Raw genomic sequence first — 54,677 nt, 5'->3', positions numbered from 1 at the left:
GGCCGCGAGCTCGGTCAGGCAGGTGACGTCGGCGAAGTCGTGGATCTCCGCCACGACCCCGATTTCCGCCAGCACCTTGAGGTTGTCGGCCGCGTCGCCGGTGTCGGCGAGCAGGGACGCCGCCGGGAAGCCGGGCCGCAGGCGGTCCGGCGCCAGGCCGGTGGCCTCCAGCACACCGCGGATCTCGCCGACCAGCTCGGGATCCGAGGCCTGGTGCGGGGTCAGCTCGACGGTCAGCGGCAGGCCGACGTCCGCGGCCGCGAGGTGCTCGGCCGCCGTGCGCAGCAGCCACGCGCCCAGCGGCAGCGCCAGCCCGGTCTCCGCCGCGAGCCGCACGCACGTCTCGTGCGGCAGCACGCCTTCGGCCGGGTGGTTCCAGCGCATCCGCGCCTCGACGCCGTGGACCGAGCCGTCCGCCGCGGAGGTCAGCGGGCGGAAGCCGACCTCGATCTCGCCGGTCTCCCACGCGCCCGCCATCGCCGCGGCGAGGCCGAAGTCGTGCCGGTCGCGGCGGTCCAGCTCGCGGTCGAACAGGCCCCACTGGTTCCCGGCCCGCTGGACGCGCCGCAGCGTCAGGTCCGACGCGCGCAGCAGCTCGTCCGGCGCGACGTCGCGCGGCGGGCGGTGCACGACGCCGATGCTGGCCGAGACGGCGACGCCGCGCTGCCCGTCGACGTACTCCGGTTCCGCGAGCTCGTGGGTGATCCGGCGGACGAGCGTCACCACGTCCGGCGTGTTTTCCGCGTTCTGCACCAGCACGCCGAATTCGTCGCCGCCGAGGCGGGCGACGAGCGCCTTCTCGCCGTCGAAGACCGTCTTCAGCTTCGCCGCGACCCCGCGCAGCACCCGGTCGCCGAGCTCCTGGCCGAGCCCGCCGGTGATCTGCGAGAAGCCGTCCAGGTCCAGGTGGAACAGCGTCACGCCGCGAGACGCGTCCGCGTCGCGAAGGAGGTTTTCCAGGCGGGTGCCGAAGAACTGCCGGTTCGGCAGCCCCGTGAGCACGTCGTGCAGCGCCTGGTGGGACAGCCGCCGCTGCAGCAGCGAGACCTCGGTGTCGTCGTCGACGATCGTGATCAGCTGCCGGGGCGTGCCGACCGCGTCGCGGATCACGGACGCGGCGAACGTGGCCCACATCGGCTCGCCGTCGCTGCCGACCAGGCGGCGGCCGACGCGCAGCCGGTGCAGCCGGCCGGCGACCAGCTCCCGGTAGGCCTCGCGCAGCTGCTCGACCTCGTCCGGGTGCACCAGGTCGAACAGGGTCAGCGCGGCGATCTCGGCCGGCGTGCGGTTGAGCGTCTTGGCGAGTGCCGCGTTGGCCCGCAGCACCCGGCCGTCCAGCTCGGTGAGCGCGACACCGCTGGCCGAACCGGCGAAGACCTCCTCGAACTGCGCGCGCGTGATGACCTGCTTCGCCCGCGTCTCCTGCTCGACCTTCAGCAACGCGCGGCTCAGGCCCTCTTGGCGTTTCTGGATGTCCTCGCGCAGCATCTCGCCGTAGCCGGAGCTGAGCGCGCCGAGCACCAGCACCACCCGCTCGGCCAGGTCGTCGACCCGGCGCAGCTCCGGCTCGCGCAGCAGCGCCTTCCCGAGCACCTCCAGGCTGCGACGCAGGCTGTCGGCGCCGACGCAGCGCAGCTCGACCAGCCGCCCGCCCGCGGCGGCCGCGTCCTCGAGGCGCGGCGGGTCGCTCGCGACGGCCTCGAACAGCCGGCCCACCAGGACCGACAGCTCACGCTCGATTTCTTCGGGCGTGTGCGGCAGGTACGCGGTGGTGCTGATCAGGTAGCCCCACTTGCGCGCGAGGGTGCCGAGCCGTCGCGCCGCTCGTTCGGCGGACGGCTTCTTCCGCGGGACCTCACCACGGGGATGGGGAGCAGTCACGTCAGCCTGTCCTGGGTTCTACGCAGACACTCCGGTTCGGGTAGCCGATATATCTTGGCGCGAATTCGTGTCCGGCGCACGAAACAGCATTCATCCAATCGAGTGATAACCCTGCGGAGCGATCTCGAGCTGATCCCGCAGCCACGACCGGGTGGCGTCACGGTATTCGCCGGCGTTCTCGTGCAACGCAACGGAATGACCCGCACCCGGAAGGACGTACATCGACAGTTTCGACGGATCGGCGTAATACGGCGCTTCCTGCGCGCGAAGGACGTTCGGGTCCGCGCAGTCACGCAGGGCGAGCAAACCGCAGAAAAGGACGTCCTTTTCCCCCACCACCTGGAAAACCGGTACGGTAATCCCCTTCGTCGCCGGCAAGACGATCCCGAACAGGGCCACCGTGCCCATACCGGGCACGGAGACCTGGTCCTTGGTGGCTTCGTCGGCGGCGATCACGCCCGGGTCGGCGTCCCCGGCCGCGTAGAACAGCCCGGCCCGCGCGCCCGGCCGCGTCGTGAAGTACAGCGGGTCGCTGCCGACCTGGCCGAGCTGGCCGTCGAGGAACGCGGGCTGCAGGCCCAAAGCCGCGCCGAGGGCCAGCACCGGCAGCGCGGGCAGGTGCGTGATGCCGGTCAGGACCACGCCGTCGACGTCGTGGTAGGTCGACGCCTCCACCGCGACGACCCCGGACCCGACCGAGTGCCCCACGATGACGACCTTCGCGAACGGCACCCCGCCGACGTGCCCGGCACGCAGGTGGCCGACGACCTCGTGCATCGACTCGGCCGCCGCCCAGACCGACAGCGGCAGGCTCAGCGGGTGGCTGCTCTGCCCGGCGCCCAGCTGGTCCGCGGCGAAGGTCGCGTAGCCGTGCGCGGCCATGTCGCGCTGGTAGGAGTAGCGCTCCGGCTCGTACGGCAGGTCCCAGTACGCGCTGTTGTACGTCCCGCCGTGCACGAGGAGCTGGACCGTGTCCGGGGCGTCGCCGCCGGGCAGGCACAGCCGGCCGTGGATCGTCGCGGGCGCGCCCGGCACCAGCGGAGGCAGGCCCGGGCCGCTGACCGGCAGATCCGTGTCGCTGCAGGAGATCGCGGCAGCCTCCGCGGGCATCGCGGCCGTCAGCGAAGCGAGCAGAACACCGCAGGCGAAAAGGGCCGACGTCACCTTTACGGGCAGCTTCACGCCGCACTCCCTCTGAACTCGGACAGGTGAAGGAACTCCGGAACACTACACCCGGTAGCCGAACGGGTACCGTCAGGTCCGGGGCACCACGGTCATCGGCAGCCGGTTCGGCTGCATCGTCGCCTTAAGCTGGGCCCGGACCTTCTTGCCCGGCACGGGAACCAGCCGCCAGCGCGCCCCGATCGTGGCGGCGACGATGCCGATCTCCGTCGGCGCGAACACGTGCCCCGGGCACAGCCGGGCGCCCGCACCGAACGGGATGTACGCGCCCTTCGGCAACTCGGCCGTGTGCCCGGGCGTCCAGCGGTCCGGGTCGAACCGCTCGGGATCGGGGAACCAGCGCGGATCCCGGTGCAGCGTGTGCTGGCTGACCGCGACCTCGCTCCCCGCGGCGATCCTCACGCCGCCGAGTTCGACGTCTTCGCGGGCGCGGCGCATGAGGATCAGCGGCGGCGTGCGGCGGACGATCTCGTTGACGATCTGGTGCGTGTACACCAGGTCCGGCAGGTCCTCGAAGCGCGCGGGCCGGCCGCCGAGGACGTCGTCGACCTCCGCGTGGAACCGCCGTTCGACGTCCGGGTGCTGTCCGAGCTCGTGGAAGAACCAGGCCAGCGCGACGGCGGTGGTCTCGGCGCCGGTGGTGAGGATCGTGATGACCTCGTCGTGCACCTGCCGGTCGGACATGCCTTCGCCGGTGTCCTCGTCGCGGGCCAGCAGCAGCATCGACAGCAGGTCGCCGTGGTCGGCGCCCTGTTCCCGCGCGGTGACGACGGTTTCGCCGATGACGTCGCGCAACCGCGCGGCGGCCGCGTCGAACTTCCGGTTCGGCGGGATCGGCAGCTTCTCGACGAACTTCGGCGAGAACGCCCGGACCAGCACGTACTTCAGCATGATCGGGATCGAGCGCTGGATTTCGGCGAGCGCGTCTTCGCCCAGCGCGGTGGAGAAGAGCGTCTGGCCGGCGATGGTCAGCACGAGGTCCTGCATCCGCCGGTCGACCTGGACGACCTCGCCGGGCCGCCACGAGCTCGCCAGCCCGTCCGCCAGCTTCGTCATGGTGTGCTCGGCGTAGCCCGCGATCCGCGTGCGGCCGAAGGCGGGCATCACCAGCCGGCGCTGACGGCGGTTGAGCTCGCCGTTCGAGGTCGCGAGCCCGTCGCCGAACAGCGGGCGCATCTTGTCGAAGACCAGCCCCTTGTCGAACTTGTCGGCGTCGGTGGCCAGCACCTGCCACGCGAGCTCGGGCGTGGTGACCACGTGCACCGGCAGCGGCCCGAGCCGGAGTTCGACGACATCTCCGTGCGCCGGAAGGGAAGTGAAGAGCTTCAGCGGGTCGCGCAGGAGCGCCACCGAATGCCCGAGCACGGGCCGGCGGCCGGGCACGGGACGCGCGTCGGTCATGTCGCGTCACCCTAACGGGGCGGCCGGGCCGCCGAGCGCGAGTCCACACGAACGGAGGAGGGCGCTACACTCCGACACCTCGAATCGAGGGTGGGAGGTCCCGTGACCGGGGAGCTGAGCTGGGTACCGCCGGAGATCGACACCGCGGTGCCGAACCCGGCGCGGGTGTACGACTTCTGGCTCGACGGCGACCACAACTTCGCCGCCGACCGGGCCCTCGGGGAGCAGATCCTCAAGATCATGCCGGGTGTGCGCGACGCGGCCCGCCTCAACCGCGCGTTCCTGCGCCGCGCGGCGAAGTTCATGGTGGACTCCGGCGTCCGCCAGTTCCTCGACGTCGGCTCCGGCATCCCGACCGTGGGGAACCTGCACGAGATCGTCCAGCAGGCCGACCCGTCGTGCCGCGTGGTCTACGTCGACCGCGAACCGGTGGCCGTGGCGCACAGCGAACTGCTGTTGCAGGACAACGCCGGCTGCGCGGTGCTGCAGGCTGATCTACGCGACGTGAACGACATCTTCGACGGCGCGGGCAAGCTGCTGGACCTCGACGAGCCGGTCGGCGTGTTCATGTTGCTGCTGCTGCACTTCGTGCCGGACTCGTGGGACCCGGTGGGCATCCTGGCCCGCTACCGCGACCGCCTGGCCCCGGGCAGCTTCCTGGCGGTCTCGCACGTCGCGGCCGACTCCGAGTCGGAGCGGCTCGACGAGGCGGTCGAGGTGTACAAGAGCAACCAGGACCAGCAGAACCAGCCGGTCCCCCGCACGCACGACGAGGTCCTCGCCTTCTTCGACGGCTTCGAGATGGTCGAGCCGGGTGTGGTCGGCTGCGCGATGTGGAAGCCCGAAGGCGTCGGCGACATGTCCGAGGACCCGGCGATCAACACGCTGCCCTATGCCGGGGTCGGCCGGAAACCCTAGTCACCGCACCAAGTTCACCGGCCCGTCGAACGCGAGGCAGACGTCGTGGCGGCCGGTCACGGTGGTCAGGCCGGCTGTCACCGACGTGGAGGCGTAGTGGTCCCCGGTGGACGGTACCGCGGCCGCGCCCAGGACCCGGCCGGTCGGCGAGTCCAGCCGGACGGTGACGTGCGCGGACTCCATTGTGGACACCGAGGCCGTGAACCGTGACGGTCCGGCCAAGGCGACATCGCGGTAGACGAGCCAGCTGCCGGAGGCGGCCGCCACCGACGTGCCCGCCGTCTTCGCCGTGTCCGTCAGCGTCGTCCCGGAGTAGGCTGAGGTCGCGCGGCGCCGGCCGCTCGCCCGGCACGGAAACCCGCTGCGCCGCGGAGAGGTCGGTGGCGTTGCGGCCCACCGCGAAGTCGTAGTCACCGGCCATCACCGCGGATCGGCCCAGCGAAGCGTTCCAGGCGGCCAGGTCGGCCACGGGCACCGAGAACCGCACGGTGCGCGTATCGCGCGGCGCCAGTGTCACGCGCGAGAAGTCCCGCAGCCGCTGCACGCCGGACGCCTTCGAGTACAGCTGGACGACGTCGGTGCCGGAACGGGCGCCGCTGTTCGTCACGTCGACACTGACCTGGACCGCCGGACCGGCGAGCGAAGCACGGATCGCGCCGTAGTGGAAGCTCGTGTAGCCGAGCCCGAAGGGGTACAACGGCTTCCCGCGGTAGTACTCATACGTCATACCGGTCTTCGCGATGTCGTAGTCAAGGGTGCTCGGCAACCCGGCGTCGGCGGCGTACCAGGTCTGGGTCAGCCGCCCGCTCGGGCCGTGGTCGCCGAAGAGCACGTCCGCCAGCGCGTGCCCGGTTTCCTGCCCCGCGTGGCTCGTCCAGTGATGAACGGCATGCTGCCGACCACGACCGCCGCCGTGTCGGCACCCCGTGCCGCGGCGACCGCGTCGGAGACGCCGCCGCGCCGCACGACGCGGCCGAACTTCGTCGCGTGGGCCGCGTCGGGCGCGGAGATCGTGAGGATCCCGTCGGCGCCGACGACGGCGTAGCGGTCCGGGCCGAACCACGGTTCGGTCACCTCGTTGCCCGCGTACTCGAGCACGGAGCTGCCGTCGGGCTGCGGGTCGAGCTTGAGCTGCTGCTGCACGAACCAGCCGATGGGCTGGTCGGCGTCGTTCACCAGGGCCCCGCCCGAATAGCTCGGGTACTTGCCGTTCGCCGCCGCGCGCAGGGTGTTCTTGCCCGCGCCCCAGTCGAAGGACTCCGCCGGGCCCGCCGTGGTTCCGCCCGCGGTCACCTTGCCCGGCGCCGCGGGCGCGGTCAGGTACCGGCCGGTCGCGAGGTCGTTCAGCGCGATCCGGTCGACGCCTTCGGAGGACGTCACCGGGGCGCCGAGCCGCGCCGAGATGCCCTGCTTCGGCGTCACGCGGTAAGTCATCGCGCCGCTGTACCAGTCTTCGTACAGGGTGTCCGACAGCGGGCCGACGACGGCGACCTTCTTCTACGCGGTCGCGAGCCGCCCGGTGAGGTACGGGTCCTCCGAGTAGCCCTCTTCGTTGCGGCCCCAGCGCGGGTCGCGCAGCAGGTTCACCACCGGCGCCCAGAGGTTGAGGCCCCACAGCGCCGGGTTGCGCGCGCTGAACCCGCGCGCCTCCTCCCCGACGGCCGTGCCGACCCGCTTCACCAGCGCGAGTCCCAGGTCGTGGCCAGGCCGACGGCCTGCGGAACACCGTGCCGTCGGCCTTCACGACCGCGCCGTTGTCGTCGTGGTCGGTCGACCACGCGACGCCGTGCAGCGCTTCCGTCCCGGTTTTGAACACGCCGACGCCCAGCCGCGGGATGGCGGGCTCGGACTGGTGCAGCAGCGAGATCTTCTCGTCCGCCGTGAGCCGGGACAGCAGGTCGTCGATCCGCGTCGCGAGCGGCAGGGCCGGGTCGCGGAACGGCATCGGCGGTGCCGCCGGCGCGGGCACCAGCAGGGTCGCGGTCAGCACGGGCACGAGGGCGCGGCGGAGCGGGAACTGGCGCACGGACGGCCTCCCGAATTCGTCGAATCGTTTCGACAGCACGGCGCGGATAAAGACGCCGGAGGTGAGGATGGTGACGACCATTACAGCCGCCCGAGTACCCGGTCAAGCCCGCGCTGGGAGCGCACCCAGCAACTCCGGGTCGTCCGGAAATTCGGCCGTTGAGCTGCAGGAAGTCGCGCCATCAGGGACGTTCGAAAGTTTCGACGGAGGTGGTGCTCGTCGAAGGGGAATCGAATATTCGCGGACGGTAAATCACGCTTGTGTTCCGGCCGTCCGTCACTTACCTTCGTGCCACCGTCGATGCGCTTCGACAACCTCTGCTCGCCCCGTCCCCAGGAGGCCGCCCGTGGTCACGATCAACGACGTCGCCACGGCGGCGGGCGTGGCACCGAGCACGGTGTCCTACGTGATCAGTGGCAAGCGCTCGATCTCGCCGAAGACCCGCCGGCTGGTCGAGGAGAGTATCCGCAAGCTCGGGTACCACCCGCACGCCGGGGCCCGGGCGCTCGCCAGCAGCAAGACGAACGTGCTGGCCCTCGTCGTGCCGCTGCGCACGGACCTCAACGTCGCCGTCGTGATGGAGTTCGTCGCCTCGGCGGTCACCGCGGCCCGCGCGCACGACCACGACCTGCTCCTGCTCACGAAGGACGAAGGACCCGCGGCGCTGCAGCGGGTGGCGTCGTCGGCGATCGCCGACGCGCTGATGGTGATGGACGTCGAAGCCGCCGACCCGCGGGTGCCGATGCTCATCGCGCTCGACCGGCCGGTGGTGCTCATCGGCGTGCCCGACCACCCGGCCGGGCTGAGCTGCGTGGACCTGGACTTCACCGCCGCCGGTTCGGCGTGCGTCGCGCACCTGGCCGAGCTCGGCCACCGCTCGATCGCGCTGATCGGCCCCTCCCCCGCCGTCTACCGGCGCGGCACGAGCTACGCGACCCGGTTCCTGCGCGGGTTCGACGATGCCGCGAAGAGCCACGACGTCCGCGCGACCAACCGGCCGTGCGCCCACTCCTACGAAGCGGTGAGCGCCTGCCTCGACGAGCTGCTCGCCGCCGACCCGGATCTGACGGGCCTGGTCGTGCACAACGAAGCCGTCCTGCCCGGGCTGCTCTCCGACCTGCGCCACCGCGGCCTGCGGGTGCCCGAGGACATCTCCGTCGTCGCGGTCTGCCCGGACACCATGGCCGAGCAGCACCCGGTCGCGCTGACCACCGTCGCGATCCCGGCCGAGGAGGTCGGGGCCCAGGCCGTCGAGATGACCGTGCGCCGGCTCGCCGGCCACACCACCCCGGAGGTCCGGCTGCTCGGGCCCCGCCTCACCCGGCGCGCCAGCACCGCCGCGCCGCGCGCCTGACCGGTTCTGCTCCAGCGCCGAAGGAGGATCACCATGTCCCTACCCCGTCGCGCCCTCGTCCTGGCCGCGAGCGCCGCGCTCGCCGCCGCCTGCAGCCCCAGCCCCGCCACCCCGCCGGCCGGCTCGGGTGCCGCGTCCGCGTCGTCCATCACCGAGCTCGACTACTACGCCGACGAGCAGGGCTCCGCGGCGTGGCAGAAGATCCTCGACGCCTGCGCGTCGCAGACCGGCATCAAGGTCGAGCGCCAGACCGTGCCGACCGCGCAGATGCTGCCGAAGGTGCTGCAGGGCGCGAGCTCGAAGACGCTGCCGGACCTGCTCTTCACCGACAACCCGACGCTGCAGCAGGTCGCCGCCACCGGCGCGCTGACTCCCCTCGACGGCTACGGCATCACCACCGAGGGGTACTACGACAGCATCGTGAAGGCCGGGACCTACCAGGGCAAGGTGTACGGCGTCGCCCCCGGCGTCAACGGCCTCGCGCTGATCTACAACAAGGACCTCCTGGCCGCGGCCGGGGTCCAGCCACCCCGGACGTGGGACGAGCTGAAGGCCGCCGCGGCGAAGCTCACCAAGGACGGCAAGTACGGCCTCGCGTTCTCGGCGATCCCGTCCGAAGAGGGCACCTGGCAGTTCCTCCCGTTCTTCTGGAGCACCGGCGCCGAACTGTCGCAAGTGGACTCCGCGCAGGCCGTGAAAGCGCTTCGATTCGTCACGGACCTCGTGAACTCCGGCTCGGCGTCCAAGTCCGTGGTGACCTGGAACCAGAACGACGTCGCGGACCAGTTCGTCGCGGGCAACGCGGCGATGATGGTCAACGGGTCGTGGAACCTGGCCCGGCTCGACGAGCAGAAGTCGCTGCACTACGGCGTCGTGCCGATCCCGGTGCCGCAGGCGGGCGCGAAGCCGGTGGTCGCGCTCGGCGGCGAGGTCGGGACCGTGCCCGTCACCAGCGGGCCGGCGCAGCAGGCCGCCGGGAAGGTGCTCTCCTGCATCCTGTCCGAGCCGACGATGCTGCAGTGGAGCAAGGCGCACGCCTACGTCCCGTCGAAGACGGCCGCGGCCACGAAGTTCGGCGCCGAGCAGCCGGCGATGCAGGCGTTCGTCGACGAGGTCGGCTCGGCCCGCTCCCGCACCGCCGAACTCGGCGAGAAGTACCCGAAGGTCTCGCAGGCGCTGGCCGACGCGATCCAGGAGGCGCTGACCGGGAAGCAGCCGGCCGACCAGGCCCTGAAGGCGGCCCAGCAAGCGAGCGGGTCGTGACGCTGGCCGCCCCGGCCGTCGCGGCCCCGCCCCGCGCCGGCCGGAAGCCCCGGCGGGACAACCGGTTCGCCGCCTGGCTGTTCCTGCTGCCCGCGCTGGCCTACCTCGCGGTCTTCTTCGGCTATCCCCTGGCCGCGAACGTCGTGATGAGCACCCAGAACTACACGGTCAAGTCGTTCTACACCGGCGAAGCGCCCTTCGTCGGCTTCGCCAACTACTCGGCCGTCTTCGACAACCCCCTGTTCTCGACGGCCGCGCTCACCACCGTCCTGTTCACCGCCGGGTCGCTCGTCTTCCAGTTCGGCCTCGGCTTGGCGCTCGCGGTGTTCTTCAGCGGCCGGTTCCCCGGCAGCTCCCTGCTGCGCTCGCTGCTCCTGCTGCCGTGGCTGCTGCCGCTGGTGGTGAGCGGCGCGGTCTGGCGGTGGATGTTCGACCAGGACCACGGCGTGCTGAACGCGGCCCTGCGCCTGTTGGGCCTCGACGCGGTGCCGTGGCTGAGCAGCACCGGCTGGGCGCTGCCCGCGGTGATCCTCACCAACGTCTGGATCGGCATCCCGTTCAACCTCGTCATCGTGCACGGCGGGCTGCGCGCGATCCCGGCGTCGCTCTACGAAGCCGCGTCGCTGGACGGCGCGGGCGCGTGGCAGCGGTTCCGGCACATCACCTGGCCGCTGCTGCGGCCGGTCACCGGGATCGTGCTCATGCTCGGGCTGGTCTACACGATCAAGGTGTTCGACGTCATCATGGTCGTCACCGGCGGCGGGCCGGCCAACGCGACCCAGACGCTCACCACGTGGTCCTACCGGCTGTCGTTCCAGGACTTCGCGTTCGGGCAGGGCGCCGCGGTCGGCAACGTCCTCATCGTCGTCGCGACGGTGTTCGGGCTGCTGTACCTGCGTTCGGCGAAGGCGACGCTGGCCGAGGCGGCGTCGTGAAGGCCCGGACGGTCTTCGGCGTCCTGATCGTCGCGGTCCTGCTGTTCCCGCTGTACTGGATGGTCAACGCGTCGCTGCAGCCCAGCGGCGCGCTCCTGCGCCCGGACCCGGCGTTCTTCCCGGTCGGCGGCACCCTGGACGGCTACCGGAAGGCGTTGTCCTCCCAAGGCCCGCACCTGCTCTCCAGCGTCGTCGTCGCGCTCGGCACGGTGGCCGTGTCGCTGGCGATCGCCGCGCCCGCGTCCTACGCGCTGGCGCAGCTCAAGGTCCGCGGCGGCCCGGTGCTGGTGTTCGTGCTGCTCATCGTGCAGATGATCCCGGGCATCGTGATGGCCAACGCGCTCTACACCGTGTTCGGCAACCTCGGCCTGATCGACAACTACCTCGGGCTGGTCCTCGCCGACTCGACCGCGACCATCCCGTTCGCCGTGCTCCTGTTGCGCGCGTTCATGATCTCCGTGCCGCGAGAGCTGACCGAAGCGTCCCGAGTGGACGGTGCCGGGCACTGGCGGACGTTCTTCTCGATCGTCCTCCCGGTCAGCCGCAACGCGCTCGTGACGGCCGGGCTGTTCGCGTTCCTGTTCGCCTGGGCGGACTTCCTGTTCGCCGTCACCCTCACCACCGGGCAGTCGTTCGAACCCGTCACGGTGGGCATCTACCGGTTCGTCGGCAACCAGTCCGCCGACTGGAACGGGATCATGGCCACCGCCGTCCTCGCCGCGATCCCCGCGGCCGTCCTGCTCGTCGTCGCCCAGCGGTACGTCGTCGCCGGGCTGACCAGCGGCGCCGTCAAAGACTAAGGAGACCGCGTGATCGCCACGACCGAAGACGGCCGCTCGCTCGAAGTGACCGTGCGGCACGAGGTGCTGCGCGTCGAGCCGTGGGGCGACGGCAGCCTGCGCGTGCGCGCGGGACGGCACCGGATCCTCGACGACGTCCCGGGCGCCCTGCTGCCCGCGAAGCCCTCGGCGGCGACGGCGTCGGCCGAAGGCCGCACCGGCCGGGTGGTCAACGGCGCGCTCACCGTCGTCGTCGAGATCGCCGACACCGACACGGGCATCGACGCGCAGCTGACGTTCTTCCGGACCGACACCGGCGAGGAGCTGCTGTCCGAGCAGCGCGCGCACTTCTGGTGGCCCGGCGCGCGGCTGTTCATGCCGTCGCGCAACGGCTACGGCCGGCTCGAGCAGCGGTTCACCGCCTACGACGACGAGCGGTTCTACGGCCTCGGCCAGCACACGCACGGCCGGCTCGACCAGAAGGGCCTGGTCCTCGACCTGGTACAGCGCAACGCCGAGGTGTCGGTGCCGTTCCTGCTCTCCAGCCGCGGCTACGGGTTCCTCTGGAACAACCCCGCGGTCGGCCGGGTCGAGCTGGCCGCCAACGGCACCCGCTGGGTCGCCGACGACGCGCGTCAGCTCGACTACTGGGTCACCACCGGCGACGGCCCGCGCGAGATCCTCGGCCACTACGCCGACGCGACGGGGTACGCCCCGATGTTGCCGGAGTGGGCGGCCGGGTTCTGGCAGTCGAAGCTGCGGTACCGCACCCAAGACGAGCTGCTCGCGGTCGCCCGCGAGTACCACGCGCGCGGGCTGCCGCTGTCGGTGATCGTCGCGGACTTCTTCCACTGGACGCACCTCGGCGACTGGCGGTTCGACCCCGCCGAATGGCCGGACCCGGCGGCGCTGGTGCGGGAGCTGGACGAGCTGGGGGTCAAGCTGATGGTGTCGGTGTGGCCGTCGGTGAGCCCGCTGTCGTCGAACTACCGCGAGCTGCACGAGCGGGGCCTGCTGGTCGCCGCCGAGAGCGGCGTCCCGGCCCACGCGCCGTGGCGGGACAAGGGCTTCGACGTCGAGATGCCCGTCGCGTTCTACGACCCGACGAACCCCGCCGCACGGCAGTTCGTCTGGGCTAAGGTCAAGGAGAACTACTACGACCTGGGCGTCCGCGCGTGGTGGCTCGACGGCGACGAGCCGGAGATCCAGCCCGGCCACCCGCACAACCTCGGCTTCCACGCCGGCCCGGGCGCAGAGGTGGTCAACCTCTACCCCCAGGCCAACGCCCAGACGTTCCACGACGGCATCCGCGCCGAAGGCGACGACGAAGTGGTGCTGCTTTCGCGCTCGGCGTGGGCCGGGAGCCAGCGGTACGGCGCGGCGCTCTGGTCGGGCGACATCCCGGCGACGTGGGCGTCGCTGCAGGCGCAGGTCCGGGCCGGGCTGAACGTGGCGGTGGCCGGGATCCCCTGGTGGACCACGGACATCGGCGGCTTCCACGGCGGCGATCCGGACTCGCCGGAGTTCCGGGAGCTGCTGGTCCGGTGGTTCCAGTACGGCGTGTTCTGCCCGCTGTTCCGCCTGCACGGCTTCCGCGACCCGCGGCCGCCGTTCGGGCCGTCGATGACGGGCGGGCCCAACGAAGTCTGGTCCTTCGGGGCGTCCGCGTACGCCGCGATTTCGGCCTCCCTGCGGCTGCGGGAGCGGCTGCGGCCGTACCTGATGACCCAGATGCGGGTGGCGCACGAGCAGGGCGTGCCCCCGATGCGGCCGCTGTTCGTCGACTTCCCCGCGGACGCCGGGGCGTGGGAGGTCTCCGACCAGTTCCTGCTCGGGCCGGACCTGCTGGTGGCGCCGGTGCTCGCGCCGGGGGTCACCGCCCGCCGCGTCCACCTGCCCTCCGGTGCCGTGTGGACGGACGCGGTGACCGGCTCGCGCCACGAAGGCGGAACCTGGGTCGACGCGCCCGCCCCGGCCGAGCGGATCCCGGTGTTCCTCCGTGACGGCGCGAACCTGCCGATCACCGCTCCGGAATGAGATCGGCCCACCGGCCCGGCGCGAGCGGCCGCGAAGGCCGAGCGCCCAGCCCGGCGGCCAGTGGCGCACCGCGTAGACGTCCGTGCGGGCTGCAGCAGGAGTCCCCACAGCTCGGCCTGCCACGCTCGCCGGTCGTTCCACCGGCAGCCGAGCTGCTGCACATGAGCGCGAGGGCCGGGAACGGCGTGAAGGGGGACATGCCGGGGTTGTCGCGTCCGGGCGCACCGCGGCGACACTGAATTAAAGTGGACCTGTGAGTCCAAAGCTGACCCCGAAGGGCGCCGCGACGCGGCAGCGGATCATCGAAGGCGCGGCGGCCCGGATCCGCGAGCACGGCGTGGCCGTCACGACGCTCGACGACGTCCGGGCGCGCACCGGCACCAGCAAGAGCCAGCTGTTCCACTACTTCCCCGAAGGCAAGGAAGAGCTCCTGCTGGCGGTGGCGCGGTTCGAGGCGACCCAGGTGATGGCGGCCCAGCAGCCGCAGCTGGGCGAGCTGAACTCGTGGGCGGCTTGGCGGCGCTGGCGGGACACGGTCGTCTCGCACTACCGAGAGCGCGGGCAGTACTGCCCGCTCAACGTCCTGATTTCCCAGCTGGGGCGCGCGACACCCGGTGCGCAGGCCGTGGTGACGGAGCTCTTGCGCAGCTGGCAGAACGAGCTCGAAGCCGGGATCCGCCGGCTGCAGGACAAGGGCGAGGTGAGCCCCGGACTGGACGCCGAACGCACAGCGGCCGCCCTGCTGGCGGGTCTGCAGGGCGGCGTGGTGGTGATGCTCTCGACCGGCGGCATCGAGCACCTCGAAGCGGCGCTCGACGTCGGGATCGAGAACCTGCGGGCGAGCGGGAGCCGGCGCTGAGCCCGGCTCCCGCTCCCGAAGTCAGGCGTTCTTGATCGCGGAGATCTCGAACTCGAGGGTGACCTTGTCGCTGACCAGCACGCCGCCGGTCTCGAGCGCGGCGTTCCAGGTCACGCCGTAGTCCTTGCGGTTGATCACGGTCGAGCCCTCGAAGCCGATCCGGTCGTTGCCGAACGGGTCCTTGGCCGAGCCCTCGAACTCGAACGGGATGGTGATCGAGCGGGTGACGTCCTTGATCGTCAGGTCGCCGGTCACGTCGAAGCTCGTCTCGCCGGTCTGCTTGATCTCGGTCGAGGTGAAGGTGATCTGCGGGTACTCGTCCATCGACAGGAAGTCGTTGCTCTTCAGGTGACCGTCGCGGTCGGCGTTGCGGGTGTCGATGCTGTTGGCCTGGATGGTCACCTGAGCGGACGACTTCTCCGGCGCCTCGCCGTCGATCGTGGCGGTGCCGGTGAACTCGTTGAAGCTGCCGCGCACCTTGGTCACCATGGCGTGCCGGGCGACGAACCCGATCCGCGAGTGGGCGGCGTCCAGGGTGTACTCACCGGTCAGCTGGGGGTAGGTGGTCGCGCTGGTCATGGCTCTACGTCATCTCCTCGTGGTGGCGCCCCCAAGTAATTGAGGGTTCAACGACACTGTACTCACTTTCACTGGTTGCGCAAGCAAGCTTTCGCTAGACTCGCCTGTATGGGTGAACGGTACGCGCTTGATCGCGACGAGGCTCCGTTCTGGCGAGCGCTGATGCGCGTCACGACCGCGCTGCCGCGCGCGCTCGAGGACCAGTTCCTGGCCGAGACGGGCCTGGGGATCACCGACTACGGGGTGCTCGTCGCGCTGTCCGAGGCGCCGGACAACCTGCTGCGCATCTCGGCGCTGGCGGCGACGACCGGGCTGTCCCTGAGCCGGATCAGCCGGGTCGTCGACGACCTCACCCGTCGCGGCCTGGTCGAGAAGCGCAAGTGCCCCGAAGACGGCCGCGCGTCCAACGCCGTGCTGACCGCCGCGGGATTGGCCAGACTGGAGGCGGCCTACCCGGGCCACCTCGCCCGTGCGCGGGCTTCGGTGTTCGACCACCTGAGCACCGAGGACATCCGCACGGCCGGGCCGGTGCTGGCCAAGCTGGCCGCGGCGCTGGACGCCACTCCCCCGACCGACGACTGCTGAGGACGCCGATGAGCGACAAGGGCGAATACGAGCGCGACCTGAACTACATCCCGGACCGCATCACCGCCGACGGCCGCGACGGCTGGCCGGTCGAGCCGGGCCGGTACCGGCTGATCGTGGCGCGGGCCTGCCCGTGGGCGAACCGCGCGGTGATCGTCCGGCGGCTGCTCGGCCTGGAGCCGGTGCTGTCGATGGGCATCGCCGGGCCGGTGCACGACGAGCGGAGCTGGAGCTTCGACCTCGACCCGGACGGCCGTGACCCGGTGCTGGGCATCGAGCGGCTGCAGGAGGCGTTCTTCAAGCGCGACCCGGAGTACCCGCGCGGCATCACGGTGCCGGCGTTCGTCGACGTCCCCAGCGGGAAGGTCGTCACCAACGACTTCGCGCAGATGACGCTGGACATGTCCACGGAGTGGACGGCCTACCACCGCGAGGGCGCGCCCGAGCTGTACCCGGAGAAGCTGCGCGACGAGATCGACGACGTCGCGCAGAAGGTGTTCACCGACGTCAACAACGCGGTGTACCAGTGCGGCTTCGCGCGCTCGCAGGAAGCGTACGAGCACTCCTACCGGAAGCTGTTCGCGCGCTTGGACTGGCTTTCGGAGCGGCTCGCGGACCAGCGGTACCTCGTCGGCGACACGATCACCGAGGCCGACGTCCGGCTGTTCACCACGCTCGTCCGCTTCGACGCGGTCTACCACGGCCACTTCAAGTGCGACCGGCAGAAGCTCACCGAGCTGCCGGTGCTGTGGGCCTACACGCGCGACCTGTTCCAGACGCCCGGGTTCGGCGACACGATCGACTTCCCGCAGATCAAGGAGCACTACTACGTGGTGCACAAGAACGTGAACCCGACGGGGATCGTGCCGCTGGGACCGGACGTTTCGGGCTGGCTGACCCCGCACCACCGGGAGGAGCTGGGCGGCCGCCCGTTCGGCGACGGCACCCCGCCGGGCCCGCCGCCCGCCGAAGAGCGGGTGCCCGCGCTGTAGGTTCTTGGCTACGGTGATCGCCATGGACCGCCTGCGCGATCGCCGAATCCTGGTCACCGGTGCCGGTTCCGGCATCGGCCGGGCCACCACCCTGCGCCTGCTGGACGAAGGGGCGCGCGTCGTCGCTACCGACGTCTCGGAAGCGGGCCTCGAGGACACCCAGGCGGCCGCCGGTCCCCCGGGCCTGGTTTCGTTCGCCATGGACGTGGCCGACGAGGAGTCCGTGGCGGCCGGAGTGGCCTCGGCGGCCGAGGTCCTCGGCGGGCTCGACGTGGTGGTCAACGCGGCGGGGATCCTGCTGGCGTCGCACACGCACGAGACGTCGCTGGAGCTGTGGAACCGGGTGCTGGCGGTCAACCTGACGGGCACGTTCCTGGTGACGCGCGCGGCGCTGCCGGCCCTGCTCGCCTCCGAGAACGGCGTGGTGGTCAACTTCAGCTCGACGTCGGCGTCGTTCGCCCACCCGTACATGGCGGCCTACTGCGCGAGCAAGGGCGGCATCCAGGCGTTCACGCACTCGCTGGCGCTGGAGTACAGCAAGCAGGGCCTGCGCGCGGTGAGCATCGCGCCGGGCAGCGTGAAGAGCGGCATCACGGACTCGGCGCTGAGCTGGCTGCCGCAGGACATCGACGTCTCGCTGTTCGGCCGCCTGCTACCGATCCTGCCGACCGACCACACGACGGAGGTCGGCAACCCGGTGGCCGGCCCGGAGACGGTGGCAGGCGTGGTGGCGATGCTGGCCTCCGACGACGGCAAGTTCATCACCGGCACGGAAATCCGCATCGACGGCGGCACGCACACCTAGGTCGGGACCACGGCACCGTCGAGCAACGGCCGCAGCTCGGTGACCACCGTCTCCAGTGGTGTGACGTCCTGGTGGGCCCGCGCCAGGACGATCGCGCCTTCCAACGCGCTCAGCATGAGCACCGCCAACGACATGGTCCGCGCAGCCGGCACGCCCAGCTCCTCCAGCGTCGAAGCCACCGGACGCTGCCAGCCCTCGAAAGCCTTGCCGACCGCTTCACGCAGGCTCTCGCTCGTCGCCGCCGTGTCCGCGACCGTCGCCACCAGGGGGCAGCCCGCGTCGAAACCCTGCGCCGTGAACTCGTCGCGCCACTGCGCGGCCATCGCCTCGAACAGCTTTCCCGGCGTCGGGTCCTCGAGCTTCGCGGCCATCCGCGCGACACGGCGGGCCGCGTAGTCCCCGGCCCACGCGACGGCTTCGGCGATCAGCTGGTCCTTACCGCCCGGGAAGTAGTGCTGCAGGGACCCCCGCGGGGCTTCGGCGTGCGCGACCACGTCTCGCATGCCGGTCGCCCCGACACCGTGGATCCGCACCAGCTGCGCGGCGCTCAGCACCATCCGCTCGCGCGGCGTCCGGGTCATCGGCTGCCTCCTTCATGACGTCCGTCATGGTAGCCCAGTCGGGGACGACCAGCGCGAAGTCGCGCTCGCCGCGTTCGTACGCCGGGACCGGCCGGAACCCCTGGCTCAGCAGCAGCGCTTCGGCGCCGGTGTTGCCGGCACGCACGGTGGCGCGGACCGTCCAGCCCGGGAACCGGCCCGACGCCCACAGCCACCGCGTCAGCGCACTGCCGATCCCCTGCCGCTGCCAGGGATCGGCGACGAGGATGCCGATCTCGGCTTCCCCCGGAGCCGGGGCGGCGAAGTTGAGCAACCCCACGGGCACGCCGTTCCGGGTGGCCAGCAGGGCGGGCGATCCGGCGAGCAGGAACCGCTCGTAGCGCCGGAAGATCTCGCCCGGCTCGGCCGGGCCGCCCATCAGGAACCGCCGCCGGAGGCTCTCCGGCGAGCAGGCCGCGACCAGCGCGGCGACGCACTCCCGGTCGGCCGGGCGGGCACCCAGCTCCCGGATCGCTATGACACCTGTCATGACACCCATGACAGCACAGTGCGACGCGAAGCACACTATGACGGCTGTCATAGATCGCGGGCACGGCAAGAGGCGGAGCGTGGTACCAAAGGCTGGATCTGGGAGAACGTCCCGGAGACCGGAGGGAGGAAAACCACTCCCCTCCATGTCTAACGTATAGCGCACCCCTGGGCTTGCGGCAAGACCCCCGTGATGCCGCACAATTCTCGGCCGTAGCCACTACCTGCGCAAACGCGGGTGATTCAAGGGGGTCTTCTTGTTCGACGTGATCATCGCCGGTGGCGGTCCGACGGGCGTGATGCTGGCGGCCGAGCTGCGGCTGCACGGCGTGGGCGTGCTCGTGCTGGAACGGGACGCGGAGCCGACGAAGGTCGTCCGCGCGCTCGGGCTGCACGCGCGCAGCATCGAGGTCATGGACCAGCGGGGGCTGCTGGAGCGGTTCCTGGAGCTGGGCACGAAGTACCCGGTCGGGGGTTTCTTCGCCGGGATTCCGAAGCCGTCGCCCGAGCGGCTCGACACCGCGCACGGGTACACCCTCGGCATCCACCAGCCCGTCATCGACCGGCTGCTGACCGAGCACGCGGTCGAGGCCGGTGCCGAAATCCGGCGCGGTTATGAGGTGACCGGGCTGAGCCAGGACGACGAGGGCGTCACGGTCGAACTGGCCGACGGCACGACCGAGCGGGCCCGGTTCCTCGTCGGCTGCGACGGCGGCCGCAGCACCGTGCGGAAGCTGCTCGGCGTCGGCTTCCCCGGCGAGCCCAGCCGGATCGAGTCGCTGCTGGGCGAGGTGGAGGTGACCGCCTCGCGGGAGGAGATCGAGGCCGCGAACATCGAGGTCCGCAAGACCCAGAAGCGGTTCGGCTTCATGCCGCTGCCCGACGGCACCTACCGCGTCGGCGTGCCCGCCGAGGGCGTCGCCGAGGACCGGCGGACCGCGCCGACCCTCGACGAGGTCAAGGTGCAGTTGCGGAAGGTCGCAGGCACCGACTTCGGCGTGCACTCGCCGCGCTGGCTGTCGCGCTTCGGCGACGCCACCCGGCAGGCCGAGCGGTACCGGGTCGGCCGCGTGCTGCTTGCCGGGGACGCGGCGCACATCCACCCGCCCACCGGCGGGCAGGGGCTCAACCTCGGCGTCCAGGACGCGTTCAACCTCGGCTGGAAGCTGGCGGCCGAGGTCACCGGCTGGGCACCGGAGGGCCTGCTGGACACCTACGAAGCCGAACGCCACCCGGTGGCCGAGGACGTCCTGAACAACACCCGGGCGCAGATGCAGCTGATGCAGGTGGAGCCCGGCCCGCGGGCCACCCGGCGGCTCATCGCCGAGCTGATGGAGTTCGACGAGGTCAACCGCTACCTGACCGAGAAGATCATCGCGATCGGGATTCGCTACGACTTCGGCGAAGGCCACCCGCTGCTGGGCCGCCGGCTGCGGGACGTCGAGCTGAAGCAGGGCCGGCTCTACGGGCTGATGCACGCGGGCCGCGGGCTGCTGCTCGACCAGACCGGCTCGCTTTCGGCCGCGGGCTGGGAGGACCGCGTCGACCACGTCGTCGACGTCAGCGAGGAACTGGACGTGCCGGCGGCATTGCTGCGGCCCGACGGCCACGTCGTGTGGACCGGCGAGGACGCGGCGGGGCTGCCGGGCGCGCTGCGGAAGTGGTTCGGGGCACCCACTGCCTGAGGAAACTGTTGCGGGACAACGAAGAGGGAATGTGACACAGGGGTACGAAGCGGAACTGGAGTCCGAACGCGACTACGTCGCCGGGCTGTACGCGCGGCTCGACGCCGAGCGCGCGCGGGTCAAGGGCGAATACGAGGCGGCGCTGGGCGGCAAGGGCGTCGGCGCCATGGAACGCGACGTCGGCGTGCGCGCGCTCGGCCGGCAGGTGAAGCGGCTCGACGTCGTCGACAACGGGCTGTGCTTCGGGCGGCTGGACGCCGTCTCGGGCGAGCGGTCCTACATCGGGCGCATCGGCCTGTTCGACACCGACGACGAGTACCGGCCGGTGCTGCTCGACTGGCGGGCACCGGCGGCGCGCCCGTTCTACACCGCGACCGGCGCGAACCCGGAGGACATGCGCCGGCGTCGCCAGTTCCACACGCGTGGGCGGAGCGTGCTGGGCTTCACCGACGAGGACCTGGGCCGGCCGGGCGGCGACGCGCAGGGTGACGCGGCGCTGCTCGCGGCCGTCAACGCGCCCCGCGGCGAGGGCATGCGGGACATCGTCGCCACGATCCAGGCGGAGCAGGACGAGATCATCCGGCTCGACCACCCGGGCGTGCTGGTGATCGAGGGCGGCCCGGGCACCGGGAAGACGGTCGTGGCGCTGCACCGCGTCGCGTACCTGCTCTACACCCAGCGGGAGCGGATGGAGCGGCACGGCGCGCTCGTCGTCGGGCCGAACCCGGCGTTCCTGAACCACATCGGCCGCGTCCTGCCGTCGCTGGGCGAGACCGACGTCGTGTTCACGACCACCGGCGACCTCGTCCCGGGCCTGCACGTCACCGCCGAGGACACCCCGGAAGCCGCGCGGCTCAAGGGGTCGCTGAAGGTCCTCGACGTGCTCAAGGCGGCGGTCGCCGGCCGGCAGCGGCTGCCGGCCGAGCCGGTGCCGGTCGTGCTCAAGGACGTCACCGTGCGGATCGACGCCGAGACGGCGGAGTGGGCGCGGCAGGAAGCGCGCGACAGCGGTCTGCCGCACAACGAGGCGCGCGCGGTGTTCACCGAGATCGTCACGTACGTGCTCACCGAACGCGCGATCGGCCGGATCGGGAAGGGCTGGCTCAGCCGCGACGACAAGGACGAGTGGGAGAGCATGCGCAAGGGCCTGCTCGCCGACCTCGCCGGCGACGAGAAGTTCACGGCCACGATCGACGAGCTGTGGCCGCTCCTGACGCCGGAGGAGCTGCTGGCGTCGTTCTACTCGGCCGCGCCGAAGGATTCGGCGTTGTTCCGGGCCGACGGTGCCGCGTGGACGGTGTCGGACGTGCCGCTGCTCGACGAGCTGGTCGACCTCCTGGGTCACGACAAGACGGCGGACAAGGCCGCCGAGCGGGCCGAAGCCCGGGTGCGGAAGGCCGAGGCGGAGTACGCCGAGGGCGTCTTCCAGACGATGAAGCTCGACCGCGAGGAGATGGACGAGGACGTCATGCTCTCGGCCGAAAACCTGCTCTACGCCGAGGACCTGGCCGAGCGGTTCGTCGAGGCCGACACCCGGACGCTGGTCGAGCGGGCGTCGGCGGACCGCGACTGGACCTACCGGCACGTCGTGGTCGACGAGGCCCAGGAACTGTCCGAAATGGACTGGCGGGTGCTGATGCGGCGCTGTCCCGGCCGGTCGTTCACCGTGGTGGGCGACCTCGCCCAGCGCCGGTCCGAGGCCGGGGCGCGGTCGTGGGACACGATGCTGAAGCCGTACGTCGCGGACCGGTGGGTGTACCGCTCGCTGACGGTCAACTACCGCACCCCGGCGGAGATCATGGCGGTCGCCGCCGCGGTGCTCGCCGAGTTCGCGCCGGACGTCACGCCGCCGGAGTCGGTGCGCGCGTGCGGGGTCCGGCCGTGGTCCCGGCTGGTCACCGGGGACGAACTCGAGCCGGCCATCGAGGAGTTCACCGCGGACGAAGCCGGCCGGGAGGGCACGAGCATCGTGATCGGGCCGCCCGGGGTGCCGGGCACGGTGCCGGCGTCGGAGACGAAGGGCCTGGAGTTCGACGCCGTCCTGGTGGTGGCCCCGGCCGCGATCCTCGCCGAAAGCGCGGCGGACCTCTACGTCGCGCTCACCCGGGCCACCCAGCGGCTCGGCGTGCTGCACGAAGGGCCGCTGCCGGCCGCGCTGCACGGGCTCGCGGAGGTGGTCCGGCAGTAGGCACGGTTCGCCGGGCGGGAGCGCGGGTACGTTGCGGGCGCCCGCGCTCCCCCACCGCGAAAGGCGTCCCGATGCAGCTCTACGCCGAACGGCCGATCCGCCGTACCGCCCAGCTCGTCAGCGACCTGCTCGCCCTGCTGCTCGTGGTCTTCGCGGTGTGGCTGGCGACGTCGGTCCACGACGAGGTGATGAAGCTGCGGGCGCCCGGCGACGGGCTCGTCGACGCCGGAACCGGGCTGCGCGGCACGTTCGACCACGCGGCCACCACCGCGGGCGGCATCCCGCTCGTCGGGGACGCGTTCGCGAAGGCCCTGCACGGCGGATCGGACGTCGGCACCAAGCTCGTCGACTCGGGCCGGTGGCAGATCGAAGCGGTGGAGAGCATCGCGTGGTGGATGGCGGCGATCATCATCGCGCTGCCGGTGCTGACGCTCGTCGTCACGTGGCTGCCGTTGCGCTGGCACTTCACCCGCCGCGCCACGGCGGCCGCGCGGCTGCGAGCCCTGGGCGACGAGGGGATGGACCTGCTGGCGCTGCGCGCGTTGGCGACCCAGCCGTTGCGCCGCCTGGCGAACGCCGGCGAGATCGCGACCGGCTGGCGGCAGCGCGACCGGGACACCATCGAGACCCTGGCGGGCCACGAACTGGCGCGCCACGGCCTGACCCCGTCGTGAGTGGTCAGCGCGGGCCTTGCCGCCGTCCCACCGAGCGGCCGATGAAGAACCCCAGGAGCAAGCCGACGACCAGGCCGATCGCGATGAAGAAGATCACCGTCGCCGCGGCGATCTTGCCCACCGTGCCGAGGAAGCCCTTCGCCTCGAACTCCCCGACCGTCGCCAGCGTCTGCGCGAGAACGTAGTGCGTCATGATCTCCAGGGTGGCACCGAACGCGGCCGCACGCGACGCGAAGGTCCCCCCACCGGGGCTCAGGACGCCGGTGAGGGGACCTCCGGTTCTCCGCGGGGCCGGGCGGACGAGTGCTCAGCCCACGGAGGGGCCCATCCCGAGGGACTGCGGCGTGCTCGCGTCCGGCGACGGCTGGTGCAGGCCTTCGTCCAGCGGGCCGAACTCGGTCATCAGCGCCGGGCTGCCACCCCACGGGGTCTGCTCCTCGGCGATCAGCGAGTTCGTGGTGAGCAGCAGGCCCGCGACCGACGCGCCGTTCTGCACCGCCGAGCGGCACACCCGCAGCGGGTCGACGACGCCGAGCGCGATCATGTCGCCGTAGCGGTCGTGCAGGGCGTCGAAGCCTTCGTCGTCGCCCAGCTCGCGGGTGCGCGCGACGATCTCGTGCGCCGGGTGGCCCGCGTTGTGGGCGATGAGGAACGCCGGCTCCGGCAGCGCGCGCCGGACGATCTCGACCCCGATCGCCTGGTCGCCGTCCAGCCCCAGGCCTTCCAGGGCCTTCTCGGCGTGCAGGAGCGCCGCTCCCCCGCCGGCCACGATGCCTTCGGCCATCGCCGCCCGGGTCGCGGACAGGGCGTCCTCGACGCGGTGCTGCAGTTCCTTGAGCTCGGCCGGGGTGGCCGCGCCGACGCGCACCACCGCGACCTTGCCGGTCAGGGCGCCGATCCGCTCGGTGAGCACGTCCTCGTCGACGCCGAACTGCGCGCGCTCCAGCTCCGCGCGCAGCTGCCCTACCCGGAACTCAACCGCGTCGGACGATCCCGCGCCGCCGACGATCGTCGTACGGTTCTCGGTGACCCGGACCTGCTTGGCCCGGCCGAGGTGCTCCAGCGTCATGGTCTCCATGGTGAACCCGGACTGCCGCGAGAGCACCGAGCCGCCGACGATCGCGGCGAGGTCCTCCAGCTTGTGCAGCCGGCGGTCGCCGAATCCGGGCGCGCGGACGGCGACCGACTGGAACGTGCCGTTCATGTGGTTGTGCACCAGCATGGACAACGCCGTGCCCTCGACCGTCTCCCCGATCACGACGAGCGGCCGCGGCGCCCGCATCACCTTGTCCAGCAACGGCATCAGCTGCTGCACCTTGGTGATCTTCTCCGCGCACATCAGGATGTACGGGTCGTCGAGCACGGCCTCCAGCCGGCCCGGGTCGGTGACCAGGTACGGCGAGAGGTAGCCGTTGTCGAACTCGAAGCCCTCGACGAAGTCGACGCTCATCCCGATCGACGGCGACTCCTCGACCGTCACCACCCCGCCGTCGCCGACGGTGTGCAGGGCCTTCGCGATGACGGCGCCGACCGCGTCGTCGTCGTTGGCCGAGATCGCCGCGACCCGCGCGTAGTCCTGTTCGGACACCACCGGGTGCGCCTGCTTCTCCAGGTGCGCCACCAGGAGCCCGACGGCGTGGTCGATGCCGCGCTTGACGAGCACCGGGTTGCCGCCGCGCTCGATGGCCCGCATACCTTCGCGGACGATCGCCTGGGCCAGCACGGTGGCCGTGGTGGTGCCGTCGCCGACGACGTCGTTGGTCTTGATCGCCGCTTCCTTGACCAGCTGCGCGCCCATGTTCTCGAACTGGTTCTTCAGGTGGATCTCGCGGGCGATCGTGACGCCGTCGTTGGTGACCACCGGCGAACCGGTGATCTTCTCGATGATCACGTTGCGGCCCTTGGGCCCCAACGTGGACTTGACCGCTTCGGCCAGCTTGTCCACACCCGCCAGCAGCAGGTCGCGGGCGTCCGAGCCGAACCGCAGTTCCTTCGCCATGTTCCTGCTCCTAGGGGGTGAGGATGGCCCGACCGCGCACGCGACCGGCGTCGAGGTCGGCCAGTGCGTCGAGAGCCGCGTCCAGCGGGTACTTCTTCGTGTGCAGGGTGACCTTCCCGGCCTGGGCGAGCACCATCAGCTCCACCAGGTCGTTGTAGGTGCCGACCAGGTTGCCGATGACGTTGCGCTCGGTGGAGATGATGTCGATCGTCGGGATGTCGATGTTGCTGCCGTAGCCGATCACGAAGTGCGACCCGGCGCGCCGGGTCATCGCGAAGGCGTCCTGCTGGGCGCCCTGCTCGGCGACGAAGTCGAGCACGACCTCCGCGCCGTTGCCGCCGGTCAGGTCGAGCACCGCGTCGACCTGCTTGCCGTCGCCCAGCACGGTCTCGTCGGCACCCAGCTCGGCCGCCAGCTTCAGCGCGTCGCCGTTGCGGTCCACCACGATCACGCGGGTCGCGGTCAGCGCCTTCAGCGACTGGATGCCGATGTGCCCGAGGCCGCCGGCGCCGTTGACGACGCAGGTGGTGCCCGGGTACAGCAGCGGGACGGCCTTGCGCACCGCGTGGTAGGCGGTGATGCCCGCGTCGGCCAGGGCGGCGACGTCTTCCGGCTGGGTCGACGGGTCGAGCTTGATGCACGCCCGCGCCGAGGTCAGCAGGTACTCGGCCATGCCGCCGTCGGAGTCGATGCCCGGGAAGCTCCCGTTCGGGCAGTGCATGTCGTCGCCCGCGCGGCAGGCGTGGCAGAGCCCGCACGTCGGCGTCGGGTGCAGGATGACCGTGTCGCCGACCTCCACATTGGACACCGCCGGGCCGACCTCGTGCACCCAGCCCGCGTTCTCGTGCCCGATCGTGTAAGGCAGGGCGACACCGGACTTCTCGGCCCACTGCTCTTCGATGATGTGCAGGTCGGTGCGGCACACGCCGGCGCCGCCGATCTTGACCACGACTTCGAAGGGCCCGGTCGCGCGCGGCTCCGGCACTTCTTCGATCACCGGTTGCCGGTGGTACTTCTGCAGCCGCACAGCCTTCATCCCGTGCCCTCCTCTTCTGCGGTCAGGGCGTACCGCGCGCGCAGCATGCCGCGGCACACCCCGGAGTTGGCCTCCATGCTCGTGCGGGTCAGCCGCGCGAAGGCCAGGTGACGCTTCGCGTCGGCGGGGGCGACCGGCTGCCCGGTCGCCGGGTCGAGCAGCAGCGGGTCGCCGTCGCCGGCGGGCAGGCCGAGCTCGTGACGGCGGGCGCGCAGCCGGTCCAGGTCGGGACTCGGCGGGACGTCCCCGAGGGTCAGCGCCGTCGGGTCGCGGCCGTCCAGCGACCGGCAGACGCGGTCGGTGCCGGCCAGCACGGCCTTGCGCACGAAGTCGTGGCGCAGCGTGTCGAGCTCGTCGACGGCCTCGCCGTCGAACGACGCGACGAACCCCTGCCGCGCCGCCACCCCGCGGTTGATGGCGTCGGACGCGAAGTGGTCGTCCAGCCTGATGTCGAGCCCGGTCAGGCCCGGCACCCCGGCGATGGCGTCGTAGGCGTCCGCGACCATCAGGAACGCGAAGTTGGGCGCGCAGAAGTAGGTCGGCAGCCGCAGCCGGATGACGGCGTGGCCCGCCGCGCTCACCTCGCAGCGGGCCACGAACCCGAGGTCGGTGAGCGGCTCGTCCAGTTCGGGGTCCCGGACCGTGCCCAGCGCCGACCACACCGCGGCGTGGTCGGCGCGGACGATCCGGTCGTCAAGTGCCGTCATGAGTTCGGCACGCCGACGGGTTCGACCGACTCCGTCGCGATCTGCAGCTCCTTCGGCACGTCGATGCCGTACAGCCGCGCGGCGTTCAGGCCGAGGATCTTCCTCTTCTGGTCGACCGTCAGCGGCGGGAAGTCCGACAGCTCGTCGTCGGCGGGCATGTTCCAGTCGACGAAGCCCTCGACCTGCCACTTGGGTTCCCAGATGGCGTAGTCCGCGCCGAAGATCAGCTTGTCCTCGCCGAGCCAGAACATCAGCTCGCCCATGACCTTCGCGAAGAACTTCGGCCGGGCGTGCATCAGGCCGCCGATCACCACGGCGAGCCCCGCGTAGACGTTCCGCTCCTGGGTGGCCATGAAGCAGAAGTCCTCGATGCGCGGCAGGCCGACGTGCTCGACGATGAAGTTGAGGCCCTGGAAGTTCGTCGCCACGTAGTCCACATCGGACACGTCGAACGCGTCCTTGTCCAGCGGCCAGATCGTCGGGCCCTTGTGGATGTGGATGTTGGTGACGCCCAGTTCCTCGCACTTCTCGAGGTACCGCGCGGCTTCGGGGTCCTTGAGGCTCCAGCCCCGCGAGTCCCCGCGCCACTCGGCCGTGTAGAGCTTGACGCCCTTGCAGCCGTACTTCTTGACGCGCTCTTCGAACGCCTTCATGCCCGCGTCGCCTTCACGCGGGTCGAAGGTGGTGTTCACCAGGAACTTGTCCGGGTGCTTCGCGGCCAGCGCGCCGTCGGTCTCGGTGGTGTTGAAGCCCGTCTTGTACCACTGCCGCAGGTTCGTCGGCTGGAAGACGGCCTTGTCGACGTGCCCGACCTCGAACAGGTCGTGCATCATCAGTTCCTCGGAGTACTTCTGGAACCGGTCGATCGGCCAGTGCGTCTCCTTCGGGCCGAGTCCCTGGTAGGCGTGGAAGCACTCGATCCAGCCCTTGGCGTATTCCTCCTGGCCCTCCACCCAGTTGTCCGGGCTCGCGTCCCAGAAGTGGGTGTGGGCGTCCACCACGAAATACTTTTCGCCGTCTTTTTCGTACATGGTTGATCCTCCTGAGCGGGATCGAGTGCTTCCCGGGATTACTTGAGCGGCTTGAGGTCGAAGTCGAGGTACTCGGCCGCGTCCTCCGGGTTGGCAAACATGATCGTGCGGTCGTCTTCGTGGATCATGCGCCCGTAGTGGGTGGACATGCTCTCCTCGAACTCGGCCGCGTTGAACCAGCCCTCTTCCTCGCCGGCGGCCTCGTCGACCTCGGCGTAGACGACGTCCATGCGGCCGACCGCGTCGACCCGGATCATCGAGGGCAGCGGCGTGATGGTGACGTTGTCCTTGGCGCCCATCACCTCGGCGACGATCGCGCCGACCTGGTTGTTCATCAGGGTGAAACCGCACATGTTGGACGCGGTGTTGTTGACCTTGTACGGGCTTTCCGCCGTCTTGAAGATGGTCACTGGCCCAGCTCCTCGGGTGCCTTGAGGCCCAATTCGGACAGGATTCCGGCGAACCGGCTCTTCGCCCGGTCGAGACCGTCCTCGAACCGGATCGGCTTGGCGTCAGGCTGCGACCACAGCGGCTGCAGCGCGCGGGCGGCGGCGATGCTCTTCGGGACCCAGTCCTCGAGCCACTTCTGCAGCAGGGCCTGGTTGTGCCCGGCGAACTCCTTGTCGTTGATCAGGAGGTGGAACATCGCCTTGGTGTAGCGGAGGTCGCGTTCGGAGAAGTCGAACTCCTCGGCCCCGATCAGCGTCGGCGTGACGAAGTCGCCGTTGGCTGGCGCGGCCTGCTGCACCAGGTTGCTGCGGAACAGCTCACCGACGAGCGGCTCGAAGACGATGTTCGCGGCGAAGATCGCCTCGCACCAGTCCCAGATCCCGGTCAGCTGCTCGGCGGTCTCCCGCACGCCCTGCCACGCCGGGTCCTCGGCCCAGGTCGCCAGGTGCGCGGTGCCGTCGAAGCCCTCGACCTCTTCGGTCAGGGTCAGGTTGTACAGCGCCAGGTCCTGCGCCGCACGGATCCGGTGCATGCTGTTCACCGAGATCGCGTTGTTGTGCATGTTCGTCGGCGCGCGGCGGTTGGCGTTGGCGTACAGGTAGAGGCCGAGGCCGTGGTCGACGTGCATCCACGCGCCGACGTGCTTGGCCACGAACTCGACCCAGTTGCGGTTCCACTGCTCGAACGCCTTGGCCTGGCGCGCGGCGTCGATGTTCTGGTTGAGCTGGCGCACCACGTTCGCGTTGTAGCGGTAGAGGGTGAGCTCCCACTCCTCGTTCGGGTCGCGGAACTCGTGCCAGCCGTGGGCCGGCCAGTCGTAGCCCTTGCCACCGGATCCCGGGCTCCGCTCGGGCACCGGCCGGTCCGAGCCCCACGCCTTCAGCGCGGTCCACTCCAGCGGGTAGCCGCCCTGGCCGTCGGCGAAGGCGTAGAGCCAGCCCTGGGACAGGTAGTGCCGCGGGTCGGGCTGGACCTCGACGGTGACGTCTTCGTAGTGGCTCTGCTTGCGCTTGGCCGGGGTGAAGTAGTTGTACTGGCGGGCGGTGGAGTCCGGGAAGACCTTGGCCCCCGCCTCGGCGTCGGTGAACGTCGGCTTGGGCACGCTTCGTTCTTGCGTGGCTGTCATGGATCCGTCCCTCTCAGGCGTCGGATTCGCCGGTGGTGGTGAACTTGTCGTAGAAGACGCGCTTTTCGGCGACGCCGAGCGCGGGCAGCAGTTCGAGCGCGGCCTCCACCATCGGCGGGGGCCCGCAGACGTAGGCGTCGGCGCCGGCGAGGTCGTGGCCCGCCCGCCGGAGCACGTCGGTGACGAAGCCGGTTTCGCCGGTCCAGTCCTCGTCACCCGGTTCGGACAACGCCGGCACGTACCGGAAGTCCGGCAGCTTCTCCTCCAGCGCCCGCAGCTCGTCGGTGAAGCAGAGGTCCCGGCGGCGACGGGCCCCGTAGTAGAACGTCGCCTTCCGGTCGATGCCGCGCTCGGCCATGGACCGCAGCAGCGACAGGATCGGCGCCATTCCGGCCCCGCCGCCGACGAAGACCAGCTCCGCGCCCGGGTTGTCCCGCAACGTGAACACCCCGAACGGACCGGTGACCCGGAGCCGGTCGCCGACCGCGACGTCGTCGGCCAGGAACCGGGAGAACAGGCCGTCGGGGTAGATCTTGATGACGAACTCCAGCGTGCCGTCGCGCGCGGAGGTGTTGGCCATGGAGAACGACCGCGTCTCGTCGGTGTCCGGAACCGCGAAGTCCAGGTACTGGCCCGGGAAGAACTTCAGTTCCTCGTCCAGCCGCACCACCAGGTGCCGCAGGTCGTGCGTGACGTCGTCGTTGGCGACGACCACGGCGGTGGTCTCCTGGATCGGCAGCCCGGAGTGGATCATCTCCTCGTCGTAGTTGAGCAGCTCGATGGTGACGTCCTCGTAGGCGTGGGCCCGGCACAGCAGGGTGAAGCCTTCCTCCTTTTCGAAGTCCGGGAGCGCGAAGGTGGAGTAGCGGTCGTGCTCGACGTCGTCGCCGTCGAGGAGGAAGGACTTGCAGGACGCGCACTGCCCTTCCTTGCAGCCGTGCATGAGCATCACGCCCTGCTCGGCGGCGGCGCGCAGGATCGTCTGGTCCTCGGCGACGTCGATCTCGATCCCGACCGGCTCGAACCGGACGCGGTGTTTCTCTGCCATCCCAGCCCCGTCTCGGTGCGGGGTCGTGCGTGGTCAGGGCGGTTCCGGCCGCCCTGACCACGCACGACCGGTGCGTGTCAGGCCTTCTGCGGGGCCGGGCGGCCGGCCGGGCCCTGGCGGTTGTAGTCGGCCTGGAAAGCGGCCCGTTCCGCGTCGGACATCTGGTTGAGCAGCACGTTCGGCGACTGCACCTCGGGCATCCGGCGCAGGTGGTCGAGCGTCCACAGCTTCTTCGGGTCGTCCAGGTTCAGGTGCGGCTGCGCGACCATGGTCTTGCCGTCGTCGCGCACGAAGCCCATGTCGGAGACGACGTCGGCCCAGTTCCAGCCGTGGTAGAGCGTCTCCCACTCGCGGGCGCCGACCAGCTGGCCCATGTTCGGGGTGTTACGGCCCTGGTAGGTGGGCCGGAACGCCTCGGCGTCGGTCCAGCGGCAGGTCTCCGAGCAGTAGGTGCGCCACTGGCCGTCGACCTGGTCGGTGACCATGTCCTCGCGGATGAGGCACGGCACCATGCAGGTCCAGCAGCGGTGCGGGTACACGTAGTCGACGTCCTCGGCGACGATCGGGTGGTGCCCGTTCGGCGTCGAGAGGCGGGCGTAGTTCTCCCACCACTTGCCGTACTTGTCGTACCAGCCCGGGTACTTGTACTCGAACCACTCGAAGTCCTCGTCTGTCATCGGGTCGATGCGCCAGTAGTTGGCGAGCCACCCGGTGGCGAAGAACTGCGCGACCTCGTGGACGTAGCCCTTGTTCCAGATCCGGTTCCAGGCTTCTTCGATGAGGTCGTGCGGGATGACGAGGCCGTACTTCTCGAGTGGCACCAGGTACGAGCGGTAGTAGTCGTCGTAGATCCAGCGGCGCCACATCTCCGCGTAGGACTCGCGGTCCTTGCGGCGGTCCTTGGTGCCGTACTCGATGAACGTGCCGATCGCGGCGTCGACGACGGCGTGGTTGTTCCACCACGCGTAGCGGAGGTCGCGCTCGAGCAGCTGGTGGTTGCTCTCGTCCGACAGCGCCATCAGCAGCGTCGCGTAGCCGTTGCTGATGTGGCGGGACTCGTCGGACTGCACCGAGTGGAACACCGTCGGCAGCAGGTAGTCGCCGTTGGCGGCGGCTTCGGCGGGCATGGCGACGAACAGCGTGTTCGTGAACGCCGTCTCCGCCACGATGGTCAGGTAGATGCTCGCCGCGGTGATGGCGTCACCGGTGATGAACCCTTCGGCGAACTGGCGGCCGATGGTGCCGCAGTAGTCGTTCTGGAAGTTGCGCAGGCTCGAGTTGAAGCCCGCCGGGTCGATGTAGTTCTGCATGTACAGGCGCTTGAGGTTCTGCTGGATCGTCGAGTGGCGGACCTCGTCGATCATCTGGATCGCCTGGCCGTTGTGCAGCTCCGGGTTCGGCACCGTGCGGAACAGCAGCGGCATCGCCCGCGCGGCCGAGATCTCCGGCAGCGGGATGATCGACAGGAACAGCTTCTGCCACTCCAGCCAGCGCTCCTGCACCTGGCGGAACATGTTGCCGCGGATCGCGCCGTCCTCGGCGCCGTAGACCCGGTGGTCCTTTTCCTCCTGCATCGGGAAGTACGAGCGGAGGACCTGCTTCAACGGGTCCTTCTTCTTGGCCTTCTGGAAGGTGTAATCCGTCCCGTAGTGCGAAACCGGGGTGTGGTACGCCGGCTCCCACGACAGTTCCTGGATCTTCTGGTGGGCTTTCGCCACACTCTGGCGACTCATGGATCAACTCCTTGTCCGTCGCTCGCCGTCGGGGCGCACGTCCTGCGTTGACCATTGAAGGGGCGGCGCCGAGTGACGCGGGTCTCAATCTGAGACAGAACCGCTGCTCAGGGCGTTTCGTCCCCGCCGAGCATCCGGGCCCGCAGCTCGGCGAGCTCGTCGTGGACGCCGGCCTGCACCCGCGCGTCGCCCTCGACGGTGGGCACGATCCCGAAGGTGCGCAGCAGGGCCGCCGCCGGATCGCCGGGGTGGCCGTCCCCGCCGAGCGTCGGGTGCAGCCCCTGTTCGGCCAGATGCGTGAAAACCAGGTTGACGATCGTCCACGGGTTGTAGGTCTCCGCGGCCTCGGCGGCCATCGGTCCTCCTCCTGGTCAGGGGTCGGTTGCCCCTCCATCGGACCGCCGGGGGCGCGGCCCGGCCGTCTCAATTTGAGACACCGTTCCCCGCGCGGCGCATCTAGGCTGAACGGGCGGCACAACGGGTGTGCCCGCACCCACGTGGGCCGCGGGAAGCTGGAGGTCACGTGGAAGAGATGGCGCCCGGAACGCTGCTCGCCGACGACGAGCTCGCCCGTACCCGGGTGCGTTTCCTGACGGCCGAACCGGTGCCACCAGGCACGGTCCGGCAGACGATCCTGGCCTCGTGGCGGCGGTCGCAGGAGCTCCAGGTCGAAGCCGACCGGATCGACCCCCTCTACCTCGGCGACCAGAACCTCGACATCCCGCTCATGCGCGGCGCGGAACCGGTGCTGCACAAGCTGGGCGAGCAGTTCGACGGCCAGCCGATCAGCCTGATCCTCACCGACCCCAGCGGCGTCGTGCTGACGCAGCGCACGGGGGACGCCGACCTGCGCCGGCACCTCGAGCGCGTGGAGCTCGTGCCCGGGTTCAGCTACGGCGAGCAGTCCGTCGGCACCAACGGCATCGGCACCGCGCTGGAGGACGGCCGCGCGACGACCGTGTTCGGGCACGAGCACTACGCCGAGCACCTGGAGAACCTGGCGTGCGCCGGCGTGCCGATCCACCACCCGATCTCGGGCAAGAAGATCGGGGCCGTCGACCTCACCTGCTGGTACAAGGACGCCGGCGGCCTGCTCATCGCACTGGCCCGCTCGACGGCCGAGCAGATCCGCCAGGCGCTGCTGCGCCACAGCGACCTGCGCGAGATGATCCTCTTCCAGGCCTACCTGCAGACGTGCCGCCGGTGGACCGGCATCGTGCTGGCGTTCAACGAAGACATCGTGATGATGAACGACCGGGCGCGGCAGCTGCTCGACCCGGCCGACCAGTCGGTGCTGCTCGGCCACGCGACCGAGGCACTGGCCGACGGGCGGCGGACGCCGGCCACGCTCGCGCTGTCCAGCGGCCTGCGCGTGCGCGTGTTCTGCCGCCGCGTCCCGGGGCAGCGCGAGACCGACATCGCCGGTGGTGTCCTGTCGGTGAAGCTGATCGAGGCCGAAGAGACGCTCGCCGTGTCGACGCCGATGCTGCCGATGTACCTGCCGGGCGTGGTCGGCTCGGCGCCGCTGTGGCTGCGCTGCGGGCACGACCTCGACACGGGACACCAGCGCGGCGAGTGGGTCGCGCTGGAGGGCGAGGCCGGCACCGGCAAGCTGACCCTGGCGAAGGGCCTGCACCAGCGCCACCACCCGGCCGACCGGCTGCTCACCGTCGACTCGGCGGTCGCGTCCGGCACCGAATGGGCCGGCGCGCTGCTGCGCGAACACGCCGAGGCCCCGGTCCGCACGCTGGTGATCCGCCACGCCGACCGCCTGACGACGTCGGCGGCGAACGCGCTGGCGGCGACCCTGCGCGAGCTGCGGGACCGGCCCGACGCGCCGTGGGTGGTCGTCACGCTCGTACCGGAGGCCGAGACGAAACCGGCGCTGGCCGAGCTGCTGAAGTCGTTCCCGCGCACGGTGCGCGTGCCGCCGCTGCGCCACCACGTCGAGGACCTGGCGGAACTGGTCCCCCTAGCCCTGAGCAAGCTCGGCTACGGCGGCCGGCTCACCTGTTCGGCGGCGGCGCTGCACCTGCTGATGCGGGCCGAGTGGCCGGGCAACACCGGGCAGCTCTACCAGGTGCTGCGCAAGGTGGCCCAGCGCCGCCGGGCGGGCACCATCCGCCCGACCGACCTCCCCGCGGAGTTCCACGCCGTGACGCGGCGCCCGCTGAACCGGTTCGAGTCCATCGAGCGCGACGCGATCGTGCGCTGCCTCGAGGACGCGGACGGCAACAAGGTCCGCGCGGCCAAGCTGCTGGGCATCTCCCGGGCGACCATCTACCGCAAGATCCACGAGTACGGGATCGTCGCCCCGAACCGCTGACCCGTCCGCGGACCGGGCAGGGCCTGCCATGCTGGACGGCATGGCGACCCGGTGGACGTGCCCGCAGTGCGACCGCGAGTTCGCGCGCGCCGGCCAAGCGCACACGTGCGTGCCCGGCTGCACGGTGGACGAGACGTTCGCCGGGCACGACCCGCGGTTCCGCGCGATCTACGACGCCGTCGTAGAGCACCTGCGCACCCTCGGCGACGTCCACGAGGACGCCGTCAAGGTCGGGGTGTTCCTCAAGCGGAACCTGAAGCTGGCGGAGCTGCGCCCGCGGTCGCGGGACGTCCTGGTGTACCTGTTCCTGCCGTACCCGATCGAGACGGCCCGCATCGCCCCGGCGAGCTGGGCGAGCGGGCCGCGGGTGGGCCACCGGCTTACGCTGCGCGAAGTGTCCGATGTGGACGACGACGTCCGCGAGTGGCTCACGATCGCCTTCGACGCTTCCTGACCGCTCAGGCGCCCGGGCCGGTCCAGCCGTCCGGCACGTGGCCGATGCGGACGCGCTGCGGGTGGTCGCCCACCGGCACCGAGACCAGCTTCTGCCCGGTCGCGAAGTCGATCGCCGTCACCTGGTCCGCGCCGGCTTCGGAGATCACGCAGGCGTTGCCGTCACCGCTCACCGTGGCCCAGTACGGCTTCACCGCGGGCACCAGCGCGCCCTGCTGCAGCGTCGCGCGGTCGACGACCGTGGCGTAGTCGTCCATGGTGCCGGCGATGCACAGCTTGGTGCCGGCCGGGTTCATCGACATGCCGTGGTGGCGGGAGTCGTTGACGAAGGTGGTGCGGTCGTCGCTCGTGGCCGGGTTCTTCGGCAGCTCCTTGAGCCGCGTGATCTTGTCGGCCGCGACGTCGTACTCCAGGAAGCCGTTGAAGAACGACACCTGGAAGTACAGTTTGGACTCGTCGGGCGTGAACGCGACCGGCCGGACGGCGTTGGAAAGGTCGTGGCGGCCGAAGGCGTCGAGCCGCTGGCGCATGTCGATCACCTTGACCTGGCGGAAGGTCGTGGCGTCGACGACCGTGATGTGCCGGTCCCCCTTGGTGAAGTCCCAGCCGGGGTCGTCGAGGTTCGTGTCGACGTTGCCGATCGACATGTTCCACAGGTACCGGCCACCGTCGGTGAACACGTTCTCGTGCGGCTTGTCGCCGGTGGCGAAGGAGCCGAGCTGCTGCCCGGTGCGGATGTCCAGCACGTGCACGGTGTTGGACGTCGACGCGGAGACGGCGACGCGGAGCCCGTCCGGCGAGACCGCCATGTGGTCGGCGCGGAAGCCCGAAACCGGGAAGCGCCAGTTGATCCGGCCGGTGGCCAGGCTGATCGACACGACGTCGGCGAAGCTCGGCCGCGAAGCCACCACCGCCGAGCCGTCCGGGGTGGTGTACATGTCGTCGACGAACTGGTCGTGCCCCTCGCCGGGCCCGTTGCGGATGCCGAGGAAGAACGCCAGCTTGATCGGGTTGAGGTAGATCTCGCGCAGCCGGTCGTCCTTGTCCGGGATGATGTCGACGCGCCCGATCTTCGCGAACGAACCGCGGGACTGGATGACGTCGGCGGTCCCGTCCCAGTTGTTGCCGACGAACATCACCTCCCGCAGGGCTGCGGGCGCGCCGGCGGCCGGCACGGCCGCGCCGGTCGCGAGCAGGGCGACGGCCGAGGTCAGGTACGCCAGGCGCGAGAGGTACGACCGCCGTCGGCGGGGACTCGGGGAAGTGCGCACGGAAGACACCTTTCGACGCTGAACAGGTGCGGCGGCGGATGGTTTTCGCGGGAGAGAGACGTTACTGTCCGGTATGCCACGATAACCGGCCACCGGAGCGGGTCCGGTAGGCCCGATCGCCCAACGTCGCGGGCGGCCGGTTGTGGCCGTGCCACAACGGGTCCGGGAGGTGCCGGTGACACCGCTGCTCCGGCGGATCCTCGACGAGCTGGCCGCGGACGAGTCGGTGCTCGACGAGCTGGTCAAGGTGGCGCGAAGCGAGTCACCCGGTGTCGCGCGGTTGCCGGAAGCGGAGAACCGGCGGCACATCCAGGTCCTGCTGAGTGCGGCGCTGCGGGCGACGACGAGCCCCGACGGCGCCGTGCGGGAGGACTACACCACGGCCGAGGCGCTGGGTGCCGACCGCGCCGCACAGGGTGTCCCGCTCACCGACCTGCTGCGCGGGGTCCAGGCCGGCCGGACGCACGCGGCGCGCGTCGCGGTCGAGCGCTGCCGGGCGGCGGGCGTGCCCGACGACGTCATCCTCGAAACCGTCCTCGACGCCGACCGCTACACGGGCGCGCTGGAGCACCACGTCGTCAAGGGCTACCACGCCGCCGAAATCCAGCTTTCGCGCACGGTGCGCGACGCGCGGACCCAGCTGCTGCGCACGGCGCTGCTCACCGGGCACCCGCCGACGCCCGAGGAACTCCGGCAGGCGGGGCTGCGACCCGACGGCCGGTACTCCTGCGTGGTCTCCGACGTCAGCGACCCGGCCCGGGCACGCACGCTGGAGCAGGCGCTCCTGGAGTCCGGCGGGGTGTACGGGCTGGTCGAGGGCCGCCTCACCGGCTTGGCGGCGCGCCCGCCCGGCGGCGTCCCGCTCGACGGCGACGTCGTGCTGGTCGTCGCTCCCCCGGCCGGCTTGCCCGAGCTGCGGGAGGTCCACCGGCTCTGCACGGCGGCGGCGCGCATCGCCGGCCCCGGCCGCCACGACCTCACGGCGTTGGCGGGCGAGATCGCCCTGGCGGGCCAGCCGTTGCTGGGCGACCTGCTCACCACGGCGCTGCTGGGCGAACTGGACCCCGCGAACCCGTTCCACCGCGAGCTGGCCGCCACGGCGCTCGCCTACCTCGACCACGGCCAGCGCCTGCGCTCCACGGCCGAAACCCTGCACCTGCACCCCAACACGGTCCGGTACCGCCTGGACCGGCTCGCCGAGCTGACCCCGCTGGCCCTGGGGGAAAACACGGGCGGCCGGGTGCTCGACGCCGTCCGGTCGTGGTGGGCGCTGCACCACTGGCTCACCACGCCGGGCTGAACCCCGACACGGCCGGCCGCCCACGTCCACCCGCACGTGATCCCCCGCCACGCGGACGCCGGCGAAGGTCCGCGCGGCCCGCTAGGCCTTGTGCAGCTTGTCCGGGTGGTGCACCGCGGTCTTCCCGGACTTCTCGCTCCGGACCAGGTACTGCGGTTCGTCGGGCGACGCCTTGACCGCCCGCTTGCCGGCCCGGGTGTCCTCGGTGATCTTCTCTTCGACGGTGCCGACGGAACTTTCGTTGCCCGCGTCCCAGCGGACGCGGTCGCCCTTGCGGAAATCGTTGCCCATGCCCCGGCGGCTACCCCGATCCGCGCCGATCATTCACGGCCCGGTTCCGATAACGATTGGCGTCACCGCCGTAACAGGCGTCGACGCGTGATCGACCAAGGCCGACGAAGACGTCCGCCGTGATCACGAGCAGGAGGAAGCACCATGGGCTACCGGTTCAATCCCCCGCCGAACTGGCCCGCCCTTCCTGCCGGCTGGAGCCCGCCACCGGGCTGGCAGCCGCCGGCCGACTGGCCGGCACCTCCGAAGTTCTGGCAGTTGTGGACGCCCGAGGAGCAGATGCCGAAGGCTCTCCCGGTCCAGTCCGATCCGCAAACCGGCCGGCCCGCACCTAAGCGTGTCGGGCTGTTCGGCGCGCGGAAACAGCTCCGAGCGACCGAAGCGGAACTCGCCGCAACACGCGCGTTGGTGCAGGAAACGGCAGCGTCCCTGCACACCGAAAAAGCCAGGGCCGGGAAGCTCGCCGGTGAGCTGCAGACACTCACGACCCGGTACGACGACCTCCGGGGCAAGGACTCAGTGGCTCTCGAACGGGAAATCACCGAGATGCGCCGGACGGTCGCCCAGCTGGCACTCGACGCACAGGCGCAGCGGGACGCTCATGAGCGCGCCTTGAAGACGGCCGAGACCGAACTCGCGACGGTCCGCGGCAAGATCGAAGAGTCCGGCGACAAGCTGAGGAAGATCCGCACCGAGATCGTCGAGACCCAGGAAATCACCCTGCTCCAGGAAGCGGGCATCTACGAGTTCCGCCATCGGCTCGACGACGCAGTGGCGTACAAGGCCGCGCTGCAGCGATTGAGGGACTCGATCAAGGTGTCCGCCAAGAACAACCACGCCATCACGGCCGCGACCGACTGGACCGTGAACGGCTCGACCGCCGAAGGGCAGCGGATGGTTCGGGATTTCTCGAAGCTGATGCTGCGGGCGTACAACGCCGAAGCGGACAACTGCGTGCGATCGATGCGGCCCTACCGGCTGGGTTCGGCGAAGGACCGTCTCACCAAGACCCGGGACGTCATCTCCCGGCTGGGCAAGACCATGAACATCAACATCGCCCCGAGCTACCACCGATTGCGGTTGGAGGAACTCGACCTCACCGCCGACCACTTGGCGAAGGTCGAAGAAGAGAAGGAACGGGTCAGAGCGGAACGGGAACGCCAACGAGACGAACAGCAGGCCCAGCGGGAGTTCGAACGCGAGAAGGCCCGCCTGACCAAGGAACAAGCACACTGGCAGACCGCCATGCTCAAGTGGGCCGAGTCCGGCGACCAAGCCAAGACCGCCGCAGCCCAGGCCAAGCTCAGCGAACTCGACGAGGCGATCAGAGGCGTGGAGGAACGCGAAGCCAACATCAGGACCGGTTGGGTGTACGTGATCTCCAACGTGGGCTCCTTCGGCGACGGAGTCGTCAAGGTCGGCCTGACGAGACGTCTCGACCCACTCGAACGCGTGCGAGAGCTGGGCGATGCGTCCGTCCCGTTCAGGTTCGACGTCCACGCCAAGATCTTCGACGCCGACGCGGTCAGCCTGGAGACCCGGCTGCACCAGCGGCTGGCAGCCCGCCGGGTCAACCGGATCAACCTTCGGCGTGAGTTCTTCTACGCGACTCCAGACGAGATTCTCGAGATCCTCGAACAGATGGGGCTGCGGGACAACCTCGTCGACTACGTGCAGGAACCGGAAGCCCAAGAATGGCGGTCCAGCCGGCGAATGGCGGAGGCCGAGAACGGCGGCCGACCGCTGACGGCTACGCTCGAGTAGAGCTACACCTCGAGCGCGCTGCCCGGCACCGCGCCGCCCGGCAACGTCACGGCCGCAGGGTGCGGAAGAACGTCCGGATGTCGGTCACCAGCAGCTCCGGCTCCTCCATCGCCGCGAAGTGGCCGCCCGAGGCGAACTCCGACCAGTGCGCGATCTTCTCGTCCGGGTCCATGATGCGGCGCACCAGCGGGGACGCGTTGAACACCGCCCAGCCCGCCGGTACGGCCGAGGGTGACAGCCAGCCGTGGCCCGAATGGGCGGCCTCGTACAGGAACCGGGCCGCCGTTGCGCCCGTGCGGGTGAACCAGTACAGGCTGACCGTCGTCAGGAGGCGGTCGCGGTCGATGGCGCCGGCCGGGTTCGTCCAGGCCTGGAACTTCTCGGCGATCCAGGCCAGCTGCCCGACCGGGGAGTCGGTGAGCGCGGCCGCGATCGTCTCCGGCTTGTGCGACTGGAGGTCGAGGTAGCCGCGCCCGGCCTTCCAGGCCTCGCGGGCCGCGTCCAGTTCGGCCTGCTCGCCGGGGGTGAGGTCCGGGGGCAGCGGCAGCTGCTCGCCGGCCAGCGCGATCGTGCCGCGGTCGCTGGTGACGTGCGTGCCGAGGACGCGGTCCGGGTACAGCGCGGCGAGCCGTCCGGTGACGCCGGAGCCGATGTCGCCGCCCTGTGCGGCGAAGCGGGCGTAGCCGAGACGCGTCATCAGCTCGGCGAAGGCGTCCGTCGTCCGGGCGAGCTCCCAGCCGGGCCCGCTCAGCGGCGTCGAGAACCCGAAGCCGGGCAGCGACGGGACGACGACGTGGAACGCGTCCGGCCCCGGCTCGGTCAGCGGCCCGATCACGTCGAGGAACTCGGCGAAGGTGCTGGGATAGCCGTGGGTGAGCAGCAGCGGGACCGCGTCCGGGTCGGCCGAACGGACGTGCAGGTAGTGGATGGTCTGGCCGTCGATCACCGTCGTGTACTGCGGGAACGCGTTGAGCGCGGCTTCCTGCGCCCGCCAGTCGTAGCCGTCGCGCCAGTACTCGGCCAGCTCGCGGACGACGGCGGCGGGGATACCGCGCGACCAGTCCGGCTCGTCGCCGGGCACGGGGTCGGCGAACCGGGCCTCGGTGAGGCGCCGGTGCAGGTCGTCGAGGTCGGCTTGCGGGATCTCGATGCGGAAGGAGTTCGTCATGAGCAGCACGCTATGGACCATTGCGGAAGACTTCCTTCCGCGTTTCGTGCGATCCTCGGGAAATGTTGCAGACCTCCGCCCGGCTGCTGCGGCTGCTCTCCCTGCTCGAGACGCACCGCGACTGGACCGGCACCGACCTGGCCACCCGGCTGGGCGTCACCGCGCGCACCGTCCGCAGCGACATCGGGAAGCTGCGCGAGCTCGGCTACCCGGTCGAGGCGTCGCCCGGCGTCCGGGGCGGCTACCGGCTCGGCGCGGGCGCGCAGCTCCCGCCGCTGCTGCTGGACGACGACGAAGCCGTGGCGGTCGCGGTCGGGCTGCGGACCGCCACGGGCGTCGCCGGGATCGGCGAGACGTCGGTGCGCGCGCTCGCCAAGCTGGAGCAGGTGCTGCCGTCGCGGCTGCGGCACCGGGTGCACGCGCTGCAGGCCGCGACCGTCGCGGTGCCCGGCACCGGCCCGGCCGTCGACGCCGACGTGCTCACGGCCATCGCGGCGGCGATCCGGGCGAGCGAGCGGCTGCGGTTCGACTACACCAGCCACGAGCGGACGGCGAGCCGCCGTGAAGTCGAGCCGCACCGGCTGGTCGGCTGGAACCGGCGCTGGTACCTCGTCGCGTGGGATCCCGCCCGCGACGACTGGCGCACGTTCCGCGTCGACCGGATGACGCCGAAGGTGCCGAACGGGCCGCGGTTCACCCCGCGCGAACCGCCCGAGGGCGACGTCGCGCAGTTCGTCCAGCGCACTGCGGGCGCGGCGACGTGGCGGTTCCACGCGAGGGTGCGGCTGCAGGCCCCGGCGGAGCACGTGCGGTCCCGGCTCCCGCTCGCGGTCGGGGTGACGCCCGACGGGCCGGACCGCTGCGTCGCGGAGGTCGGCTCCGACAACGCGCAGATGCTCGCGCTGTACCTGGGGATGCTCGAAGTGGACTTCGAGGTGCTCGACGCGCCGGAGCTGGCCGCCGAGCTGGCGAAGACGGGCGAGCGGTTCCTGCGGGCTAGCGCAGGGAGTTCGCGATCTCCTCGATGAGGACCATCTGCTCCCGCACGCCGACCTCCATGCCGGACCCGAGGATCACGTCCCGCAGCTCCTTGCTGCCGGTCACGGTCAGCAGCTCGAGGCGCGTGCGGTCCCCGAGGGCGGTGAAGGTGGCGGTGGTGAGCGGTCCGTCCACCGAGTCGAGGTCCACGCCCGGCATCTCGAAGACCTCGGTGTAGACGACCTTCTCCTCCGGCACGACTTCCCGGTACTCGCCGTGGAAGCCGACCTCGGCACCGTCGTTCGTCTCCAGCACGAAGCGCCAGCGGCCGCCGGGCCGCAGGTCCATCTCGACCTTCGTCGTCGTCCCGCGGTGGCCGGCCCACCAGCGCTTCACCAGCTCCGGGGTGGTCCACGCGCGGTAGACGAGGTGCCGGGGCGCGTCGAACTCGCGCGTGATGAGGATCCGGTCGTCCGCCGGGGTCGTGATCTCCATGTCACCGCTCCTGTTCCTTGAGTTCGCCGAGGACGTCGTCCAGCAGCTCGAACCGCTCCGACCACGTCCGTTCGTAGCGCTTCACCCAGTCGTGGATGGGCTTGAGCGCCTCGCCGTTGAGCCGGTAGAGCCGCTGCCGGCCGTCGCCGCGCACGTCCACCGCCCCCACCTCTCGCAGGACCCGCAGGTGCTTGGACACCTGCGGCTGGGCCAGGCCGAGCGCGCCGACGAGATCGCCGACCGACCGCTCACCCGTCATGAGGACGTCGAGGATCTGCCGCCGCCGGGGTTCGGCGACCGCGTTGAACGTGTCGGCCGTCGTCGCTGCTCGTGCCACGCCGCCATCATATGCCCATATGGGTATGCGTCAATACCCACATCCTGGGCACGCTGGGCCCCCGCCCCCGCGTCTGCCACGATCGGGCCATGACGTCGCGGGCCGGCGGTCCACAGAGGACGGTGAGGCGGAGCGCCAGCGCGAGTGCCGTGCTGCGGGCCGTCCTCGACGAGGGGCCGATCGCGCGCAGCACCGTCGCGCGCCGGACCGGGCTGTCCGCGGCCGCCGTCACCGGGCACACCGCGGAGCTCATCGAGCGCGGGCTGCTGCACGAGCTGCCGGAGGCCGAACCGCGTCGTGGCGTCGGACGGCCGCACGTGCCGGTCGACCTCGACACCGGGCGGCACGTCGCCGGCGCGCTGCACCTGGCCGTGCACCACGCGACCGTCGCGCTGCTCGACCTGCGCGGGAAAGTCCTGGCGCAGCACGAAGAACCGCACGACGGGCTCGCCGCCGAAGACTTGCTCGCCCGCGCCGCCGAGATCCTCGACGACCTCCTGCTCGGGCACGCCCCCGACCGCGAGCCGCTCGGCCTGGGCGTCGCCACCGGCGGCTGGGTCGACCGCGAGTCCGGCACGGTGGTGGAACACCCGCTGCTGGGCTGGCGGAACGTCCCGGTGCGCGAGCTGCTGGCCGGCAGCACCGGGCTGGCCGTCGAAGTGGACGGTCACGCGCGGGCGCTGGCCCACGCCGAACGGCTCTTCGGGCACCCGCGCGCTCGCGAGAGCGTCGTGCAGCTGTTCGCCGGCAACGTCGTCGACGCCGCGTTCGCCACCGGCGGCACCGTGCACCACGGGCCGCGCTCGGCCGCGGGAGCCGTGGCGCACCTGCCCGTGGACGACAGCGCCGAAGCGTGCCGCTGCGGGCGCACCGGCTGTCTCGAGGCCACCGTTTCCGAAGCGACGCTCGCGCGGAAAGCGGTGGAAAACGGAATGCTCGCGCGCCCCGATTTCCCGGAACTGCTGGCGCTCGCCACGGCGGGCGATTCCGCCGCGGTGCGGTTGTTCCACGACCGCGCCCGGCTCCTCGGGCAGGCCGCGGCATTGCTGCTCGACGTGCTGAACCCCGCGGTGCTCGTGGTGGTCGACCGGAGTGTAGCCCAGGTCCCCGGCTGCCTTCCCGCCATCCGGGACGAGGTCCGCGAGCGGTCCCGCTGCCTCGACGCGGCGGAAACCGTTGTGCCGACGAGCTTCCCGGGCGCCGAGCTGGCGACGGCGGGCGGCGCGGTGCTCCTCGACGTCCTCTACGACGACCCGCTCGGTCCGCTTCCCACCGGGTTGTCGCGCGCTTCGTGAATCGGCGGAGTTATTTCACGAACTCGCAAAATTGACCGTCCGCTCGGCGTCCCCGAACAATCGGAGCATCCCCGCCGACTCCCGGAACGGACGAAACCGTGAAGAAAACCCTGCCTCTCCTCGCCGCCGCCGCGGTGCTGCTGGCCGGCTGCGCGTCGGCGACGGCCACCGGCGCCCCCGGGCAGCCGGAACTGCTCGAGCTGCGCTACCAGGGCAGCGCGAACGCCGTGACCCTGCCCGAAATCGCCGAGGACCTGGGCTACTTCGGCCCGGTCAAGCTGAAGTGGGTCGGCAACACGATCAGCGGCCCGCAGGACATCCAGTCCGCCGCCACCGACCAGACCGACTTCGGCGGCGCCTTCACCGGCGCGGTCGTCAAGCTCGTCGAGGCCGGCGCGCCGGTCAAGGCCGTCGTCAATTACTACGGCTCCGACGACAAGGCGTTCATCGGCTACTACACCAAAGAGGACAGTCCGATCCGGACCGCCCGCGACCTGATCGGCAAGAAGGTCGGCGTCAACACGGCCGGGGCCAACCTGGAGGCCGCGCTCGACACCTGGCTGAAGGGCCAGGGCCTGTCCGACGACGAGATCAAGCAGGTGCAGCTCGTCGTCATCCCGCCGGTGAACGCCGAGCAGGCGCTGCGCAACGGCCAGCTCGACGTCGTCGCGCTGCAGGGCATCCTGCAGGACCACGCCGTCGCGACCGGGGGCGTCCGCCGGCTCTTCAGCGACGTCGGCGCGTTCGGCCCCTACAACGGCGGCCCGTACGTGCTGCGCACCGACTTCATCAAGAAGTACCCGGAGACCACGAAGATCTTCGTTTCCGGGGTGGCGAAGGCGATCGAGTGGGAGCGCACCACCCCGCGGGACCAGGTGATCGCCCGCTTCACGAAGATCATCCAAAGCCGCGGCCGCAACGAGAACACCGACACCCTGAAGTACTGGAAGAGCGTCGGCATCACCCACGGCGGCCTGATCTCGGACAAGGACTACACGCTCTGGGAGCCCTGGCTGAAGCAGCAGGGCTACATCAAGGGCGAGCAGATCGACACCTCGAAGCTCTACACCAACGAGTTCAACCCCTACCGCGACGGCGCCCCGGCGGTGACCCCGTGATCAGCATCCGCTCGGTCACCAAGACGTTCGGCGCCCTCACCGCGCTGGACGACGTTTCCCTCGACGTCGCCGACGGCACGTTCCTCTCCCTGGTCGGGCCGAGCGGCTCGGGCAAGTCGACCCTGCTCGACCTGCTCGGCGGGCTCACCGCGCCGACGTCCGGCGAGGTCCTCATCGACGGCGAGCCGGTGCGCGGCCCGGGCCTCGACCGCGGGATCGTCTTCCAGCAGTACGCGCTGTTCCCGTGGCGCACCGCCCGCGCCAACGTCGAGTTCGGGCTGGAGGGCGGGCCGCTCGGCAAGCGGCGGCGGGCCGAGCGGGCCCGCGAATACCTCGACCTGGTCGGGCTTTCCGGCTTCGAGGACCGCTACCCGCACGAGCTGTCCGGCGGCATGAAGCAGCGCGTCGCGATCGCCCGCAGCCTCGCCTACGACCCGGCCGTGCTGCTGATGGACGAGCCGTTCGCCGCCCTCGACGCGCAGACCCGCGAACAGCTGCAGGACGAGCTGCTGCGGATCTGGGCCCGCACGGGCAAGACGATCGTGTTCATCACCCACGGCATCGACGAGGCCGTCTACCTCGGGCAGCAGGTCGCCGTGCTGACGTCGCGGCCTGGACGGCTCAAGGCGGTCGTCGACGTCGAACTCGGCGACCGCGGCGGGGACGTCCGCTCCGACCCGGCGTTCGGCCGGCAGCGGCACCGGCTGTGGGAGCTGCTGCACGACGAGGTCCGCAAGGCGGCCGAACACGAACGGAGCGCGGTCGGATGACCACCACCCTCGCGAAGCCGCCGGTCCCCATCGGCCCCGCGCTCTCGCCGCCGAAGCCGCGGTGGTTGCGCACGAAGCTCACCCGCGCGGTCCACGCGTCCGCGGCGGTCGTCCTGTTCGTGCTGCTGTGGGAGTTCGTCCCGCGGTTCGTCCTCGACGAGAGCACCCGGACGTTCCTGCCGCCGCTGTCGGAAGACCTGCGGGCGCTGTGGGAGCTCACCCTCGACGGCCAGCTCGCCGACCACCTCCTCGCCAGCGTCGGGCGCTCCGCCGCCGGGTTCGCGATCGCCGTCGCGGTGGCCGTGCCGCTCGGGCTGCTGATCGGCTGGTACCGGCCGGTGGCGCGGTTCCTGCAGCCGCTGCTGGAGCTCGCCCGCAACACCGCCGCGCTCGCGCTGCTGCCGGTGTTCACCCTGCTGCTGGGCATCGGCGAGCTGTCGAAGGTCACGCTCGTGGTGTACGCCTGCGTCTGGCCGGTGCTGCTCAACACGATCGCCGGCGTCAACACCGTCGATCCGCTGCTCGTGAAGGCGGCCCGCTCGCTGGGGCTGTCCAGCCCGCGGCTGTTCCGGAAGGTGATCCTGCCCTCGGCCGTGCCGACGGTGTTCACCGGCATCCGGATGGCGGCGTCCTACTCGATCCTGGTGCTGGTGGCCGCGGAGATGGTCGGCGCGAAGGCCGGGCTCGGCTACCTCATCAACACCAGCCAGGTGAACTTCCAGATCCAGCAGATGTACGCCGGGATCATCGCGGTCTCGGTGCTCGGCGTGCTCGTCAACTCCGGCTTCGTCGTCCTCGAACGGCGGTTCTCGACCTGGCGTCCCAAGGAGAAACCATGATGCACCTCAACGCGTTCGTGATGCCGAACGGGCACCACGAAGCCGCCTGGCGGCACCCGTCGACCGACCCGCACCGGGCCCGGACACTGCAGCACTACGTCGACATCGCCCGCACGGCCGAGCGCGGCAAGCTCGACTCGCTCTTTCTCGCCGACGGCGTGGCGTTGTGGGGCAACGTGAAGCACAACTCCCACAGCCACTTCGAACCGCTGACGCTGCTTTCGGCGCTCGCGGCGTCCACGGTCCACATCGGACTCATCGCGACGGCGTCGACGACGTACAACGAGCCCTACCACCTGGCGCGCAAGTTCGCCTCGCTCGACCACCTCTCCGGCGGCCGCGCGGGCTGGAACATCGTGACGTCGGCGGGCATCGACGAGGCCCGCAACTTCAACCTGGCCAAGCGGCCGTCGCACGACGCGCGCTACGAGCGGGCCGAGGAGTTCGTCGAGGTCGTCAAGCAGCTGTGGGACAGCTGGGACGACGACGCCGCGCTCGTCGACCGCGCCTCCGGCGTCTACGCCGACACCGACCGGATCCGGCCGATCGCCCACGACGGCGAGCACTTCCAGGTGCGCGGCCCGCTGAACATCGAGCGGCCACCGCAGGGCCACCCGCTGCTGGTGCAGGCGGGGTCGTCGGAGACCGGCAAGGAGTACGCCGCCCGGCACGCCGAGGCCGTGTTCACCGCGCAGCAGACGTTCGCCGAGGGCAAGGCGTTCTACGACGACGTCAAGGGCCGCCTGGCCAAGTACGGCCGCACGCCGGACGAGATCAAGATCCTCCCCGGCATCTCGCCGATCCTCGGCCGCACCGAAGCCGAGGCACGCGAGCGCGAGGCCGAGCTGAACGCGCTGATCACGCCGGACTACGGGCTGCGGCAGCTGTCGAAGATGCTCGACCACGACGTCACCGGCTACCCGCTCGACGGCCCGCTGCCCGACGTCGGCAGCTTCACCGAAGGCGGCCAGAGCCGGTTCGAACTGGTCGTCGGCCTGGCCCGGCGCGAGGACCTGACGATCCGGCAGCTCCTCGAGCGGCTGGCGGGCGGGCGCGGGCACCGCGTCTTCGCCGGGACGCCGGTCCAGGTGGCCGACGAGCTGGAGGCCTGGTTCACCGGGGGCGCGGCCGACGGCTTCAACGTCATGCCGCCCACCCTGCCCGGCGGGCTCGACGACTTCGTCGACCTCGTCGTCCCCGAGCTGCGGCGGCGCGGCCTGTTCCGCACCGAGTACGCCGGCACCACCCTGCGCGAGCACTACGGCCTCGCGCGTCCCGTCAACCGCAACCGAGTGAAGGAGCCCGCATGACCGCGATCAGCACCGACGTCCGCAAGATCACCGGGAACATCGGCGCCGAGATCGTCGGCCTCGACCCCGCCGGGGAGCTCGACGCGTCCCAGGTGGCGTTCCTCGCCGACGCCCTGCACGAGCACAAGGCGCTGGTGTTCCGGAACACCGAGCTCGACGACGAAGGCCAGCAGCGGTTCGCCGCGCGCTTCGGCGAGCTGACCAAGGCCCACCCGACGGTGCCCGCCGTCGACGGCGCGCCGACGATCCTGCCCGTCGACAGCGAGCTGGGCCGGGCCAACCACTGGCACACCGACGTCACGTTCGTGCTCAACCCGCCGAAGGCCAGCACGCTGCGCAGCCTGGTGGTGCCGCCCTACGGCGGGGAGACGCTGATCGCGAACGCGGCAGCGGCCTACCGCGATCTGCCGGGGCCGCTGCGGGCGTTCGCCGACACGCTGCGGGCGGTGCACACCAACGACTACGACTACGTCCAGCCGCCGGAGACGGTGGACGAGAAGGAGCAGGCGCGACGGGCCCAGTTCGTTTCGCGCAAGTACCGGACCGTCCACCCGGTGGTGCGGGTGCACCCGGTGACCGGCGAGCGCGGCCTGTTCATCGGCGGCTTCGCCCAGCGGATCGAAGGCCTGTCGGTGAACGAGTCGCGGGACCTGCTGCGGCTGCTGCAGTCCTACGTGACGCGGCCGGAGAACGTCGTGCGCGTGGTGTGGGAGCCGAACCAGCTGGTGCTGTTCGACAACCGGATCACCCAGCACTACGCGATCGACAACTACGACGGCCTGCCGCGGCGCCTCAACCGCGTCACGGTGGCCGGCGACGTCCCGGTGGGCATCGACGGCCGGGCCAGCGAGTCCCTCGAAGGCGACGCCTCGCACTACACCCCGGTGGCGTGACCGGGTGCGGAACGGGTGCGCTCAGCGCCCGTTCCGCTCCGCGTCGCGGAAGCAGTCCCAGGCGCGGCTGACCAGCGCCGGGTGGGTGCGCAGGTCGATCGCGGTGCGGGCCAGCGCCGCCGCCGAAGCCAGCATCGCCGCCCGCCCGCGCGGGCTCGCCGCCGCCTCGGCGAACTCCGGGGTGTGGTCCGAGTACTCCTCCGCCGCGATCGCCACGAACGGGTGGATCGCCGGGACGCGGACGCTGACGTCGCCGATGTCCGACGAACCCGGGAACACCCCGGGCTCGGGCGGGGTCGCGTGGATACCGCACGCCGCCAGGTGTTCGGTGAAGCGCTCGGACAGCACCGGGTTGTCCCGGAAGTGCGCGTGGCCGCGGCCGAGGCGTTCGACGTCGGCCTTCGCGCCCGTCGCCAGCGCCGTGCCCTGCGCGGCCGTCGTCACGTCCTCGACCAGGCGGTCCAGCGCGCCGGTCGTGAGCGCGCGCAGCCCGAACCGGCCTTCGGCCCGGTGCGGGACGATGTTCGTCGCCTCGCCGCCCTCGGTGATGATGCCCTGGACGTGCGAGCCGAGCGGCAGCCGCTGGCGCAGGGCCGAGAGCGCGCCGAACAGCTGGATCAGCGCGGCGAGCGCGTCGATGCCGGCCTCAGGATCGCCCGTCGGATGGGCCGCGCGACCGTGGAAGGTCACCTTGACCTCCACGTGCGCGGTCAGCGGCGCCCAGGACCAGGAGTGGACACCGGGGTGGACCACCAGGGCCGCGTCGACGTCGTCGAACACGCCGGCCTCGGCCAGCGCCACCTTGCCGCCGCCGCGCTCCTCGGCCGGGGTGCCCAGGGCGAGCAGCGATCCCGGGCTGTCCCCCAGGACGTCCTTCGCGGCGAGAGCGGCGCCGAGCCCGGCCGCGGCGATGAGGTTGTGGCCGCACGCGTGCCCCAGGCCGGGCAGGGCGTCGTACTCGAGCAGCAGTGCGACGCTCGGCCGTCCGCTGCCCGCCCGGGCGGCGAACGCGGTGGGCAACCCGGCGATCCCGGTCTCCACCTCGAAACCGTCCGCCGCCAGCTCGCTCGTCAGGCGTTCGGCGGCCGCGTGTTCCGCATAGGACAGCTCCGGCCGCTCGTGCAGCGCGGTGGCGACGGCCCACAGCCGGTCGTCCAGGTGCCGGATCCGTTCGTCGGCGCGCTCGTGCAGCTCTTCGTGCCACTCCATGCGTACCGGCATACCCTGTCCGGCCACCGTCACGCCACCGAGGGCGGGTTTGCGCGCCGAGCGGTCCGGGTATTTCCGGGGCTCCCGAACCCCCAGGAGTGCCCCGGTGAACCCAGACGTGCTGACCTTCGGCGTCGAAGAGGAGTTCTTCGTCGTCGACCGGCGTGGTCACCTGTCGCAGGCAGGCGACGACGTCGTCGACGCCGCGGAAGCGGCCGTCGACGTGCAGGGCGAGCTGCAGCACGAGCTGAACCTGTCACAGGCCGAGACCGCCACCGGCGTCCGCCGCACGCACGGGGAAGCGGTGCGCCAGCTGAGCGGGCTGCGCGAGAACCTCGCCCGCGCCGCCCGCGCCCGCGGCTACCGGCTGCTGCCCGCCGGCGCGGCCCCGCTGTCCGAAGTGGACCCGCCGCGCATCACGCCGAACCCGCGCTACGAGCGGATGGCCGAGCACTTCGGGGCCACCGCGTGGACTTCGCTCACCTGCGGCTGCCACGTGCACGTCGCGATCCCCGACCGGGAGAGCGGGATCCGGGTGCTGGGCCACGTCCGCCCGTGGCTGCCCGTCCTGCTCGCCGTCACCGCGAACTCCGCGATCTGCGACGGCTACGACACCGGCTACGCCAGCTGGCGCTACCACCAGTGGAGCCGGTGGCCCTCGGCCGGGCCGCCGCCGCGGTTCGCCTCCCTCGACGAGTACGAGAGCGTCGTGGACGGCTGGCTGCGCGCGGGGGCGATCCTGGACCGCGGGATGATCTACTGGGACGTCCGGCTGTCGGAGAAGCAGCCCACTCTCGAGTTCCGCTGCTCCGACGTCGCCGCGACGCCGTCGGAAGCGGTGTTGCTCGGTGTGCTGGCGCGCGGCCTCGTCGCGACCGCGCTGGCCGACGACGCGCCCGCGCCGGAGCTGTCGAACGAAGTGCTGCGCGGCCGCCTGTGGCGGGCGTCGCGCGAGGGCGTCACGGGCTCCTGCCCGCATCCGCGAACGGGTGACCCGCAGCCGGCCAAGGCGGTGCTCGACGACCTGGTCGCGCTCACCGCGCCCGCGCTGGAAGCCGCGGGAGACCTGGACTTCGCTCGCGAGGGGATCGCCCGGCTGGTCGCCGAAGGCGGTGGCGCCGACCGGCAGCGACGCGCCTTCGCGGTCGAGAACCGGGCGGAGACCGTCGTCGACCTCCTGGCCGGCGAGGGTTAGGCCGTCGTGAAGGGTTCGGCGCCCAGGCGGTCGAGCACGGCGAACGCCCGCCGCACGGCGCGTGAGGCGCCGGGATCGACGACCAGGTGGACACCCGCGTCGTCGGCCAGCAGCTGCGCCCGTTGCAGGGCGCGCAGGCCCGCCGCGCCGAGGAACGCGACCCCGCCCAGGTCCACCCGCACGGCCGCGGGCCGCGTGAGCACCTGGGCGCACACCGTGTCCTGCAGGCGTGCGGCGGTGCAGCCGTCGATTTCGCCGGCGACCTCGACGACGACCGCGTCGGAACTGCGCCACCGGACCTCGCTCCGCAGGTCGGCGGGCGCGCGCGGCGAGGGCATGTGATGGGCCGGGGCCAGAACCGCTGCCCCCGGCTGGGGGTAAGCCGTCATGCCCAGGGAACTACCCCGGTCGCCCCGACGGCCAAACACCGCCTGGCCAGACGCGGGTTCAGGCCGCCGTCGGGCTCTCCTCCATCATCAGGAGCGCCCCCTGGCTCTCCCCGTTGGCCCCTCGCAGCGCGCTGCACTGCAGGTGGACCACCGTCGCCCGGCCACGGCGGTTGATCGCCTCCAGCACGATCTCCGAGTGGTACGTGGCGTCCGAGAGCGCGTCACGCACCGCCGGGCGCAGCTCCGTGAGGGGCAGGCCGATGTCCAGGTTGAGCAGGTGCGTCCCTTCGGCCTCTTCGCGGCGGACGCCCCACAGGTCCTCCGCGCCGCGGTTCCAGGCCTTGACGCGCATCTCGCGGTCGACGACCACGATGCCGGCCCGGACCGAAGTCAGCACCGACTCGAGGAACTCGTTGACCTCGTCGAGGTCGAGGCTGCGCTCGCGCAGCGCGTCGTTGATCGTCTGGAGCTCGTCGTTCGTCGACTGGAGCTCCTCGTTCATCGTCTCCAGCTCTTCGTTGGTGGACTGGAGCTCTTCGTTGGTCGTCTCCAGTTCCTCCACCGTCGACTGGAGCTCTTCGTTGGTGGTCTCCAGCTCTTCGTTCGTCGACTGGAGCTCTTCGTAGGCCGACTCGAGCTGGCGGTTCGTGTGCTCCAGCTCGGTCAGCAGCTGCCGCGCCCAGCTCACGTCGTGGAACACCACGGACACGCCGAGGAGCTTCTTCTCCTTGCCCACCAACGGGTTGACGTGCACCTCGTACCAGACGGTCTCCCCCGCCCGGCGCCATTCGACGTCCTTGATCCGCAGCGACCGCCGCTCCAGGCGCGCCTGCTCGACGTACGCGCGCAACGCCACCGGGCGGTACGACACGTCGAGGTCGCGCAGCGGCCGGCCGATGTCGCGTTCGGACAGTCCGAACGCGACCTCCGCCTGCGAGTTGATCAGCGCGGTGACCTCTTCCTCGGTCACGACTATCTGGGCCACCGGGCTCGCCGAGAAGGCGTGCTCGCGCAGCTCGTCGAGCCCGGAGATGTCGTGGGTACGCCGCTGCGGGAAGCCCGGCGACACGAAGTGGTTGTAGCTGACCGGCGCGTTGACGGCCTTGCGGAACACGCGGCGCTTGAGGTCGAGCGGCTCGAAGATCCGGGCGTGGGAAAGGAGCATCTCCGCCTTGCCGAGGAAGAGCATGCCCTTGGGCGCCAGCGCGAAGTGGAACCGCTCGAGGATCTTCGTCTGCGTCTCGGCGTTGAAGTACATCAGCGTGTTGCGGCAGACCAGCAGGTCGATGCGCGAGATCGGCGCGTCCTGCACGAGGTCGTTGCGGCCGAAGATCACCGAGCGGCGCAGGTCCTTCCGGAAGCAGTACCGGCTGCCCTGCAGCTCGAAGTACTGCTCCAGCTGTCCTTCGCTGAGCCCCTCGACCTCGGCCGGGGTGTAGGCCGCGTGCCGGGCCTGGACCAGGGCCTCGTCGTCGACGTCGGTGGCGTAGATCTTGACCCGCTGGCGGAACGCGTCGATGCCGATGGTGTCGGCGAAGAGCATCGCGAGGCTGTAGGCCTCCTGGCCGCCCGCGCAGCCGGCGCTCCACACCCGGATCGGCTCCTCGGGGCTGCGCTCGGCCAGCAGGGCGGGCAGCACGTGCTCACGCAGGTACTCCCAGGCCTCGGGGTCGCGGAAGAACCCGGTGACGTTGATCAGGATCGTGTTGAACAGCGACACGAACTCCTCGGAGTTCACCTGCAGCTGGTCGATGTACTCCGTGTAGCTGTCGATGCCGATCTGGCTCATCCGCCGGCGAACGCGCCGCATCAGGCTGCTGCGCTTGTAGCCGGTGAAGTCGAAGCCCCGCGACTCCTTCAGGTAGGCCAGCACCGACTCGAATTCGCCGTTGGGTTCCTTGGGCTCGGTCACGGTCGGACACGCTACCTGCCGTCGCGCCCGCCGGTTCCGACGGCACGCCTGGTGAGCACGGCCCAGACGATCTTGCCGTCCGACCACGAGCGGCTGCAGCCCCAGACCTTGGCGACCTGGGCGACCATGCGGAGGCCGAGGCCCGGTTCGAGGGCGCCGAGCCGCTCGCGCAGGACGGCCGGGCGCGGGTCGTCGTCGGTCACCGCGACGCTCAGGAGGCCACGCCGCAGTTCGAGGCGCAACCGCGGCACCGAGTCGGTGTGCCGGATCGCGTTCTCGACGAGCTCCGTGGCGACGAGCAGCGCGTCGTCGGCGAACTCCGGGACCCGCCACTCGGCGCACACCCGCCGCACGAAGTCCCGGGCCAGTGCCGAGGAGTTCGCCGACCGGGCGAGCAGCTGCGCGGCCCGGCGGCGCGGGGGCCGGGCGAGCCGGCCTTCGGCGGTCTCGCGGTCGTCGTGCACCGGGACGAACTTGTCGACGGTCCGCGCCGCGAACATCGCCCGGTGGTCGGACTGGCCCGTGACCACGGTGAAGGGGATGCCCGGCCAGTCCCCGATCCGCATGGCGACCAGGGAGAACAAGCTGACCAGCGCCGGGTCGCGGATGGCCAGCCCGTCGATGTCCGCGATGAGCCCGTCCGGCGCCTCCGCGGCGATCTTCAGCAGGCCGTCGCGCAGCTCGGGGTAGGACTCCAGGTCGAGGACGCCGGTGACCAGGGCGGTCGTCGCCGCGGCCCGGTACTGGGGCTCCAGGTGGACCTGACCGGCCGCGGTGCTCACGGCGAAGCCTCCGCCACCGGTCGGTCAGCCGGCAGGGAGAGCAGGAACTTGCGCAGCGTCTCCGCGGCCGCGGCGCACTCCTCGGCCGACCGCGCGTACCGGTCCTCGAGCAGCCCGCGGTTGCGGCGCTTCGACTCCGCTCGCAGGCGCTTGGCCAGCGCGGCCTTCTCGTCGAGCGAGCGCAGCGCGGTCCACAGGGCCCGCTGGAACTCGATGTCGTG

55 protein-coding genes and 2 pseudogenes (2 of these 57 running past the window's edge) are annotated in these 54,677 nt (G+C 71.1%); 26 read left to right on the top strand and 31 right to left on the bottom strand.

Annotated features, from left to right (window positions below):
- The 3 genes from ACYVLJ_RS16370 to ACYVLJ_RS16360 form a co-directional block, all read right to left on the bottom strand.
- A protein-coding gene (locus tag ACYVLJ_RS16370; protein ID WP_460439220.1) for a putative bifunctional diguanylate cyclase/phosphodiesterase crosses the window boundary here: on the bottom strand, positions 1-1,881 show its 5' portion. It extends 219 nt beyond the left edge of the window; 1,881 of the gene's 2,100 nt are visible here — the first part of the coding sequence; the start codon lies at positions 1,879-1,881; its stop codon lies off the left edge, out of view.
- A gap of 90 nt (positions 1,882-1,971) precedes the next feature.
- Positions 1,972-3,063: an alpha/beta hydrolase gene (locus ACYVLJ_RS16365; protein ID WP_460439219.1), complete on the bottom strand. Its 1,092-nt coding sequence runs from the start codon at positions 3,061-3,063 to the stop codon at positions 1,972-1,974.
- A gap of 72 nt (positions 3,064-3,135) precedes the next feature.
- A complete protein-coding gene (locus ACYVLJ_RS16360) occupies positions 3,136-4,464 on the bottom strand; it encodes a cytochrome P450 family protein (protein WP_460439218.1) in 1,329 nt (442 codons plus the stop codon).
- A 102-nt stretch (positions 4,465-4,566) separates the two neighbouring features.
- On the opposite strand from ACYVLJ_RS16360, the gene ACYVLJ_RS16355 reads away from it, so the two are divergent.
- The gene (locus tag ACYVLJ_RS16355) at positions 4,567-5,382 is read left to right on the top strand and encodes an SAM-dependent methyltransferase (protein WP_451980023.1); all 816 of its coding nucleotides are present in this window, start codon (positions 4,567-4,569) and stop codon (positions 5,380-5,382) included.
- Here ACYVLJ_RS16355 and ACYVLJ_RS16350 read toward each other — a convergent pair whose 3' ends face one another.
- Positions 5,383-5,649, bottom strand: coding sequence for a carbohydrate-binding protein (locus ACYVLJ_RS16350; RefSeq protein ID WP_460439217.1), 267 nt, complete (start codon positions 5,647-5,649; stop codon positions 5,383-5,385).
- Between the two features lie 178 nt (positions 5,650-5,827).
- A pseudogene (locus ACYVLJ_RS16345) lies at positions 5,828-5,899 on the bottom strand (hypothetical protein); the annotation flags it as partial.
- On the opposite strand from ACYVLJ_RS16345, the gene ACYVLJ_RS16340 reads away from it, so the two are divergent.
- Complete coding sequence (locus tag ACYVLJ_RS16340) at positions 5,871-6,044, top strand: hypothetical protein (RefSeq protein ID WP_460439216.1); 174 nt, start codon at positions 5,871-5,873, stop codon at positions 6,042-6,044. The pseudogene ACYVLJ_RS16345 and the gene ACYVLJ_RS16340 sit on opposite strands and share 29 nt — an antisense overlap.
- A 71-nt stretch (positions 6,045-6,115) precedes the next feature.
- On the opposite strand, the pseudogene ACYVLJ_RS16335 reads toward ACYVLJ_RS16340, so the two are convergent.
- From ACYVLJ_RS16335 to ACYVLJ_RS16325, 3 genes and pseudogenes are all read right to left on the bottom strand, one after another.
- Positions 6,116-6,214, bottom strand: a pseudogene (locus tag ACYVLJ_RS16335) (hypothetical protein); the annotation flags it as partial.
- A complete protein-coding gene (locus ACYVLJ_RS16330; protein WP_460439215.1) occupies positions 6,178-6,816 on the bottom strand; it encodes a hypothetical protein in 639 nt (212 codons plus the stop codon). The pseudogene ACYVLJ_RS16335 and the gene ACYVLJ_RS16330, both read right to left, overlap by 37 nt.
- Before the next feature lie 63 nt (positions 6,817-6,879).
- Positions 6,880-7,062, bottom strand: coding sequence for a glycoside hydrolase family 3 N-terminal domain-containing protein (locus ACYVLJ_RS16325; RefSeq protein WP_460439214.1), 183 nt, complete (start codon positions 7,060-7,062; stop codon positions 6,880-6,882).
- 692 nt (positions 7,063-7,754) lie between these two features.
- Here ACYVLJ_RS16325 and ACYVLJ_RS16320 point away from each other — a divergent pair.
- The 6 genes from ACYVLJ_RS16320 to ACYVLJ_RS16295 all read left to right on the top strand — a co-directional run bounded on the left by ACYVLJ_RS16320 (position 7,755) and on the right by ACYVLJ_RS16295 (position 14,635).
- Positions 7,755-8,762, top strand: a complete 1,008-nt coding sequence (locus ACYVLJ_RS16320; protein WP_451980009.1) for a LacI family DNA-binding transcriptional regulator — start codon at positions 7,755-7,757, stop codon at positions 8,760-8,762.
- Between the two features lie 33 nt (positions 8,763-8,795).
- Positions 8,796-10,025, top strand: a complete 1,230-nt coding sequence (locus ACYVLJ_RS16315) for a sugar ABC transporter substrate-binding protein (protein WP_460439213.1) — start codon at positions 8,796-8,798, stop codon at positions 10,023-10,025.
- Positions 10,022-10,960, top strand: coding sequence for a carbohydrate ABC transporter permease (locus ACYVLJ_RS16310; protein WP_460439212.1), 939 nt, complete (start codon positions 10,022-10,024; stop codon positions 10,958-10,960). Before ACYVLJ_RS16315 ends, ACYVLJ_RS16310 begins: the two co-directional genes overlap by 4 nt.
- A complete protein-coding gene (locus ACYVLJ_RS16305; RefSeq protein ID WP_460439211.1) occupies positions 10,957-11,760 on the top strand; it encodes a carbohydrate ABC transporter permease in 804 nt (267 codons plus the stop codon). The genes ACYVLJ_RS16310 and ACYVLJ_RS16305 overlap by 4 nt, the downstream gene beginning before the upstream one ends.
- Before the next feature lie 9 nt (positions 11,761-11,769).
- Positions 11,770-13,776, top strand: coding sequence for a glycoside hydrolase family 31 protein (locus ACYVLJ_RS16300; RefSeq protein ID WP_460439210.1), 2,007 nt, complete (start codon positions 11,770-11,772; stop codon positions 13,774-13,776).
- Positions 13,777-14,029: 253 nt separating this feature from the next.
- Positions 14,030-14,635 (top strand): TetR/AcrR family transcriptional regulator, encoded by a 606-nt coding sequence (locus tag ACYVLJ_RS16295; RefSeq protein ID WP_460439209.1) that lies wholly within the window; start codon positions 14,030-14,032, stop codon positions 14,633-14,635.
- A gap of 21 nt (positions 14,636-14,656) precedes the next feature.
- Here the strand turns inward: ACYVLJ_RS16295 and ACYVLJ_RS16290 are convergent, their stop codons facing one another.
- Entirely contained in the window at positions 14,657-15,214 is a 558-nt protein-coding gene (locus ACYVLJ_RS16290) for a YceI family protein (protein WP_460439208.1), read from the bottom strand.
- 108 nt (positions 15,215-15,322) lie between these two features.
- Here ACYVLJ_RS16290 and ACYVLJ_RS16285 point away from each other — a divergent pair, with 108 nt between their 5' ends.
- From ACYVLJ_RS16285 to ACYVLJ_RS16275, 3 genes are read left to right on the top strand one after another with little or no spacing between them, the layout of a single operon-like run.
- Complete coding sequence (locus ACYVLJ_RS16285) at positions 15,323-15,799, top strand: MarR family winged helix-turn-helix transcriptional regulator (RefSeq protein WP_451979988.1); 477 nt, start codon at positions 15,323-15,325, stop codon at positions 15,797-15,799.
- A gap of 8 nt (positions 15,800-15,807) precedes the next feature.
- On the top strand, positions 15,808-16,791 hold the full coding sequence (locus tag ACYVLJ_RS16280; protein WP_460439207.1) for a glutathione S-transferase family protein: 984 nt from the start codon (positions 15,808-15,810) through the stop codon (positions 16,789-16,791).
- 22 nt (positions 16,792-16,813) lie between these two features.
- Positions 16,814-17,596, top strand: coding sequence for an SDR family NAD(P)-dependent oxidoreductase (locus tag ACYVLJ_RS16275; RefSeq protein ID WP_451979982.1), 783 nt, complete (start codon positions 16,814-16,816; stop codon positions 17,594-17,596).
- Here ACYVLJ_RS16275 and ACYVLJ_RS16270 read toward each other — a convergent pair.
- Both ACYVLJ_RS16270 and ACYVLJ_RS16265 read right to left on the bottom strand, forming a co-directional pair.
- Positions 17,593-18,099 carry an LmrA/YxaF family transcription factor gene (locus tag ACYVLJ_RS16270; protein ID WP_460439206.1) on the bottom strand — a complete coding sequence of 169 codons (507 nt, stop codon included), beginning with the start codon at positions 18,097-18,099 and terminating at the stop codon, positions 17,593-17,595. The two genes, ACYVLJ_RS16275 and ACYVLJ_RS16270, sit on opposite strands and share 4 nt — an antisense overlap.
- Positions 18,032-18,685: a GNAT family N-acetyltransferase gene (locus tag ACYVLJ_RS16265; protein ID WP_460439205.1), complete on the bottom strand. Its 654-nt coding sequence runs from the start codon at positions 18,683-18,685 to the stop codon at positions 18,032-18,034. Before ACYVLJ_RS16265 ends, ACYVLJ_RS16270 begins: the two co-directional genes overlap by 68 nt.
- 256 nt (positions 18,686-18,941) lie before the next feature.
- On the opposite strand from ACYVLJ_RS16265, the gene rox reads away from it, so the two are divergent.
- The 3 genes from rox to ACYVLJ_RS16250 all read left to right on the top strand — a co-directional run bounded on the left by rox (position 18,942) and on the right by ACYVLJ_RS16250 (position 23,231).
- A complete protein-coding gene (rox, locus tag ACYVLJ_RS16260; protein ID WP_460439204.1) occupies positions 18,942-20,369 on the top strand; it encodes an FAD-dependent monooxygenase in 1,428 nt (475 codons plus the stop codon).
- Between the two features lie 31 nt (positions 20,370-20,400).
- Positions 20,401-22,557 carry an RNA polymerase recycling motor ATPase HelR gene (helR, locus tag ACYVLJ_RS16255; RefSeq protein ID WP_460439203.1) on the top strand — a complete coding sequence of 719 codons (2,157 nt, stop codon included), beginning with the start codon at positions 20,401-20,403 and terminating at the stop codon, positions 22,555-22,557.
- 71 nt (positions 22,558-22,628) lie between these two features.
- A complete protein-coding gene (locus tag ACYVLJ_RS16250) occupies positions 22,629-23,231 on the top strand; it encodes a hypothetical protein (RefSeq protein WP_460439202.1) in 603 nt (200 codons plus the stop codon).
- Between the two features lie 4 nt (positions 23,232-23,235).
- Here the strand turns inward: ACYVLJ_RS16250 and ACYVLJ_RS16245 are convergent, their stop codons facing one another.
- From ACYVLJ_RS16245 to ACYVLJ_RS16200, 10 genes are all read right to left on the bottom strand, one after another.
- Complete coding sequence (locus ACYVLJ_RS16245; protein WP_257920466.1) at positions 23,236-23,424, bottom strand: hypothetical protein; 189 nt, start codon at positions 23,422-23,424, stop codon at positions 23,236-23,238.
- Positions 23,425-23,538: 114 nt separating this feature from the next.
- Positions 23,539-25,230, bottom strand: coding sequence for an Hsp60 family chaperonin (gene groL, locus ACYVLJ_RS16240; RefSeq protein ID WP_460439201.1), 1,692 nt, complete (start codon positions 25,228-25,230; stop codon positions 23,539-23,541).
- A 10-nt stretch (positions 25,231-25,240) separates the two neighbouring features.
- Entirely contained in the window at positions 25,241-26,266 is a 1,026-nt protein-coding gene (locus tag ACYVLJ_RS16235; RefSeq protein WP_460439200.1) for an NAD(P)-dependent alcohol dehydrogenase, read from the bottom strand.
- On the bottom strand, positions 26,263-26,973 hold the full coding sequence (locus tag ACYVLJ_RS16230; RefSeq protein WP_460439199.1) for an iron-sulfur cluster assembly protein: 711 nt from the start codon (positions 26,971-26,973) through the stop codon (positions 26,263-26,265). The genes ACYVLJ_RS16235 and ACYVLJ_RS16230 overlap by 4 nt, the downstream gene beginning before the upstream one ends.
- The gene (locus tag ACYVLJ_RS16225; RefSeq protein WP_451979956.1) at positions 26,970-28,004 is read right to left on the bottom strand and encodes an amidohydrolase family protein; all 1,035 of its coding nucleotides are present in this window, start codon (positions 28,002-28,004) and stop codon (positions 26,970-26,972) included. Before ACYVLJ_RS16225 ends, ACYVLJ_RS16230 begins: the two co-directional genes overlap by 4 nt.
- 38 nt (positions 28,005-28,042) lie before the next feature.
- Positions 28,043-28,414, bottom strand: coding sequence for a propane 2-monooxygenase effector subunit MimD (mimD, locus tag ACYVLJ_RS16220; protein ID WP_451979953.1), 372 nt, complete (start codon positions 28,412-28,414; stop codon positions 28,043-28,045).
- Positions 28,411-29,580, bottom strand: a complete 1,170-nt coding sequence (locus ACYVLJ_RS16215) for a ferritin family protein (protein ID WP_451979950.1) — start codon at positions 29,578-29,580, stop codon at positions 28,411-28,413. The genes mimD and ACYVLJ_RS16215 overlap by 4 nt, the downstream gene beginning before the upstream one ends.
- Before the next feature lie 13 nt (positions 29,581-29,593).
- Positions 29,594-30,628: an NADH:ubiquinone reductase (Na(+)-transporting) subunit F gene (locus tag ACYVLJ_RS16210; protein WP_451979948.1), complete on the bottom strand. Its 1,035-nt coding sequence runs from the start codon at positions 30,626-30,628 to the stop codon at positions 29,594-29,596.
- A gap of 77 nt (positions 30,629-30,705) precedes the next feature.
- Positions 30,706-32,361 carry a ferritin family protein gene (locus tag ACYVLJ_RS16205; protein ID WP_451979946.1) on the bottom strand — a complete coding sequence of 552 codons (1,656 nt, stop codon included), beginning with the start codon at positions 32,359-32,361 and terminating at the stop codon, positions 30,706-30,708.
- A 107-nt stretch (positions 32,362-32,468) separates the two neighbouring features.
- Positions 32,469-32,717 (bottom strand): hypothetical protein, encoded by a 249-nt coding sequence (locus tag ACYVLJ_RS16200; RefSeq protein ID WP_451979943.1) that lies wholly within the window; start codon positions 32,715-32,717, stop codon positions 32,469-32,471.
- Between the two features lie 167 nt (positions 32,718-32,884).
- Between ACYVLJ_RS16200 and ACYVLJ_RS16195 the strand changes: the two genes are divergently transcribed.
- Positions 32,885-34,687: a sigma-54-dependent Fis family transcriptional regulator gene (locus tag ACYVLJ_RS16195; RefSeq protein WP_460439198.1), complete on the top strand. Its 1,803-nt coding sequence runs from the start codon at positions 32,885-32,887 to the stop codon at positions 34,685-34,687.
- 40 nt (positions 34,688-34,727) lie between these two features.
- Positions 34,728-35,141 carry a DUF5655 domain-containing protein gene (locus tag ACYVLJ_RS16190; RefSeq protein ID WP_460439197.1) on the top strand — a complete coding sequence of 138 codons (414 nt, stop codon included), beginning with the start codon at positions 34,728-34,730 and terminating at the stop codon, positions 35,139-35,141.
- 4 nt (positions 35,142-35,145) lie between these two features.
- Here ACYVLJ_RS16190 and ACYVLJ_RS16185 read toward each other — a convergent pair whose 3' ends face one another.
- A complete protein-coding gene (locus ACYVLJ_RS16185) occupies positions 35,146-36,411 on the bottom strand; it encodes a YncE family protein (protein WP_460439196.1) in 1,266 nt (421 codons plus the stop codon).
- Positions 36,412-36,586: 175 nt separating this feature from the next.
- Here ACYVLJ_RS16185 and ACYVLJ_RS16180 point away from each other — a divergent pair, with 175 nt between their 5' ends.
- Positions 36,587-37,711, top strand: coding sequence for a CdaR family protein (locus ACYVLJ_RS16180; protein WP_460439195.1), 1,125 nt, complete (start codon positions 36,587-36,589; stop codon positions 37,709-37,711).
- Between the two features lie 81 nt (positions 37,712-37,792).
- Here ACYVLJ_RS16180 and ACYVLJ_RS16175 read toward each other — a convergent pair whose 3' ends face one another.
- On the bottom strand, positions 37,793-38,002 hold the full coding sequence (locus tag ACYVLJ_RS16175; protein ID WP_451979928.1) for a hypervirulence associated TUDOR domain-containing protein: 210 nt from the start codon (positions 38,000-38,002) through the stop codon (positions 37,793-37,795).
- A 144-nt stretch (positions 38,003-38,146) separates the two neighbouring features.
- Here ACYVLJ_RS16175 and ACYVLJ_RS16170 point away from each other — a divergent pair, with 144 nt between their 5' ends.
- On the top strand, positions 38,147-39,766 hold the full coding sequence (locus ACYVLJ_RS16170; RefSeq protein ID WP_460439194.1) for a DUF4041 domain-containing protein: 1,620 nt from the start codon (positions 38,147-38,149) through the stop codon (positions 39,764-39,766).
- Positions 39,767-39,812: 46 nt separating this feature from the next.
- Here ACYVLJ_RS16170 and ACYVLJ_RS16165 read toward each other — a convergent pair whose 3' ends face one another.
- Positions 39,813-40,943, bottom strand: a complete 1,131-nt coding sequence (locus tag ACYVLJ_RS16165; RefSeq protein WP_460439608.1) for an epoxide hydrolase family protein — start codon at positions 40,941-40,943, stop codon at positions 39,813-39,815.
- Positions 40,944-40,996: 53 nt separating this feature from the next.
- Between ACYVLJ_RS16165 and ACYVLJ_RS16160 the strand changes: the two genes are divergently transcribed.
- Positions 40,997-41,962: a helix-turn-helix transcriptional regulator gene (locus ACYVLJ_RS16160; RefSeq protein ID WP_451979919.1), complete on the top strand. Its 966-nt coding sequence runs from the start codon at positions 40,997-40,999 to the stop codon at positions 41,960-41,962.
- On the opposite strand, the gene ACYVLJ_RS16155 is transcribed toward ACYVLJ_RS16160, so the two are convergent.
- Positions 41,931-42,407, bottom strand: a complete 477-nt coding sequence (locus ACYVLJ_RS16155) for an SRPBCC family protein (protein WP_451979916.1) — start codon at positions 42,405-42,407, stop codon at positions 41,931-41,933. The genes ACYVLJ_RS16160 and ACYVLJ_RS16155 overlap by 32 nt on opposite strands.
- Position 42,408: 1 nt before the next feature.
- Positions 42,409-42,744, bottom strand: coding sequence for an ArsR/SmtB family transcription factor (locus tag ACYVLJ_RS16150; protein ID WP_460439193.1), 336 nt, complete (start codon positions 42,742-42,744; stop codon positions 42,409-42,411).
- Positions 42,745-42,833: 89 nt separating this feature from the next.
- Here ACYVLJ_RS16150 and ACYVLJ_RS16145 point away from each other — a divergent pair, with 89 nt between their 5' ends.
- The 6 genes from ACYVLJ_RS16145 (at position 42,834) to ACYVLJ_RS16120 (ending at position 48,969) form a co-directional block, all read left to right on the top strand.
- Complete coding sequence (locus ACYVLJ_RS16145; RefSeq protein ID WP_460439192.1) at positions 42,834-44,039, top strand: ROK family transcriptional regulator; 1,206 nt, start codon at positions 42,834-42,836, stop codon at positions 44,037-44,039.
- 98 nt (positions 44,040-44,137) lie between these two features.
- Positions 44,138-45,157 (top strand): type 2 periplasmic-binding domain-containing protein, encoded by a 1,020-nt coding sequence (locus ACYVLJ_RS16140; protein ID WP_460439191.1) that lies wholly within the window; start codon positions 44,138-44,140, stop codon positions 45,155-45,157.
- Positions 45,154-45,927, top strand: a complete 774-nt coding sequence (locus ACYVLJ_RS16135) for an ABC transporter ATP-binding protein (protein ID WP_460439190.1) — start codon at positions 45,154-45,156, stop codon at positions 45,925-45,927. The genes ACYVLJ_RS16140 and ACYVLJ_RS16135 overlap by 4 nt, the downstream gene beginning before the upstream one ends.
- The gene (locus ACYVLJ_RS16130) at positions 45,924-46,766 is read left to right on the top strand and encodes an ABC transporter permease (RefSeq protein WP_451979901.1); all 843 of its coding nucleotides are present in this window, start codon (positions 45,924-45,926) and stop codon (positions 46,764-46,766) included. Before ACYVLJ_RS16135 ends, ACYVLJ_RS16130 begins: the two co-directional genes overlap by 4 nt.
- Entirely contained in the window at positions 46,763-48,076 is a 1,314-nt protein-coding gene (locus tag ACYVLJ_RS16125; RefSeq protein ID WP_460439189.1) for an LLM class flavin-dependent oxidoreductase, read from the top strand. Before ACYVLJ_RS16130 ends, ACYVLJ_RS16125 begins: the two co-directional genes overlap by 4 nt.
- Entirely contained in the window at positions 48,073-48,969 is an 897-nt protein-coding gene (locus ACYVLJ_RS16120) for a TauD/TfdA dioxygenase family protein (protein WP_451979895.1), read from the top strand. The genes ACYVLJ_RS16125 and ACYVLJ_RS16120 overlap by 4 nt, the downstream gene beginning before the upstream one ends.
- A 21-nt stretch (positions 48,970-48,990) precedes the next feature.
- Here ACYVLJ_RS16120 and ACYVLJ_RS16115 read toward each other — a convergent pair whose 3' ends face one another.
- The gene (locus ACYVLJ_RS16115) at positions 48,991-50,178 is read right to left on the bottom strand and encodes an amidohydrolase (RefSeq protein ID WP_451979892.1); all 1,188 of its coding nucleotides are present in this window, start codon (positions 50,176-50,178) and stop codon (positions 48,991-48,993) included.
- Positions 50,179-50,284: 106 nt separating this feature from the next.
- On the opposite strand from ACYVLJ_RS16115, the gene ACYVLJ_RS16110 reads away from it, so the two are divergent.
- Entirely contained in the window at positions 50,285-51,373 is a 1,089-nt protein-coding gene (locus ACYVLJ_RS16110; RefSeq protein WP_460439188.1) for a carboxylate-amine ligase, read from the top strand.
- Here ACYVLJ_RS16110 and ACYVLJ_RS16105 read toward each other — a convergent pair.
- The 4 genes in view from ACYVLJ_RS16105 to ACYVLJ_RS16090 are tightly spaced (at most 58 nt apart) and all read right to left on the bottom strand, a layout consistent with a single transcriptional unit that may run on beyond the window.
- On the bottom strand, positions 51,370-51,762 hold the full coding sequence (locus tag ACYVLJ_RS16105) for an STAS domain-containing protein (protein ID WP_460439187.1): 393 nt from the start codon (positions 51,760-51,762) through the stop codon (positions 51,370-51,372). The genes ACYVLJ_RS16110 and ACYVLJ_RS16105 overlap by 4 nt on opposite strands.
- 58 nt (positions 51,763-51,820) lie before the next feature.
- Entirely contained in the window at positions 51,821-53,674 is a 1,854-nt protein-coding gene (locus tag ACYVLJ_RS16100; RefSeq protein WP_451979886.1) for a CheR family methyltransferase, read from the bottom strand.
- 11 nt (positions 53,675-53,685) lie between these two features.
- Complete coding sequence (locus ACYVLJ_RS16095; RefSeq protein WP_460439186.1) at positions 53,686-54,456, bottom strand: ATP-binding protein; 771 nt, start codon at positions 54,454-54,456, stop codon at positions 53,686-53,688.
- On the bottom strand, positions 54,453-54,677 hold the final stretch of the coding sequence (locus ACYVLJ_RS16090) for a chemotaxis protein CheB (protein WP_460439185.1). Its footprint extends 795 nt past the window's final position; 225 of the gene's 1,020 nt are visible here — the last part of the coding sequence; its start codon lies off the right edge, out of view; its stop codon occupies positions 54,453-54,455. Before ACYVLJ_RS16090 ends, ACYVLJ_RS16095 begins: the two co-directional genes overlap by 4 nt.

It is taken from the genome of Amycolatopsis stemonae, from assembly GCF_054781455.1.
Note: the sequence above shows the minus strand (reverse complement) of the source record. Positions and strands in the feature narration are given on the sequence as shown.

What these genes read in the sequence shown, in the direction of transcription:
- ACYVLJ_RS16360 (WP_460439218.1), bottom strand. Translation starts at nt 4,464, where the DNA reads ATGACCGACGCGCGTCCCGTGCCCGGCCGCCGGCCCGTGCTCGGGCAT.
- ACYVLJ_RS16330 (WP_460439215.1), bottom strand. Translation starts at nt 6,816, where the DNA reads ATGACTTACCGCGTGACGCCGAAGCAGGGCATCTCGGCGCGGCTCGGC.
- ACYVLJ_RS16315 (WP_460439213.1), top strand. Translation starts at nt 8,796, where the DNA reads ATGTCCCTACCCCGTCGCGCCCTCGTCCTGGCCGCGAGCGCCGCGCTC.
- ACYVLJ_RS16290 (WP_460439208.1), bottom strand. Translation starts at nt 15,214, where the DNA reads ATGACCAGCGCGACCACCTACCCCCAGCTGACCGGTGAGTACACCCTG.
- ACYVLJ_RS16285 (WP_451979988.1), top strand. Translation starts at nt 15,323, where the DNA reads ATGGGTGAACGGTACGCGCTTGATCGCGACGAGGCTCCGTTCTGGCGA.
- ACYVLJ_RS16280 (WP_460439207.1), top strand. Translation starts at nt 15,808, where the DNA reads ATGAGCGACAAGGGCGAATACGAGCGCGACCTGAACTACATCCCGGAC.
- ACYVLJ_RS16275 (WP_451979982.1), top strand. Translation starts at nt 16,814, where the DNA reads ATGGACCGCCTGCGCGATCGCCGAATCCTGGTCACCGGTGCCGGTTCC.
- ACYVLJ_RS16270 (WP_460439206.1), bottom strand. Translation starts at nt 18,099, where the DNA reads ATGCGAGACGTGGTCGCGCACGCCGAAGCCCCGCGGGGGTCCCTGCAG.
- ACYVLJ_RS16265 (WP_460439205.1), bottom strand. Translation starts at nt 18,685, where the DNA reads ATGACAGGTGTCATAGCGATCCGGGAGCTGGGTGCCCGCCCGGCCGAC.
- ACYVLJ_RS16250 (WP_460439202.1), top strand. Translation starts at nt 22,629, where the DNA reads ATGCAGCTCTACGCCGAACGGCCGATCCGCCGTACCGCCCAGCTCGTC.
- ACYVLJ_RS16245 (WP_257920466.1), bottom strand. Translation starts at nt 23,424, where the DNA reads ATGACGCACTACGTTCTCGCGCAGACGCTGGCGACGGTCGGGGAGTTC.
- groL (WP_460439201.1), bottom strand. Translation starts at nt 25,230, where the DNA reads ATGGCGAAGGAACTGCGGTTCGGCTCGGACGCCCGCGACCTGCTGCTG.
- ACYVLJ_RS16235 (WP_460439200.1), bottom strand. Translation starts at nt 26,266, where the DNA reads ATGAAGGCTGTGCGGCTGCAGAAGTACCACCGGCAACCGGTGATCGAA.
- ACYVLJ_RS16230 (WP_460439199.1), bottom strand. Translation starts at nt 26,973, where the DNA reads ATGACGGCACTTGACGACCGGATCGTCCGCGCCGACCACGCCGCGGTG.
- ACYVLJ_RS16225 (WP_451979956.1), bottom strand. Translation starts at nt 28,004, where the DNA reads ATGTACGAAAAAGACGGCGAAAAGTATTTCGTGGTGGACGCCCACACC.
- ACYVLJ_RS16215 (WP_451979950.1), bottom strand. Translation starts at nt 29,580, where the DNA reads ATGACAGCCACGCAAGAACGAAGCGTGCCCAAGCCGACGTTCACCGAC.
- ACYVLJ_RS16210 (WP_451979948.1), bottom strand. Translation starts at nt 30,628, where the DNA reads ATGGCAGAGAAACACCGCGTCCGGTTCGAGCCGGTCGGGATCGAGATC.
- ACYVLJ_RS16205 (WP_451979946.1), bottom strand. Translation starts at nt 32,361, where the DNA reads ATGAGTCGCCAGAGTGTGGCGAAAGCCCACCAGAAGATCCAGGAACTG.
- ACYVLJ_RS16200 (WP_451979943.1), bottom strand. Translation starts at nt 32,717, where the DNA reads ATGGCCGCCGAGGCCGCGGAGACCTACAACCCGTGGACGATCGTCAAC.
- ACYVLJ_RS16190 (WP_460439197.1), top strand. Translation starts at nt 34,728, where the DNA reads ATGGCGACCCGGTGGACGTGCCCGCAGTGCGACCGCGAGTTCGCGCGC.
- ACYVLJ_RS16175 (WP_451979928.1), bottom strand. Translation starts at nt 38,002, where the DNA reads ATGGGCAACGATTTCCGCAAGGGCGACCGCGTCCGCTGGGACGCGGGC.
- ACYVLJ_RS16170 (WP_460439194.1), top strand. Translation starts at nt 38,147, where the DNA reads ATGGGCTACCGGTTCAATCCCCCGCCGAACTGGCCCGCCCTTCCTGCC.
- ACYVLJ_RS16160 (WP_451979919.1), top strand. Translation starts at nt 40,997, where the DNA reads ATGTTGCAGACCTCCGCCCGGCTGCTGCGGCTGCTCTCCCTGCTCGAG.
- ACYVLJ_RS16155 (WP_451979916.1), bottom strand. Translation starts at nt 42,407, where the DNA reads ATGGAGATCACGACCCCGGCGGACGACCGGATCCTCATCACGCGCGAG.
- ACYVLJ_RS16145 (WP_460439192.1), top strand. Translation starts at nt 42,834, where the DNA reads ATGACGTCGCGGGCCGGCGGTCCACAGAGGACGGTGAGGCGGAGCGCC.
- ACYVLJ_RS16130 (WP_451979901.1), top strand. Translation starts at nt 45,924, where the DNA reads ATGACCACCACCCTCGCGAAGCCGCCGGTCCCCATCGGCCCCGCGCTC.
- ACYVLJ_RS16125 (WP_460439189.1), top strand. Translation starts at nt 46,763, where the DNA reads ATGATGCACCTCAACGCGTTCGTGATGCCGAACGGGCACCACGAAGCC.
- ACYVLJ_RS16120 (WP_451979895.1), top strand. Translation starts at nt 48,073, where the DNA reads ATGACCGCGATCAGCACCGACGTCCGCAAGATCACCGGGAACATCGGC.
- ACYVLJ_RS16115 (WP_451979892.1), bottom strand. Translation starts at nt 50,178, where the DNA reads ATGGAGTGGCACGAAGAGCTGCACGAGCGCGCCGACGAACGGATCCGG.
- ACYVLJ_RS16105 (WP_460439187.1), bottom strand. Translation starts at nt 51,762, where the DNA reads ATGACGGCTTACCCCCAGCCGGGGGCAGCGGTTCTGGCCCCGGCCCAT.